Annotated in this window: 36 protein-coding genes; 13 read left to right on the forward strand and 23 right to left on the reverse strand. The window is 59.6% G+C overall.

Going from position 1 to position 44,558, the window contains the following annotated elements:
• The 5 genes from BMZ36_RS12840 to BMZ36_RS12860 form a co-directional block, all read left to right on the forward strand.
• Positions 1 to 657, forward strand: a 657-nt coding sequence (locus tag BMZ36_RS12840) for a DUF2345 domain-containing protein (RefSeq protein ID WP_143086064.1), incomplete at its 5' end; no start/stop codon positions are given.
• Position 658: 1 nt separating this feature from the next.
• Entirely contained in the window at positions 659 to 1,690 is a 1,032-nt protein-coding gene (locus tag BMZ36_RS12845) for a DUF4123 domain-containing protein (RefSeq protein WP_091197581.1), read from the forward strand.
• A 46-nt stretch (positions 1,691 to 1,736) separates the two neighbouring features.
• A complete protein-coding gene (locus BMZ36_RS12850) occupies positions 1,737 to 4,598 on the forward strand; it encodes a metallophosphoesterase (RefSeq protein WP_177187885.1) in 2,862 nt (953 codons plus the stop codon).
• Positions 4,599 to 4,613: 15 nt separating this feature from the next.
• The gene (locus BMZ36_RS12855) at positions 4,614 to 5,981 is read left to right on the forward strand and encodes a hypothetical protein (RefSeq protein WP_143086065.1); all 1,368 of its coding nucleotides are present in this window, start codon (positions 4,614 to 4,616) and stop codon (positions 5,979 to 5,981) included.
• 4 nt (positions 5,982 to 5,985) lie between these two features.
• Positions 5,986 to 7,359, forward strand: a complete 1,374-nt coding sequence (locus BMZ36_RS12860; RefSeq protein WP_091197459.1) for a right-handed parallel beta-helix repeat-containing protein — start codon at positions 5,986 to 5,988, stop codon at positions 7,357 to 7,359.
• 72 nt (positions 7,360 to 7,431) lie between these two features.
• Here BMZ36_RS12860 and BMZ36_RS12865 read toward each other — a convergent pair whose 3' ends face one another.
• From BMZ36_RS12865 to BMZ36_RS12895, 7 genes are all read right to left on the reverse strand, one after another.
• A complete protein-coding gene (locus tag BMZ36_RS12865) occupies positions 7,432 to 10,317 on the reverse strand; it encodes an EAL domain-containing protein (protein WP_091197463.1) in 2,886 nt (961 codons plus the stop codon).
• A 3-nt stretch (positions 10,318 to 10,320) separates the two neighbouring features.
• A complete protein-coding gene (locus BMZ36_RS12870; RefSeq protein ID WP_091197467.1) occupies positions 10,321 to 10,758 on the reverse strand; it encodes a response regulator in 438 nt (145 codons plus the stop codon).
• On the reverse strand, positions 10,730 to 12,490 hold the full coding sequence (locus BMZ36_RS12875; protein ID WP_091197471.1) for a sensor histidine kinase: 1,761 nt from the start codon (positions 12,488 to 12,490) through the stop codon (positions 10,730 to 10,732). Before BMZ36_RS12875 ends, BMZ36_RS12870 begins: the two co-directional genes overlap by 29 nt.
• Positions 12,487 to 15,105 (reverse strand): PAS domain S-box protein, encoded by a 2,619-nt coding sequence (locus tag BMZ36_RS14660; RefSeq protein WP_143086066.1) that lies wholly within the window; start codon positions 15,103 to 15,105, stop codon positions 12,487 to 12,489. The genes BMZ36_RS12875 and BMZ36_RS14660 overlap by 4 nt, the downstream gene beginning before the upstream one ends.
• On the reverse strand, positions 15,102 to 17,171 hold the full coding sequence (locus BMZ36_RS12885) for an ATP-binding protein (RefSeq protein WP_091197475.1): 2,070 nt from the start codon (positions 17,169 to 17,171) through the stop codon (positions 15,102 to 15,104). Before BMZ36_RS12885 ends, BMZ36_RS14660 begins: the two co-directional genes overlap by 4 nt.
• A gap of 295 nt (positions 17,172 to 17,466) precedes the next feature.
• Positions 17,467 to 17,808 (reverse strand): zinc ribbon domain-containing protein YjdM, encoded by a 342-nt coding sequence (locus BMZ36_RS12890; protein ID WP_091197480.1) that lies wholly within the window; start codon positions 17,806 to 17,808, stop codon positions 17,467 to 17,469.
• Between the two features lie 60 nt (positions 17,809 to 17,868).
• On the reverse strand, positions 17,869 to 18,543 hold the full coding sequence (locus BMZ36_RS12895) for an NUDIX hydrolase (RefSeq protein ID WP_091197485.1): 675 nt from the start codon (positions 18,541 to 18,543) through the stop codon (positions 17,869 to 17,871).
• 300 nt (positions 18,544 to 18,843) lie between these two features.
• On the opposite strand from BMZ36_RS12895, the gene BMZ36_RS12900 reads away from it, so the two are divergent.
• Genes BMZ36_RS12900 through BMZ36_RS12915 form a run of 4 tightly spaced genes read left to right on the forward strand, consistent with a single transcriptional unit; the run spans position 18,844 to position 23,895 of the window.
• Entirely contained in the window at positions 18,844 to 19,707 is an 864-nt protein-coding gene (locus BMZ36_RS12900; RefSeq protein WP_091197488.1) for a cysteine hydrolase family protein, read from the forward strand.
• Positions 19,708 to 19,718: 11 nt separating this feature from the next.
• Positions 19,719 to 20,948: a nicotinate phosphoribosyltransferase gene (gene pncB, locus BMZ36_RS12905; protein WP_091197491.1), complete on the forward strand. Its 1,230-nt coding sequence runs from the start codon at positions 19,719 to 19,721 to the stop codon at positions 20,946 to 20,948.
• Positions 20,945 to 22,870, forward strand: coding sequence for an NAD+ synthase (locus BMZ36_RS12910; protein WP_091197494.1), 1,926 nt, complete (start codon positions 20,945 to 20,947; stop codon positions 22,868 to 22,870). The genes pncB and BMZ36_RS12910 overlap by 4 nt, the downstream gene beginning before the upstream one ends.
• Positions 22,867 to 23,895: a bifunctional nicotinamide-nucleotide adenylyltransferase/Nudix hydroxylase gene (locus BMZ36_RS12915; RefSeq protein WP_091197497.1), complete on the forward strand. Its 1,029-nt coding sequence runs from the start codon at positions 22,867 to 22,869 to the stop codon at positions 23,893 to 23,895. Before BMZ36_RS12910 ends, BMZ36_RS12915 begins: the two co-directional genes overlap by 4 nt.
• A gap of 175 nt (positions 23,896 to 24,070) precedes the next feature.
• Here BMZ36_RS12915 and BMZ36_RS12920 read toward each other — a convergent pair whose 3' ends face one another.
• Positions 24,071 to 25,861, reverse strand: a complete 1,791-nt coding sequence (locus tag BMZ36_RS12920) for an extracellular solute-binding protein (RefSeq protein ID WP_091197500.1) — start codon at positions 25,859 to 25,861, stop codon at positions 24,071 to 24,073.
• A gap of 95 nt (positions 25,862 to 25,956) precedes the next feature.
• Here BMZ36_RS12920 and BMZ36_RS12925 point away from each other — a divergent pair, with 95 nt between their 5' ends.
• Positions 25,957 to 26,826 carry an HDOD domain-containing protein gene (locus tag BMZ36_RS12925; protein ID WP_091197503.1) on the forward strand — a complete coding sequence of 290 codons (870 nt, stop codon included), beginning with the start codon at positions 25,957 to 25,959 and terminating at the stop codon, positions 26,824 to 26,826.
• A gap of 180 nt (positions 26,827 to 27,006) precedes the next feature.
• On the opposite strand, the gene BMZ36_RS12930 is transcribed toward BMZ36_RS12925, so the two are convergent.
• From BMZ36_RS12930 to BMZ36_RS12955, 6 genes are all read right to left on the reverse strand, one after another.
• Positions 27,007 to 27,750, reverse strand: a complete 744-nt coding sequence (locus BMZ36_RS12930) for a pseudouridine synthase (protein ID WP_091197509.1) — start codon at positions 27,748 to 27,750, stop codon at positions 27,007 to 27,009.
• A gap of 51 nt (positions 27,751 to 27,801) precedes the next feature.
• On the reverse strand, positions 27,802 to 28,212 hold the full coding sequence (gene arfB, locus BMZ36_RS12935; protein WP_091197512.1) for an alternative ribosome rescue aminoacyl-tRNA hydrolase ArfB: 411 nt from the start codon (positions 28,210 to 28,212) through the stop codon (positions 27,802 to 27,804).
• A 36-nt stretch (positions 28,213 to 28,248) separates the two neighbouring features.
• The gene (locus BMZ36_RS12940) at positions 28,249 to 28,725 is read right to left on the reverse strand and encodes a hypothetical protein (protein ID WP_091197515.1); all 477 of its coding nucleotides are present in this window, start codon (positions 28,723 to 28,725) and stop codon (positions 28,249 to 28,251) included.
• Between the two features lie 106 nt (positions 28,726 to 28,831).
• A complete protein-coding gene (gene aspS / locus BMZ36_RS12945; RefSeq protein WP_091197518.1) occupies positions 28,832 to 30,628 on the reverse strand; it encodes an aspartate--tRNA ligase in 1,797 nt (598 codons plus the stop codon).
• A 51-nt stretch (positions 30,629 to 30,679) separates the two neighbouring features.
• On the reverse strand, positions 30,680 to 31,339 hold the full coding sequence (locus BMZ36_RS12950; RefSeq protein ID WP_308417374.1) for a DUF502 domain-containing protein: 660 nt from the start codon (positions 31,337 to 31,339) through the stop codon (positions 30,680 to 30,682).
• Between the two features lie 10 nt (positions 31,340 to 31,349).
• Positions 31,350 to 31,595: an FmdB family zinc ribbon protein gene (locus BMZ36_RS12955; protein WP_091197521.1), complete on the reverse strand. Its 246-nt coding sequence runs from the start codon at positions 31,593 to 31,595 to the stop codon at positions 31,350 to 31,352.
• Between the two features lie 176 nt (positions 31,596 to 31,771).
• On the opposite strand from BMZ36_RS12955, the gene BMZ36_RS12960 reads away from it, so the two are divergent.
• Positions 31,772 to 32,110 carry a P-II family nitrogen regulator gene (locus BMZ36_RS12960; protein ID WP_091197524.1) on the forward strand — a complete coding sequence of 113 codons (339 nt, stop codon included), beginning with the start codon at positions 31,772 to 31,774 and terminating at the stop codon, positions 32,108 to 32,110.
• 128 nt (positions 32,111 to 32,238) lie between these two features.
• Positions 32,239 to 32,505 (forward strand): CPF_0552 family protein, encoded by a 267-nt coding sequence (locus BMZ36_RS12965; protein ID WP_091197529.1) that lies wholly within the window; start codon positions 32,239 to 32,241, stop codon positions 32,503 to 32,505.
• Positions 32,506 to 32,780: 275 nt separating this feature from the next.
• On the opposite strand, the gene BMZ36_RS12970 is transcribed toward BMZ36_RS12965, so the two are convergent.
• The 7 genes from BMZ36_RS12970 to phaR form a co-directional block, all read right to left on the reverse strand.
• Entirely contained in the window at positions 32,781 to 34,946 is a 2,166-nt protein-coding gene (locus BMZ36_RS12970; RefSeq protein ID WP_091197533.1) for a primosomal protein N', read from the reverse strand.
• A 539-nt stretch (positions 34,947 to 35,485) separates the two neighbouring features.
• On the reverse strand, positions 35,486 to 36,538 hold the full coding sequence (gene hemE / locus BMZ36_RS12975; protein WP_091197539.1) for a uroporphyrinogen decarboxylase: 1,053 nt from the start codon (positions 36,536 to 36,538) through the stop codon (positions 35,486 to 35,488).
• A 38-nt stretch (positions 36,539 to 36,576) separates the two neighbouring features.
• Positions 36,577 to 37,131, reverse strand: coding sequence for a flavin reductase family protein (locus tag BMZ36_RS12980; RefSeq protein ID WP_091197542.1), 555 nt, complete (start codon positions 37,129 to 37,131; stop codon positions 36,577 to 36,579).
• Between the two features lie 68 nt (positions 37,132 to 37,199).
• Positions 37,200 to 38,816 carry an ArnT family glycosyltransferase gene (locus BMZ36_RS12985; protein WP_091197546.1) on the reverse strand — a complete coding sequence of 539 codons (1,617 nt, stop codon included), beginning with the start codon at positions 38,814 to 38,816 and terminating at the stop codon, positions 37,200 to 37,202.
• A 3-nt stretch (positions 38,817 to 38,819) separates the two neighbouring features.
• The gene (gene tcdA, locus BMZ36_RS12990) at positions 38,820 to 39,602 is read right to left on the reverse strand and encodes a tRNA cyclic N6-threonylcarbamoyladenosine(37) synthase TcdA (protein WP_091197549.1); all 783 of its coding nucleotides are present in this window, start codon (positions 39,600 to 39,602) and stop codon (positions 38,820 to 38,822) included.
• Positions 39,599 to 40,945, reverse strand: a complete 1,347-nt coding sequence (gene rimO, locus BMZ36_RS12995; RefSeq protein ID WP_091197554.1) for a 30S ribosomal protein S12 methylthiotransferase RimO — start codon at positions 40,943 to 40,945, stop codon at positions 39,599 to 39,601. The genes tcdA and rimO overlap by 4 nt, the downstream gene beginning before the upstream one ends.
• Before the next feature lie 116 nt (positions 40,946 to 41,061).
• A complete protein-coding gene (phaR, locus tag BMZ36_RS13000) occupies positions 41,062 to 41,733 on the reverse strand; it encodes a polyhydroxyalkanoate synthesis repressor PhaR (RefSeq protein ID WP_091197559.1) in 672 nt (223 codons plus the stop codon).
• A gap of 233 nt (positions 41,734 to 41,966) precedes the next feature.
• Here phaR and BMZ36_RS13005 point away from each other — a divergent pair, with 233 nt between their 5' ends.
• The gene (locus tag BMZ36_RS13005) at positions 41,967 to 42,536 is read left to right on the forward strand and encodes a phasin family protein (protein ID WP_091197564.1); all 570 of its coding nucleotides are present in this window, start codon (positions 41,967 to 41,969) and stop codon (positions 42,534 to 42,536) included.
• A 174-nt stretch (positions 42,537 to 42,710) separates the two neighbouring features.
• Here the strand turns inward: BMZ36_RS13005 and BMZ36_RS13010 are convergent, their stop codons facing one another.
• Together BMZ36_RS13010 and BMZ36_RS13015 are read right to left on the reverse strand one after the other, a co-directional pair.
• Positions 42,711 to 43,220: a macro domain-containing protein gene (locus BMZ36_RS13010; protein WP_091197567.1), complete on the reverse strand. Its 510-nt coding sequence runs from the start codon at positions 43,218 to 43,220 to the stop codon at positions 42,711 to 42,713.
• 10 nt (positions 43,221 to 43,230) lie between these two features.
• Positions 43,231 to 44,211 (reverse strand): integron integrase, encoded by a 981-nt coding sequence (locus tag BMZ36_RS13015; protein ID WP_091197570.1) that lies wholly within the window; start codon positions 44,209 to 44,211, stop codon positions 43,231 to 43,233.
• Positions 44,212 to 44,558: the final 347 nt, after the last annotated feature.

Here is a 44,558-nt window from a genome sequence, read left to right on the forward strand (position 1 = left end):
GACAACAGTGCCGGCCCCAAAACCAAACAAGGCCATCTGCATCATCTGCAACACGCCTTGAAGAGCTGGGAAGCCGGGAGCAATACCGACAAGGACAGCCAAAGCACTTCACAACAGCAAAACGGTCAACAAGCCTTGATCGTACTCAGTGCCCCGGCGGGCATTGTCAGTACCACCCCGCAAGCCCAGGCCCTGACTGCCGGAACCAATCTCGATCTGATTGCGCAACGTGATATCAACCAGACCAGCGGGCGGCGCTGGATACACAACGCCGGTCAGCACATCAGTCTGTTTGTTCAAGGAGTCAAAGAACAGATCAGCCTGAAACTCATTGCGGCACGCGGAAAGATCCAGATGCAGGCGCAGGATGACCACATCGAGATGAATGCGGCGAAGGATATAAAACAGACGGCGAATCAGAAACATCACACGGCGGCGCAAGAGGAAATCCTGTTGACCTCCGGCGGTGCCTACATCCGGATCAAGGGGGGCAAGATCGAACTGCACTGCCCCGGCAAGATTTCCTTCAAGGGCGGTACGCATGACTGGTCCGGGCCTGCACAGTTGAACGTTCCATTCCCCAGCTACTCGACCGTTTGCAAGGAATGCCTGCAAAAAGCCATTGCAGAAGGAGGCGCGGCGATTCCGCGCATTTGACATGCATATTCCCTACAACCAGCCGGAGCAGCGCGCCATTATCCAGACCCTGCAGGAAAAAGCGGGGCAGGAATGGGCGGCGTTCCATGAAGACCCTGCGCTGAATGCCTATCTGGTGATTGAACGGGCGATGGCTACGGAGCTCACGCGCCTGGCAAAGCGCCAGTTGCAAACATGCGCCCATGCCGTGCTGTTCGAACATACCCCGGAAGCACATCTTGCGGAATTATCCCCCTGGCTGATCGCGCTGCCGTCCCGGCCTGAACCTGCCGTGCTCGCGCCGGTTTACATGGCGGCCCAACTATACGGCGGCATGGTCTGGCTGTGGTCTGCGCTTGACTTGCCGGCATTGGCCGAGCATTTGCGCAAATTCATGGGCGCGACGCTTTACAACGAAGCCACGGGTGAAATCGAAGGAGACATCGCCCTGCGCAGCACCGATCCGCGCGTACTGCCCGGATTCATCGAAGCGCTTCACCCCCATCAAAGGGATGCTTTCCTGCAACCGATTCGCGCGTGCGCCATCTGGAACCGGCATTTGCAATGGCAACGATGGGACGGGCCTGCCGAGCCTGTCACGGAACCGCTACCGCCGCTGCATATCAGCCTGGGCCAGCTGGGCGTGATGAACCGGCACACCCAACCGGACAAGATTTTGCACTTGCTGGAAACCGAATACGGCCAACAAAACGACAGCCCGGTCCACTTGCATCTGCTATCGCAGACGCAGGATGCCCGCTACCGGGCAGTCTGCGCCTGCACAGAGACTGCCCGCCGCATCGGCTATGAAAACGATCAGGATCTCGCACTGTTTGCCTCACTGACCTATCTGTGCCACCCGCGTTTTTCCGAAGCGCCTCGCTTCCGGCAAGCCATGCAGGATGGCATACGCAACAAGATATCCCTCGCCAACACGGTGATCGCTTTACCGGATGCCGCTTGGGAAGAAATTGACCGGATGCATGCCACTGAATTCAACGCAGCCGATTCCCGCCCACTTCACGCCCCCACGCTTATTGAACGCCATGGTTGATCCCCGAAAGAATGCCGCGAAATCAGGCTCCCCAAAAGAAAACAGCTTGTGCGCTGCCGCTGCTTACCAGAAAGCCTCGACCAATATCGATCCGAAATGCCCGGACTGCGCGGATAAAGCCGAAATGCAGGCGGTGATTCTCTACCCCGCCTTGGGAACGCCGCACGTTGCGCCGGATACGGACGAAAAAATCCGCCTTTTCCTGATCGTGGAAGACAAGTGCGTGCAGGAGTTTGGCATCAACGGCGCGGAAGCCCCGTTTGCCTGGTATTACATCAATACCCACCTGCGTATCCTGCCCTTCAAGGATGCCCACAAGACCTCGGCCGACCTGACCGGTAAAAAGCTCTACAGCAGCCCGGCCGCCGCCAAAGCAGGCATCCAGGTTTGGTACAAAGGCCCGCACGGCTCAGAACCGGCCGGCGGGTGCGGGCTGGGCTGGAAAGACCGGCTGGTCAGCCATGACGGGCTATTTTTGGCCAATATTCGCAAAAGTGCGGTCAATCTGTTTGTTCATGGGGTAATCAGCCATGGCCTGGATGGGGTGAACCCTCTCATCGCTGCCCACAAAAAGGCCCCACAGGTTTGCGATACCACCAACCACCCGCTACGGCATCTGTTTGAAATCGAGCTTGATTTCAAGGGTCTCACCCTGCCCCCCCAGCCCGACACCATGTACACGCTCGCCTGGATGGTGACCTGTGTTTACAAGAGGGTGACTGAAGCATTCGGAGGCAGGAAGGTCAGCCACTGGGAACACCAGGACAAGCTGGTCTACGATTTTTTTGCGCAGATGCAAGAAAAAAAACAGCACTTTGCCAAACCGTTCATCTTCGACCTGGGGAAACTGAGCCCCGACAAATGGCCCAAGCAAAAGGAAACCGAAGCGGGCCGCATCAAGCCGTTTCATCCGTTTATTTTCAGAAAGCAAAGAACCTTTCTGGATATTGGCCACCTCACCGATCCGCATATTTCCTGCAGGCAGTTTGCGCTCGCCATGGCCGATGCCGCCATTCTGGAAGGCACCAGTTCACCGATCGGCCCCAAGCTAACCAATGGACTGGTTGCCACCCAAGCCCTGTTCGACAAATTTCAGAGTGGGCCAGACAAAGTCGATGCCATTTTCATGACGGGCGATCTGATCGATTTCAACCGCAACCTCGCACCCGGAAAAGTCACCGGCAAAAGCCCGAAAGACCAATGGGAACACTACAATCTGGCCGGCAATCTGGATGTGCCCGATTACTACCCGCGCGGGCTGGACGACATGCTGGTTTATTCGCTGATCAAGCGCGCATATGACCACAACTTGCCGGTATTCATGGTCACCGGCAACCACGAAGCCTACGACGAACCGTTTGGCATCTCGCCGCGCGTCAATAGTTATTCGGCTAAATTGGCTGCACGCCCAAGCTCGCGAGCGAAAACAGTATCAGACGCACTGAAGGCCGCCACTCGAGTTCAGCCAAGCGGGGGGCTGCGGGATTACGACCCCAATCAGGCCAAGGGCAAGATTCATTTTTCAAAAATCCCTGACCTCAGCATACGCAGGGCCAACGCCGGTATTCCCGCCGACCACAACCTGACCATTTATGAAGCCTGCCTGATCTACGGCCCCACCTTCCCGCAAACCATGCAAGGCTGGGATTTCATGCCGGACAACTTCGACTGGTTCTTTACCCTGTTTACCCCGCTGGCCGATTTCAGCGTGGCCTACAACGGCCAACGCCTGACCGGGCTGGAATGGGGCAATGCCGAACGCATGCTGGAGGGAAGTTATATTCCGGATGGCCTGCTGCCTAGAGCAAACGAAGCCATGAGCGACGATCAGTTGGCTTTGCTCAGCGCTGTATGTGAAAAAAATGCCAACCAGCACCTGCTGTTTACCCACTTCACGGCTGTCAGCTTCAACCAGTACAAACCGTTTTCCAAAAGCGATGTATGGGGAGTAAACAAACTGAGCGACAAAGAAACTTATGGCACGTTTGTATTGGGACGAAAGGCTCTGTTCAAGTGGGTTGATCAGGACAAAATCACCGGGCACTTCAGCGGTCATTCCCATCGAACCGGCGCCTATAAGGTCAAGCTGGACGAGGAAGACGAGGATAACCAGACCCTCGAGGTCGAAGCCCGCGACCCGGCCAAACAGAAAGCCAACCCGGATACCAAATACTGGGTGGGCACCAACTGCGGCGGCATGGGCGTGCAAAGCCTAGAAGGCGAACTCAACGGCTGGAACCTGATGCCGCCGGCAGGCTATCTCATCGAAGGGTACAACAGCCGCGCATCGAAAGTGGTGACCGCCACAGAGAAGCGAAATGCCCAACCCCGCTTTTGCGTCGCGCTGGATTACATGCAGTTCGTTGAAGAAAAGAAAATCATCGCCTGGAATTTCCTCACTGGTCCCCGGATGAATTACACCGCATCGGCAACACAGGTGGAGGGAATCACGATGACTGTTGAAAACGTTCATCACGCCAAGCCTTTTATCCGGGGGGTGACGTTTTATGTATGGGATAGTCAGTACAAGATTTTTATGGATTACTCCATAACCATCGACTCCGGCAGTCGCCAGCGCGATACCCTGCGTTACAACTGCTCGCATGCCAATCCCACCGGCTTGCTCGCAGCACTGCAAGCCAGCAAGCCGGCATTCGTCAAGGTGGAATTCAACCATGGATTGGCTAAGGTGACCGCCAAGGACGGGGCCAATCTCTACAATCAGTTCAACTTCGACGACCCGTGGATTTACCGGGTTCGCCCCATCACTCTGGAAGAAACCGTCGAGGTGTCTTTTGATCCCAATGGGGAGTTTCCGGATTGGAAGTGGTTATGGGGCGCATACCGTGATTCAGGACGTTACATCGATCCAAAGATTGTCACCGACAAACGCTCTGCACACCGTTAAGGAACCACCATGTCATTGACCCGCCGCCGCCTGCTCTCCTTTCTGGCCGTACTGCCCTGGATCGCATCCTGCAAGGCAGCTTCATCGACTCTGACCTCCAAAATCAAGGATCTCAAGATGCAAGCCATCAGCGCCGAAGAACTCGAACTCATCAAGAACCCGCTTTCCCGACCGGCCTGGTTCGCCCGACACAACCTGCCGCAAGGCCAGCCGCTGGAAATCCGCCAGCGGGTATTCGGCGATACCCGCATGCTGCTGCGCGGGGCAGACATCAAGAATGTGCGATTCATCAATTGCGTGTTTGAACTGTTCCAAGGCTACGACAACAACTTGCTGAACGTTACCTTCGAAGAATGCCAATTTTTCGGCGGGGTGTTTACGGGCACCGAGTGGAAGAATACCAAGCTACTACGCTGCGAGGCTGAAGGCCCCTTCAAGATCGGCTGCGCCAACGGCGATGTAACCTTTGAAGAATGCAAGCTCCAAGGGATGACCGCCAAGGAAGGGGGATATGGTAATTGGTCTGATCATTTCGGTATCGCCACCGCGTCAAATGGTGCAAATCGTTTTATCAAGTGCAAGCTATCCAACTTAGCAACGCATGGCGGGGTTGAACTCAAAATTGATACCTGCGAAATTCATGATTTTCTTGGTAATTGCCCTAGCAAGCAGGGCAAATTGCTTATCCACAACTCCAAATCAAGTGGGAACATGGATTTTACCGGGGCATCCGGCATGTTTTCCCTCATCTCCATCAAAAACTCCCAACTGGGCGAAGTGGATTTGATGTCGAGCGCCAGCAAGGTTTTCGAGATCGAAGACAGCTCGCTCAGCCTCAAGATGGGGGCCGTAGATGCCAAATATGAAAAGGCCACTTTCCGTCGGGTAAAGTTTCATGGGGAGGGATTGTATTGCCCCTTGGCCAGGTTTTTTACGCTGGAAATCGATGCTTGTGATTTTGGTGGTAAAGGATTGGCATTGTATGGCGCGCCTAATCCGCGCCCTAAACTGGGGGAGTATCTGCTCTATAGAACACTCTTTAACCATATTAACTTCCGCAACATGACCATCCCCAAAGCCAAGATAGACTACATGCATGCGGGCACCCTCACCCTCGAAAATGTATCCCTCGCCGACGCCGATCTCTCGCATGGCTGTTTCGGAACTGTGCAGTTCAAGAATGCCAAGCTCGGCGGCAAGATCGACCTGACCGAGACCACCATCCGCCAGATCGACAACCAAGGGCTAACCAACACCGCCCAGATCACCGGCAAGCTCGAAGCCAATCCCAACGCACCGCTCCCCGATCTGGCCGCACTGGATCAACCGCCGGGCCGCCCGATGCAGACCCCGTCCAAGAAGAAGCCGCAAGGAAAACACTGACACCATGCGCTTCACCCGCCGCCGCTTGCTCTCCTTGATCGCCGTCCTGCCGTGGGTTGCTTCGTGCAAAGCCTCCCCGTCGGCACTGACTTCAAAAATCAAGGATCTCAAGATGCAAGCCATCAGCGCCGAAGAACTCGAACTCATCAAGAACCCGCTTTCCCGCCCGGCCTGGTTCGCCCGACAAAACCTGCCGCAAGGCCAGCCGCTGGAAATCCGCCAGCGGGTATTCGGCGATACCCGCATGCTGCTGCGCGGGGCCGACATCAAGAACGTGCGCTTCATCAACTGCGTGTTCGAACTGTTTCAGGGTTACGACAATAAACTGGAAAACGTCACCTTCGAGGAGTGCCAGTTTTTCGGGGGAGTCTTTACGGGATCTTTTTGGAAGAACGCTAAGCTAGTCCGTTGTGAAGCGGAAGGCCCATTTCAAATCGGCTGTGCAAACGGCGATGTAACCTTTGAAGAATGCGTGCTTCGAGGGATGACCGCCAAGGAAGGGGGGTATGGCAATTGGTCTGATCATTTCGGCTTGGCAACTGGGCAAGGCGGACACGCAACCTTCAAGAATTGCAAAATAAATAACGTACAGTCAGGTGGAGCAAAATCACTTCGCCTGATTGGCTGTGAAATTGGGGATTTATATGCCAATTTGCGTAGTCAAAGTGGGGAATTAATCATAGAGAATTGCCACGCCAAGGGGAAACAGGATTTTGCAGGCGGCGGCAATTATTACTCCCTCATCTCCATCAAAAAATCCCAACTGGGCGAAGTGGATTTGATGTCGAGCGCCAGCAAGGTTTTCGAGATCGAAGACAGCTCGCTCAGCCTCAAGATGGGGGCTGTGAGCGCCAAATACGAAAAAGCCTCTTTCCGCCGGGTGAAGTTTCATGGAGAGGGATTGTATTGCCCCTTGGCCCGGTTTATCAGCTTAGAAATGGATAACTGCTCTCTGGAAGGAAAAGGACTTCAGTTATTTGGGGAAACAAACGACCAGCCCTTACCCGGAGAATATCCGTTCTACTGGACCCGCATTCGCCACCTGACCTTCCGCAACATGACCATCCCCAAAGCCAAGATGGACTATATCCATGCAGGCACCCTCACCCTCGAAAATGTATCCCTCGCCGACGCCGATCTCTCGCATGGCTGTTTCGGAACTGTGCAGTTCAAGAATGCCAAGCTCGGCGGCAAGATCGACCTGACCGAGACCACCATCCGCCAGATCGACAACCAAGGGCTAACCAACACCGCCCAGATCACCGGCAAGCTCGAAGCCAACCCCAGCGCACCGCTGCCCGATCTCGCCGCATTGGATCAACCGCCGGGCCGTCCGATGCAGACACCGCCCAAGAAGAAGCCGCAAGGAAAACACTGACACCATGCGCTTCACCCGCCGCCGCTTGCTCTCCTTGATCGCCGTCCTGCCGTGGGTTGCCCCCGATAACGATCACCCTTTGATACGCCCTGCCCTCGGCTTGATGACCGCTTCGTAATACAGGAAAGCATCGCGGATATGCTCCTGCAACAAGGCATCGTCCCAAGGCTTGTAGAGGAACTTGTAGATGGCGCCTTCGTTGACCGCCAGCGTGACCGATTCCAGATCGGCATAGCCGGACAGCACGATCCGCACCGTATCGGGGTGCAGTTCCTTGACCCGGTGCAGGAATTCCGTGCCGGCCATCTCCGGCATGCGCTGGTCGGAGAGGATAACCTGGACGGGATGGGTTGCCAGCAGTTCGAGCCCTTCCCGTCCGCTGCCTGCCGTCAGGATATGGTACCCCTCCCGGCGCAGCAGCCTGCTCAATGCCGAGAGGATGTTCGGCTCGTCATCGACCAGCAGCAACGTATGCTCGGCGGCCAGCGGCGGTAATCGTGTCAGCGACAGGGTTTTCCCGGCAATCATGAAATCCAGAAAAGACTCCGCGGGCACCGGCTTGGCAAAAAAGTAGCCTTGCATTTCATCGCAATCGTGCATCTGCAGATACCCGAGTTGCGCCTCGGTTTCGACGCCTTCGGCCACGACCTTGAGGCCCATGCGGTGCGCCAGCTCGATGATCGAAACGGCAATCAGCGCCGATTCGGGCTCGGTGACGATGTCGCGCACGAATGACTGGTCGATCTTGAGGGCATCGATGGGAAAGCGGCTCAGGTAGGCGAATCCCGAATAGCCGGTGCCGAAATCGTCCAGTGACAGTTTGACGCCAATGCGTTTCAGCGACTGGAGGATGGCAATGGTCTGCTGAGGATCCTCCATAAGCATGCTCTCGGTCACCTCCAGCTCCAGACAGGCGGGCGGAACGCCGTTGCGCGCCAGGGCGTCGCTGACGATCCGCTGCAGATCGCCGGAATAGAACTGCCGTTCGGAAACGTTTACCGCCAGACGCAGGTCGAGCCAGCCGGCATCCCGCCAGCAACGCAACTGGCGACAGGCTTCGTCGATCACCCAGCTTCCCATGGGAACGATGAGCCCGGTTCTTTCCGCCAGCGTAACGAACCGCCCCGGCATTTCCAATCCCGATCCGGGACGTTGCCAGCGAATCAGCGCCTCGGCACCAATGATTTGCCCCGTCCGCAAATTGACCTTGGGTTGATAATGCAGAGCGAATTCATTACGTTCCAGCGCCCGCCGCAGGCCTGCTTCAAGCTCCAGTTGCGCCAAGGCTTCCGCGTTCATGGCTGCCGTGTAGAAACAGAAACGGTTGCGTCCGAGCTCCTTGGCCCGGTACATGGCTGCATCCGCATCGCGCAGCAGATCGGCAGCCTTGGTTCCGTCGTTCGGAAAAATGCTGATGCCGATGCTGGCGCCGAGGTAAACCTCGTTGTTTCCCGACAACAGGAAAGGCGCGGCCAGCGCATCCAGCTGCTTCTGCGCTGTCGTGGCCGCGGCATCGAGTTCGTCGATATCCAGCAGCAACAGGAATTCATCGCCGCCGAAACGCCCGAGCGTCGCTTCGCCCTTTAACTGAGCAGACAGGCGCCGGGCAACATCAATCAGCAACTGGTCGCCGGCCAAATGACCCAGACTGTCGTTCACCGTATTGAAGCGGTCGAGATCGATGAACATGACCGCCACTCGACACCCCAGCCTTTGTGCCCGCTCCATGGCATGCGCCAGACGCAGTTGCAGCAGGACGCGATTGGGCAGATCGGTCAGCGGATCGTAGTGCGCCAGATGCGCCAGACGTTCCTCGCTGCGCTTGAGCTGGGTGATGTCCGAGAACACCCCGACGTAATGCGTGACATTGTCTTGAGCATCGCAAACGGCCGAAATGGTCATCCAGGCGGGGAAGGATTCGCCGCTCTTGCGCCGGTCCCAGAGCTCCCCCTGCCATTGCCCGTTTTGCCGCAAACTGCTCCAGATCGCCTGGTAAAACTCGGGGCCTTGCCGGTCTGATTGCAGCATGCGTGGATTGCGCCCCAACGCTTCGGCTTCGCTGTAGCCGGTGATTTCCGTGAACGCCTTGTTGACGGCCAGGATACTTCCGTCCAGAGCGGCAATGATGACACCGTCGCGGGTGCTTTCGAAAACGGTCGCGGCCTGGCGCAATTTCTCCTCGGCCCAATGGCGCTCGGTCACGTCCTGGGCCACCCCGACATAGCAGGACACGGACATGCTCGGAAAGCTGGCTTGCTGGCCCCGGTCCCTGATCCAGCGCACTGAGCCGTCCGGGCGCACGATGCGATATTCCAGATCGAACGCGCCACCTGCCTTGTGTGCCGACAGAACGATGTCCAGCGCCCTTTTCCGGTCATCGGGATGGATGGATTCAGAGAAGATGCGCGGATTCTCGTACAGCGCGGAACAAGGCTGTTGCCAGACATTTTCGAAAGCGGGGCTGGCATAGAAAACCTGTCTCAGGTCGATATCGGCCATCCATATGACTTCGGAAATGCTGGCCGCAATCAACCTGAAACGCTCTTCGCTCTCCCGTAGCGCCCGTTCGGCCGCCTGTCGTGCCAGCCGCTGCTCGCGGTCGCTGAAACAGCGTTCCAGCGCCGGGCAAAGCCGGGCAAGCCGATCCTTGATGACAAAATCCCAGACCCCCCGCTTGAGCAATTCGACCGCAACTTCTTCGCCCACACTGCCGGAAACAAGAATGATGGGGGTGTCGGGCAAACGGTTGGCCAACAGCCCCAACGTATCCTGAAAATCCAGGCCGGGGACCTTGTAATCGGCCAGGATTGCATCCCAGCGCATCTCGCCCAACGCGGACAACAAACTGCTCCAGTCGTCGACCCGGACCATGTTCGCCTGCATGTTCTGACGCTGCAGATGACGGCTTACCAGCAGAAAATCCGCGGGGTCGTCTTCAATGTAGAGAAGATTGAGCATAGGCTATTTCTGTATCGGTTCGTTGGTAGCAAGCCAGTAGATACCAAGCCGCGCCACCGTTTCGGCGAACTCGGCGAAATCGAGTGGCTTGCGGACAAAACTGTTGGCCCTGCTTTCATAACTTTTGAGGCGATCGCGTTCCTCGTCGGATGAAGTGAGCATTACCACCGGAATCAGCGAAGTACGCGGATCGGCACGCAGTCTTGCCAGCACCTCCAGGCCGGACAGGCGCGGCAGCCCGATGTCGAGCAGCACCACGGCAGGCTCTTCATCCTGCGGACGCGCAGCAAACTCGCCCTCGCAGAACAGATAATCCAGCGCCTGCTGACCATCGCGCGCAACGTCGATGCAATTGGCCAGATTGATTTTTCTCAGCGCCCGCAGAATCAATATTTCGTCCTGGGGATTGTCTTCAACCAGCAGGATGCTTCTTTTCTTCATGACTATCCTCCACCCCTGACATCACCGATGGCAGAGAAAAACAGAATATCGCACCACTCCCCGGAACCCCCTCGGCACGAATGTTCCCGCCGTGACGGTGAATGATGCGGCGAACGGTGGCCAGTCCGATGCCGATGCCGGGGAATTCGTCCTGCCGGTGCAGGCGGTAGAAAGGCTGGTAAAGTCGTTCGACATGCGCCATGTCAAAACCGGCCCCGTTGTCGGCAACGCAAATCGCCGGATGACCGTCCACCTCGCCTCTGTAGACCCTGATGACAGCGTGCTCCCGACCGCGAGTAAACTTCCAGGCATTGTCGACGAGCTGATTCATCGCTATTTCCAGCATAGTCCTGTCGCCCGCAACGGCAAGACCCGGGGCGATTTCCGCATCGATTTGCCGCTGCGGTTCGATACGCGCCAAATCGTCGAACCGTTTTTCTGCCAACTGCGAAATATCGACGCTCTGGCGCAGCAACTCGCCGCGCGAGCAGCGCAGCAACGCGAGGATGCCGTCGATCAACGCCCCCATGTTGCGGTTGGCCAGAGTGATTTGCATGAGGCAACTCCGGGCCTCGGCATCGAGCTGGCCGGCATGCTCCTCGGTCAATAGGTGCGCGAATCCGTCGATTGCGCGCAACGGGGCGCGCAGGTTGTGCGCCAGCGCGTAGGCAAGGTCTTCCAGTTCGAGGTTGGCCGCATTCAGTTCGGCGGTTCGTTCGGCCACGCGCTGTTCCAGTTCGGCATTGAGGCGACGGATTTCGTCCTCGGCCTGTTTGCGTGCAGTAATCTCGCGCGAGATGCCAAAGAGGCCGGCCACCTGTCCTTTTTCATCGAATACCGGGCCTTTTGTCACCAGGAACACCAAGGATTTGCCATCCTGCGTCGTCAGTTGCTCCTCGTGGGTTTGAGTGTGTCCGGCAGACATGACTGTTTGGTCCATCGCCCTCAGGTAGGCGGCCGATTCGGCCGGAAACAGGGCCCGGTCGTCATGCCCGATAATTTCGCTTTGCGTCTTGCCAACAAAACCGGCGGCAGCATCGTTGACCAGCAGATAGCGCCCGCGCGCATCCTTGACGAACACGGCATCCTCGGTGCCCGAAATAACGACATCCAGCAGGCGTCTGTTTGTTTCCGCCCTCGCCAGCGAACGCCGCAGCATCGCACTCAATATGCTGACCGCCAGGCCATTGATGAGCAGAAAGCTCCACTGCAACAGGTCGTAACTTGCGGCGATATGGAAACTGCCTCGTGGAGGAAGGGAAAAATAGGCCACGCCCAGACCAGCCAGGGCGGTCGAGACCAGGCCGGGGCCAAGGCCGCCGAGCAAGGCACTGAAGGTAATCGGAAACATGAAAAGGATCAGCAGCGACCGACCGCCGATTCCTGCCGAAATGCTCTCGCGCAAGGCCAGCATGGCCAGCGTCATGAGCACGGCAAACGAATAGCTTAACCATACGGGGAGTCGCCCCGGCGAAACACCGCTGGACAGCGCTTCCAGCAGCCGCGCCGAATCACCGTCGCCATCCCCGGTCGGCACAGCCCTGAGTGCCAGGAAAAACGTGGCGGCCGAAGCGGCGACGAAAAAAACGCCCTTGGCCGTCGACAGCCAGACGATGGACTGGACATCGGCAAACATCGCCAGCAACCGGTCCGACATGAAAATCCAGAGCGACGCCAGCACCGCGTACGCCACGACGCAGAACAGGATGAAACGATCGCGCGCTGAAGTCATGCCGAAACCTCTTCCCTGCTCAGCGTGAAACAGAAGGTGGCGCCGTTGCCCGGCGCTGCCTTGACGGTGATCCTGCCACCGTGACGGCGGACAATGCGCTGCACGGTCGCCAACCCGATGCCGATTCCGGGGAACTCATCCTGGCGGTGCAGGCGGCGGAAGGGCTGGAACAGTTGGTCGGCATGCGCCATGTCAAAACCGGCGCCATTGTCCGCCACACAGATAGCGGGGCAGTCATCGATTTCTCCAGAATAGACCCTGACCACGGGCTGCGATGTTCTTGCCGTGTATTTCCAGGCATTGCCGAGCAGGTTGTGCATCACGGACGCCAGCATGCGCGGATCGCCGTATACCGTCAGCCCCGGTTCGACCTCTGCACTGACTGCACGCTCCGGTTCGGAACGCGCCAACTCGGCCAGAATGTTGGCCGACAGCGCCGACAGATCGACCGTATCGCACTGCAGTTCGCCGCGCGTGCTGCGCGAAAGCGCGAGGATGCCTTCGATCAGTTCGCTCATCTTGTGGCTGGCAATCGCAATTTGATCAAGCCAGGTTCTGGCGTCCCCGTCGAGCTTGTCGCCGTAATCCTCGATCAGCGCCTGCGAAAAACCGGTCATGGCGCGCAGGGGCGCGCGCAAGTCATGCGACACGGCATAGGCAAAGCTGTCGAGCTCCTTGTTGGCGGCGGTCAGTTCGGCCGTGCGCTGCTCGACCCGTTGCTCCAGATCGGCGTTGAGACGCTGGATTTCCTGTTCGGCTTTTTTGCGCGCCGTAACGTTCTCGGTCACGATGACCACTTCGCCCGCTGCCGGGGAATAGATGTAGAACGAAAACCAGCGGTCCAGCAAAGCCAGATAATGCTCCCACCGCACGGGGATACCGGTGGCGGCGACCCGGCCGAAAACGGCAAGCGACTCCGGATTCTGTTCGCAATAGCCGGGCAGAACCTCGCTGATGCGCCGTCCCGCGACGTTTTCCCGGATTCCGGTCACTTCGGCGAATGCCGGATTGGTCGAAATATATTCGAAATTGACTGGCCGGCCCGTGTCGAAGATCACGCGGCAATGGACCACGCTGTTCATGATGTTGTCGTAGAGCGAGCGGTAGGTTTTTTCCGCCACCTTGCGTTCCGTGATGTCGCGGTGCATGCCCATCAAGCCGAGCACCTCGCCGCCGGGGCCGGTAATCCGGGCGCCGCTCGATTCCGCCCAGAACTCGCTGCCATCCTTGCGCCGGTAGCGCAGTTCATATGTCCCGCCTTCGCTCGTCCCGTCACGGAAACGGCGGCGCCCCTGCTCGATGTAATCGGCCGGGTCGGCATACAGGAATTCGGTGGTGCGCCCGATGACTTCGTCGGCCGAATAACCGAACGTACGCGTGAAAGCCGGGTTGACCAGCCGGATACGGCGCGAAGTATCGGCAAAAATGACCGAATCGAAGATGCTGTCAAAAATGGCGCGGAATTTCGCTTCGTTCTCGCCCAGCACGGCTTCGGCGCGCTTGCGGCGACGGATATTGGCCAGCAGGACGGCAATGGTGACCGACTGCGCCAGCAGAAACGCCACCGTTCCGGCAATGACCGTACCGTATTGCTCCCAAGCCGCCGGTGGCCGATTGACGAACCGGGTATTCGCCGGCAGGCGACTGACATCGCCACCCCAGCGTTGAATTTGCTGCCAATCGAACATTGGCATGCTTTCATTCATGCGCAAGGTTCCGACATCCGCGGTGCCGGCCCCTTGCAGCATGTCCAGCGCCAGCCGCCCGGCCCGCTCCCCGGATGCTTCGACCGGAATGACCGATCCGCCGATTCCGCCGTTGCGCAGGTTGTAGTCGTAAAAGCCGAACACGGGCGCATTGGCCGCCTTGACGATCATGTTTTCGGCCTCGTAGGCCAGCGCCACGCGGCCTTTTGCATCGACGTTGTACTGGGTAAAGACGATAAGGCTTTTGGGCGGCAGGCTCGCCACCCGCTGCAGAATGTCGTCGAGCGTCATGCCGATGGTGTACTCGAAAGCCAGCCGCTCTTTCCAGGGCTGCGCCACCTGGGCGGCCTGCTCGGCCACCTTGATATCCGCCGCGCTGCTGCCCGAGACGAACACCACCCGCTGCGTCTGCGGAAACAGCTCCAGCGCGCGTGCCAGCGTACCCTTGATATCGAACTGGTTGACCTCGCCTACGATGCTGCGCCCCCGTTTTTCCGTTTCCAGCAAGGGGCGGTGCTGAATGGTGATCACCGGTGCCTGCGGGGCGATCTCCCTGCCCTCTGCGAGCAAAAACTCGAGCGCCGGTTGCTGCAGGGTGACAATGAGATCGATCCGGCGCTGCGCATACTTCTTGTGGAGTATCTCGCGCAATTCCTCGCGGTATCCTGGCACATCACGGTTGCGCTGCAGATCGAGATACTCGGCATGGACATTGGTCACGGGGAAACCGGCTTCAGTCATGCTCTTGAAAAAACCGTCGCTGAAGAGTTCCACGCCGCGACCGCCGTAGCCGTAGGCATAGAGCAGCAATATCCGCTTCTGCGAAAGATCGGCAGCCTGGACAGGCTGCGCCAGAAAAGCGCAACACGCCAGGAAAAGCAGGATCAGACGGCTGGCAACAATGGTCATGATGCTCCGCCCCCCTCCGCCAGCGTAAAGCAGAAAGTCGCCCCCTCGCCGGGTGCTGCGCGGGCTTCGATCCTGCCGCCGTGGCGATGGACGATGCGCTGCACGGTCGCGAGCCCGATACCGATTCCCGGAAATTCATCCTGCCGGTGCAAGCGGCGGAAAGGCAGGAACAGTTGGCCGGCATGCGCCATGTCAAAGCCGGCGCCGTTATCCGTCACGCAAAAGCCGGAGCGTCCGTCCAACTCGCAGGAACAGACCCGGATCATGGCCTGAGACGTCCTGGATGTATATTTCCAGGCGTTGCCCAGCAGGTTGTGCATCACGGCTTCGATCATGCGCGCATCGCCGAACGCCACCAGCCGGGGTTCGATGTCCATACTGACTTCACGCTCCGGCTCGGTACGCGCCAGTTCAGCCAGAATGCCGGCTGACAGCGCCGACAGATCGACCGTGTCACGCCGCAATTCGCCGCGCGTGCTGCGCGACAACGCAAGAATGCCTTCGATCAGATCGCTCATCTTGCGACTGGCGATACCGATCTGGCCAAGGTAGTTCCTGGCCTCGCCCTCCAGCTTGTCGCCGAAATCCTCGATCAACGCCTGCGAAAAACCGTGCATGGCCCTGAGCGGTGCGCGCAGGTCATGCGAAACCGCATAGGCAAAGGCATCCAGTTCCTGGTTGGCCGCGGAAAGCTCGGCCGTGCGCTCGGCTACGCGCCGCTCCAAGCCGGCGTTGAGCCGGAGAATTTCCTGCCGCGCCGCTACGCGTTCGGTGATGTCTTCGGAAAAGATCACGATTCCGCCGATGGCGCCCCCGGACTTATGCCACGGTCGCACTTCCCAGCGCAGCCATTGTTCAGCGCCATCGGCCCGCACGAAACGATCTTCATCTGCATAGAGGATTTCACCCGCCAAGCCGCGACGGTGCACTTCCTTCCATGCCTCGGTAATTTCCGGGAATACTTCGTAATGCGACAGGCCAAGAATATCCCGCTCGCCCAGCGCATAATCGTCCAGCCAGCGACGGCTGACAGCGAGGTAGCCCATCTCGCGGTCGAACATCGCCAGCGCGGCCGGCGCATGGTCGATCAGCAACTGCAGCCGTTCCTGGCTCTCGTGCAGCGACGCCGCCGATTGCTCGGCGGCCAGCCTGGCATCTTCCAGTCGCTTGAAAAGGTCGAGATTGGCCAGCCCGACCGACATGGCATCGGCCAGCGCTTGCTGCAATTCGAGTTCCCCGGGCGTGGCCAGATGCTGCGTGGCCCAGTAGCAGCCGATGGCGCCGACCGGCTGTTCGCGGCCGATGGGCGCCATGGACAGGCTCTTGACGAAAGTCGGGCGGTACGCGGCATGGGGAATGCGCGGATCGGCGTAAATGTCCTTGATGGCGACCGTCTGGGCGTGGAGCATGACCCAGCCGGAAATACAGGATTCGAGCGGATAACGCTGCCCTTTCCAAAGCGGACCGATGGCATCTTCGTCCACGTAATGGCAGCAGCCGTTGTCGCGCAGTACCAGCGTGGCGCCGTCGGCGCCAGTCAATTCACGCACGGCCCGGCGGATGATTGCCATCAGGCTCGGCAGATCGCGCACAGCAGCGACTTTCTCGACCACCTCGGCCAGACGGCGCAACCGTTCGGCGCTGCGACCGAGTTCGGCTGCCGCCAGTGCTTCGTCCCTGCGCCGCATCAGTTTGCGCAAGCGATCGTGAAATATGGCGAACAGGCACCCCAGGAACACGAAAACCGCCGAGGAAAAACTGGCCGCCAGATTCTTGCCGGTGAACGACATCACCGGCGGTAGGAAGAAATACCAGACCAGCAGCGTACTGATCAGCGTGGCGCCAATCCCGCCAAACAGGCCACCAATCCAGGCGCAGAAGAACGCCACGGGGAAAAAGAGAAACCAGACATAGGGCTTGAAGTAATCCCACAACAGCCATTGGGCGGCGAGAGCGACAAACGGCAGCGCCAGAGCGAATATCAGCCTGACATGGCGTGCAGGAAGTCTGGTGGCGATGATGGACTCGTTCCGTCCGGAAACCTGGTCATGAGGGGTGTTTTGCATGCTGCTGGAAACCGTCTTGCCCAGCTTCTTTTATAGCTCGCCCTGAATGGTGCGCCGCAGAGAAATTTCCTGCGAAGTTTCCGGTCAAACCAACGGGTAGCCCGGATGCAGCGCAGCGGAATCCGGGAACACGGGTTCAAAGACAAACCGGGTTTGTGCCCCCCCCCAACGAAAGCCCCGGATTTCACGTTGTTTCATCCGGGCTACTCGCTGGCGGCAACAAAAAACCGGCCCGCTTTGCGGTGGCCGGTTTTTTATTTCTACGGCTTTGTCAGCCGTATTGAAAGCGCAATATTCAAGCCTTTTTCAGGAAACAGGCTTTCAACATCATGCTGCCGGCATCTGTCTTGCAGTCGACTTCGTGATCGCCGCCAACCAGGCGGATGCTTTTGATCTTGGTGCCTTGCTTGAGCACGATCGAAGTGCCTTTGACCTTCAGGTCCTTGATCAGCACCACGGCATCGCCGTCGTTGAGCACCGTGCCGTTGGCATCGCGCACCACGGCGGAATCTTCTTCATCCGATCCGGCACTGGCCGCCGCCGGCCACTCGAAACCGCAGTCGGCACAGACGAAGTTGTCGCCGTCCTGATAGGTGTTTTCCAGGGTACATTGCGGGCAGGCGGGGATAGCGGACATGGCAGAACCTTCAAAGTGCGAGTTACAAAGCGGGCGATTATACCACCTCGTACACCACTCTCAGCGCGCGTTCAGCGCCCGATCCGTCAGCGACAGCCGATCCCGGTATTCTTTCCTGAGCCGGTACAACTGCGCCGGCCGGTTGGCCTTGCCGGTTTCCAGTGCGCCTTCGATCGGCTCCAGAATGCCGAGTTCGTCGATCTTGCGGCGGAAACTCACCTTGTTGACCGGCTCTCCGAGCACCGCTTCATAGACCGCCTGCAGGCGCGGCAGAGTGAAAGCCTCACCGCACAGGTAGACCGGCAGCGACGAGTAGCTGCTCTTGTTCCTGACCCGGCTCACGGCCGCTTCGACGATCTGCAGGTGATCGAACGGCAAGCCTTTCAAACGCTCAACCGGCAACAGCTCCACATGCGGATGCCCCGCCTCGCCGATCAGGTTTTCCGGAACCAGCGCGTAATAGCTGATCGAGATCGACCAGCCGCGCGGATCGCGCCCCGGCCCGGAAAAAGTCGCCAGTTGTTCAAGATACGGGCTGGCAATGCCGGTTTTTGCCTGCAAGGTCCGCACTGCGGCGGCATGGGTATCGGCATCTTCCTCGGCGTGGATATAGCCGCCCGGCAAGGCCAGTACGCCCTTGAAAGGCTCGTGCTCGCGGCGCAGCAAGGCCACGTGCAGACACTCTTCCTTGAGCGTGAGCAGAACGATATCGACGGTGCAGATGATCTCGGACATGGGTTCCTGCCTCAAATTGTTCTTCGCTTGTTTGACCCAGTGAAGTGTGAAATTTTGTCGTCATACCGGCGCAGGCCGGTATCCAGCAACGAAGCCACTTCAAACCACTGGACCCCGGCCTGCGCCGGGGTGACGAGTTCAAACTTGACCAGACCATAGTATATAAAACACACAAACACATCAAACAATCATTAACAACAAGACAAAACAACAAATTTGTTAGTTGCAATATTAAACTAAGTTGAATATGATCGGTTCATGTTCTGATAAAACAGAACCCGCTCATAAAGGGAGGTCATCATGTCGAACCGCAAAACCCATCTTCTCGTCATCGATCCGCAGAACGATTTCTGCGATCAGCCGGATGACTATCTGCCGCAGACCGGCGAACGCCTCGCTCCCGCCCTGCCAGTCCAGGGCGCGCATGCCGACATGCTGCGCGTCGCCACCCTGATCGAGCGCTGCGGCCAGCGGATCGACGCCATCACGGTGACGCTCGATTCGCACCAGCGCATCGACATCGCCCACCCAACCTTCTGGCAGCAGGGCGATGGCACGGCGGTGCAGCCTTTCACGCCGATCACCGCCGCCGACGTACGCGAAGGCCGCTTCGTTCCGCGCCAGACCGAAGCGCTGCCACGGGTTCTGGCCTACCTGGATGCGCTGGAAGCCGCCGGGCGTTACACCCACATGGTCTGGCCCGTGCACTGCGAGATCGGCAGTTGGGGGCACAACGTCCACGCCGACGTGCGCGCGGCGTACAACCGCTGGGAGGAAACCACATCGGTCAGCGTAGGCAAGGTGCTCAAGGGCCTGAATCCGTGGACCGAGCACTACAGCGCCATCCGCGCCGAAGTGCCCGATTCCCGCGACGAAGGTACCCAGCTCAACCGGGCGCTGATCGCACAATTGAAAGCAGCCGATCAGGTACTGATTGCCGGCGAAGCGGGTAGCCACTGCGTCAAGGCCACGACCGAGCACATCGCCGAAGCCTTCGACCCTGCCGACCTGCCGCGGCTGGTCCTGCTCACGGATTGCATGAGTCCGGTCACCGGATTCGAGTCGCAGTACCAGGGCTTCATCGACGACATGCGCGCCAAGGGCTTGCGCATCGCCACCTCGACCGAGATCATGGCCGAATTGCTCGCCGGAAACGGCGCTTGAAGGAGGGAAACATGAACACCCGTCCACCCATCGTCCAGAGCCTGCTGGAAAACGATCTCTACAAGTTCACCATGTGGCAGGCCCTGCTGCACAGCCACCCCGGCGCGCAGGCCGAATATGCGTTCGTCTGCCGCAATACGCCGGCCTACCCGCTCGCCGAACTCAAGCAGGATATCGAAGCCGAACTCGACGCGCTTTGCAGCCTGAACTTCAGTCGGGACGAGCTCGATTACCTGCGCGGCCTGCGCTTCATCAAGAGCGATTTTGTCGATTTCCTGTCGCTGTTCCGCTTCCAGCGCCACTTCATCTCGGTGACGACCGAAGGCGACACGCTCAAAATCGAAGCCAAAGGCCCGCTCGTGCATGTCATGGGCTTCGAAATTTTCGTGCTCTACATCGTCAACGAGCTGTATTTCCGCCGTTTGCCTACCGGCGACGACATCCTCGCTGAAGCGCGCCGCCGACTGCAGGACAAGATCCGGCTCTTGCAACAGCACAAGACCGAGCTCGCCGCCGGCGATGCCGAGCCCTTCATCTTCTTCGATTTCGGGCTGCGCCGGCGCTATTCAGGCGCCTGGCAGGAAGAAGTCGTCGGCACCTTGCTGGAATCCGTGCCCGAGCATTTCCGCGGCACCTCGAACGTGCATCTGGCCAGGAAATTCGGCACCACACCGATCGGCACTATGGCGCACGAATACCTGCAGGCTTATCAGTCTTTCGGCTTCCGTCTACGCGATTTCCAGAAGGCCGCGCTGGAAGGCTGGGTGCAGGAATACCGCGGCGACCTGGGCATCGCACTGACCGATGTCGTCGGCATGAACGCCTTCCTGGACGATTTCGACCTGTATTTCGCCAAGCTCTTCGACGGACTTCGCCACGACTCCGGCGACCCGGTGGCATGGGGCGAAAAGGTTCTCGACCACTACCAGCGCCTGCGCATCGACCCGGCCAGCAAGCGGCTGGTGTTCTCGGACGGGCTGAACATACCGCGCGCCATCGAACTCTACCGGCACTTCCGCGGGCGGATCGGCACCAGTTTTGGCATCGGCACCGACCTCACCAACGATACACCGCACAAGGCGCTGAACATCGTGATGAAGATCACTTCCTGCAACGGCCAGCCGGTCGCCAAGCTCTCGGATTCGCCCGGCAAGACGCTGTGCGACGACCAGACCTTCCTGGCCTACCTGCGGCAGGTGTTCAACCATCCGCACCCCACCGGACCGGGAGAACCGTCATGAACCCGCTGCGCATCACGCTCGCCCAGATCAACCCGACCATAGGCGACATCGAAGGCAACATCGCCCTGATGCGCCGGGCCACGGAACAGGCACAGAACGAAACAGCCCAACTCGTCGTCTTTCCCGAGCTCTCGCTCACCGGCTACTACCCCGGCGACCTGCTCGACGAGCCGGATTTTCTCAGGCAGATCGAACGCGGCCTGGCGCAGCTTCTGGCCCTGACCCGCGATACGCCGGGCTTGCATTGGGTGATCGGCGCGCCGACGCAGCACGAAGGGCCGGGCAAGCGCCTGCAAAACAGTCTGCTGGTACTCGCCGACGGCGAAATCGTGCTCGACTACGCCAAGCAACTGCTGCCCACCTACAACATCTTCGACGAGCGCCGCCATTTCGAGCCTGGCCCGGATGTGGCCCGTGTGCTGCGCATCGGCGACACCCGGATCGGCTTCATGATCTGCGAGGACGGCTGGAACGACGAGGGCCGGGACTACGCGGTCAACCCCTTCGACCGCCTCGCGGATGCCGCACCCGACTTGGTGATCTCGATCAACGCCAGCCCGTCGAACCTCGGCAAGCGCGAAGTCCGCCACCGCCTGCTCGCCGCCGCGAGCCGCCGGCACAAGCTGCCGCTCGTTTACGTCAACCAGATCGGCGGGCACGATCAGTTGGTCTACGACGGCGCCTCGTTCACCGTCACACCGGATCACGGTGTGGTTTTCGAAGCGCCGCAGTTTGCCGAGTCTGTCACCACGCTCCAGTTCGACGGGCGCGATTTCCTCGATGCCAACAACGCACCGCTGCCCGCGCCCCAAGGCAATCGCACTATGTGTCTTTTGGGAACCCCGTACGCGAACCACTCCGTTTTTTCTCCCTCCCCCTCGACGGGGGAGGGTTGGGGAGAGGGTGAAACGGGGCAAACTTGCACAGTGCTTGATACATCCCCCCCTCTCCCCTACCCCTCTCCCGCAAGGGGCGAGGGGAAAACCGAGGTAGTGCAATCACCTTGGTCCGCACCCTCCTCCGGCTTGCCCGTCATGGAGTTCTACCGCCGGCAGATCGTGCTCGGCCTGCGCGACTATGCGCGCCGCTGCGGCTTCAAGCGAGCAGTGGTCGGCTCCTCGGGCGGCATCGACAGCGCCCTGACCCTGGCGCTGGCAAGCGAGGCGCTCGGCGCGGACAACGTGGCCGCCATCACCCTGCCCTCGAAGTTTTCCAGCGCCGGCAGCGTGGACGATTCGAAAACGCTGTGCGACAACTTGGGTGTGAAGCTGATCGAACACCCGATTCGCGATCTGGTTGCGAGCTACGGCGCCGGCTTCGAAACCGCGTTCGGCACACCACTGCAGGGCCTGCCGCTGGAAAACCTGCAGGCACGCATCCGCGGCACGATCCTGATGGAATACTCCAACGCCTTCGGCCACCTGCTGCTCACCACCGGCAACAAGAGCGAGCTTTCGGTGGGCTATTGCACCCTGTACGGCGATACCAACGGCGGGCTGGGGTTGATCGGCGACCTCTACAAGACCGAAGTGTTCGAGCTGTGCCGGCATCTCAATGCCGAGGCAGGGCGCGAGCTCATCCCGCGCGCGATCATCGACAAGGAACCTTCGGCCGAACTCGCGCCGGGGCAGCGCGATACCGACAGCCTGCCGCCCTACCCGGTTCTGGACGTGATCCTCAAGCAACTGATCGAAGGCGAACGACTGGCCGAAGCCGAGCGCGCCGAAGTCGAACAAAGCTTCAAAGAGCTGGCCGCGACGGCAGACGGACAAGCGCTGATCGCCCGCATCCGCAACATGATTGCCCGCAACGAATACAAGCGCCGCCAGGCACCGCCGATCCTGCGCCTGCGCGGGCGCGCCTTCGGCCACGGACGGCAGATGCCCATCGCCGCGAGTTACCGGTTCTGGAGGCAATCATGAACACCGCCCAAAATTTCGATACCGCCGTACTGATCGGCCGCTTCCAGCCCTTCCACACCGGCCATGCCGCCCTGCTCGCCCAGGCACTGGACACCGCGCCGCATGTGGTCGTCATACTGGGATCGGCCCATCAGGCGCGCAACGCCAAGAACCCGTTCACCTGGGAAGAACGCGCCGCCATGATCCGCGCCACGCTCGACGAAGAACAACAGGCGCGCATCGATTTCGTTCCGGTTCGCGACTGCTACGACGACCGGCGCTGGAAAGAAGCCGTACAGCAAGCCGTCGCCCAAAAAACGGTCAGCCGGCGCATCGCCCTGATCGGCTTCGTCAAGGATGCCTCCAGCCAGTACCTGAACCGCTTTGCCGAATGGCAACTTGTCGCCACCGGGCAGCACGGCGAAGTCCACGCCACCCACCTGCGCCGCATCTACTTCGAAACCGACGACCCGGCAGCAAGCCAGGCCCTGCTCGGCGAACTCGTCCCGGCCAGCGTGGCGCATTACCTCAAGGGCTGGACGCACCTGCCCCACTACGCCCGGCTGCGCGAAGAACACCTCGCCATCGAGGAAAGCCGCAAAATCTGGGGGAACGGCCCGTTCATCACGGTCGATGCCGTGGTCGAGGCGTCGGGGCATGTACTGCTGATCCAGCGCGGGCGCGCACCGGGATTGGGATCATGGGCGCTGCCCGGCGGATTTCTCGATGGCCGGGAGCGGGTGTTGCAGGGGGCGATACGCGAACTGCGCGAAGAAACCGGGCTGGCCTTGCTTGATTCGACTCTGGAAGGCGCGCTGAAGAATGTCGCCGTTTTCGACCACCCGGACCGCAGCCTGCGCGGGCGCACCGTCACCCACGCCCACCACTTCGATCTGGGATCAACGCGCCTGCCGGAAGTCGCCGGCGCGGACGATGCAGCAACGGCGCGCTGGGTGGCAATTGCCGATCTGCCGGGCATGGAAGACCGGTTTTTCGAGGATCACTTCCACATCCTCGATCATTTTCTGTCGCTGACTATTGACTGACTAAAAACATCCCATTCAACAGGGATTATCCCGTTCATGCTCAATCTCCCTCCCCCTCGACGGGGGAGGGCTGGGGAGAGGGTGATTGGGTCAAGATCAGCGCATGGTTGATACATTTCCCCCTCACCCCGACCCCTCACCCGCAAGGGGCGAGGAAACACCGGAATAATCGCGGTTATTTCACCCACCACGTTTCCAGCATCCACTCCCCCGCCTCGTAATAAAGCGGCAGCTTCTGCGGCCAGGCCAGGCGGTTTTTCCAGGCCACGCGGTGGCTGGCGCTGTACCAGTGGGGAATGATGTAGTAGCCGTGGCGCAGCACCCGGTCCAGCGCATGCACGGCAGTCACGCGCTCGGCGCGAGTGCGGCTTTTGACGACGGCATCGATCAGTTTGTCCACCGCCGGTTCCTGCAGGCCGATCACGTTGCTGCTGCCCTTTTCCTTCGCCGCCTTGCTGCTGTAGTAATCGTAGAGCTCGATACCGGGGCTTTGCGTATCGGGAAAACGCAGGCTGATCAGGTCGAAATCAAATTCATCCAGGCGGCGCTGGTAAAGCGCGTAATCCACCTGCCGGCCCTTGACCGTGATCCCCAGCTTGTTGAGATTGCGTTCAAACACCGCGAACACCCGGCTCATGCTGCCGCCGTCGTCGAGCCATTCGAACACGAACGGCTCACCCTGCGCGTTGCGCAATGCGCCGTCGCGGTAAGTCCAGCCAGCTTGGGCCAGCAGATCGCGCGCCCGGCGCAAGTTGTCGCGCAAGGATGCGGGCGCTTCGGTAGACGGGGGAACGGGCGCAGGGCCGAATACGGCCGGATCAAGCTGGCTGCGCAGCGGTTCGAGCAGTTTCAACTCCGCCGCCGAAGGCGTGCCGCGCGCGGCAAGTTCGCCGTTGGAATAGAAGCTGTCGATGCGCGTGTACTGGCTGTAGAAAAGCTGGCGGTTCATCCACTGGAAATCGAGCGCCAATCCCAGCGCCTGGCGTACGCGCTTGTCGGCGAACTGCGGTTTGCGGATATTGAGCACGAAACCCTGCATCCCCGCGGTATTGCTGTGCGGGAACTCCTTCTTGAGCAATTCCCCGCTGCGGAACTTCGGCCCGTGGTACTGGCGCGCCCAGTTGCGTGCGGTGTATTCGACCAGGAAGTCGAACTCGCCGGCCTTGAATGCCTCCAGCCGTGCTACGTCGTCCTTGTAGAACCGGTAGACGATACGGCTGAAATTGAACGTACCGCGCCGCGCCGGATGCTGCTGCGCCCAATAATCGGACCGGCGCTGGTAGACGATACTGCGTCCCAAGTCATACCGCTCGATGCGATACGGGCCGCTGGCAATCGGCGTTTCGAGCACGATCTTGTCGAGCGGTTTGCTATTGCCCCACTTGCGCGAAAAGACCGGGAGGCTCGCCACCATCAACGGCAGATCGGGGTTGGGCCGGCGAAAACGGTAGCGCACAGTGCGTTCGCCGGTTACCTCGACCGCGGCCACTTCGGCCAGCCGGGTACGATAGCTCGGATGCGCCGCCTTGCTGTTCAGCGTATCGAAGCTGTGCTTCACATCCGCCGCGAGCACCGGATCGCCGTTATTGAAGCGCGCCGCCGGGTTCAGGCGAAACGTGATCGAGAGCCCGTCGGATGCCACCGCCATGTCCTCGGCCAGCAGGCCGTAAACGGTAGCCGGCTCATCGAGACTGGCAACAGCCAGCGATTCGAACATCAGCGGCGACAGTCCCGCTACCGGCGTTCCCTTGAGCACGAACGGATTAAAAGAATCGAAGCTCGTGCGCCGGTCTGGATTGGGCAGAACCACCTCGCCGCCTTTGGGCGCATCGGGGTTCACATAGCCGAAATGGGTGAAGCTGGCCGGATACTTCGGCGTATAGCCCAAGGCCAGCGCATGTCCGGCTTGGGCATGCTGCGCAAGCGCCAGCAAAACCAGAACAAAAAAGAAAGGAAAGCGTCTCATGCCGGCATGATAAACCAAGCAGCAAAGTCGCTACAGCCGTTACAATATGCAAATCGGAATCCGTCGGGCGGATCGACAAAAAGGAACAGCCAGGCATGACAACAGCTCAAGAAGCAGACATCAGCGGCGACGAGCTCAACAAGCAGCGTTTCCAGATGCTGCAAGACATCGCCGAAGAACTTTCCGGCGAGGTTATTTTTCCTACCTGTTTCGATGTTGCCGCACGCATACGCCAGGCTTTGCGCGATACAGATCAGCCCATCCGCAAGATTGTCGAACAGATCAGTTTTGAACCGCTGATCGGCACCAAACTGATGAGTCTCGCAAACTCGGTGGCCTACAACCCCTCCGGCAACGAAGTCAAAGATGTCAAAGGTGCGATCAGCCGCTTGGGGCTGGAAACCGTGCGCAGCACAGCCATGGCGATCACCATGCAGCAGATGCTGCGCTCCCGCAACATGGGCGGCTTCGAAGACATGGCCAAGCATCTGTGGGATCACTCGCTGCAGACCGCCAGCGCCTGTTATGTCATCGCCAAACGCCTCACCCGCTTCAACCCGGACGAAGCCATGATGGCGGGGCTCGTACATGATCTCGGCGCCTTCTACATGCTGTACCGGGCCACGCAGTACAGCGCGTTGCGCGCCCGTCCGGATTCAATGCGCCACCTTGTCACGCAATGGCATGAAAGCATCGGCCTTTCGGTTCTCAGCGCCTTGGGCATGCCGGAGGAAATCATCGAAGCCGTGCGCGATCACGACGTCATGCGCCCGATTCCGCCCTCCCCCAGAAGCCTGAACGATGTGGTTTACGTCGGCAACCTGCTGGTGGGCGGACGACAGGAATGGATGCATCTGGAGATTGACGATGCGGCCCTTGAAAGCTGCACCGTGGGCGAACCCTATCTCGCTCTGCAAGCTGAAATCAGCGCCCACACGAAAGAGATGAGCGCAGTTTTCGGATAGGCGGGGCGCAATTTACGCCCCCCGCCACTTCTTTGTCAGAACCTGCTCACGATCTGTTGTGAGAAGCCGTCAGCGGGGTGAAGAGCAGCGCAAAAACCGGAGTGTACAAGGAGTACATGAGGATTTTGAGCAGCGCATGAGCCCCGATCACGGCTTCGCAGCAAGAGCGTGAACAGGTTCTCAGAAGCGTTCGTCTGCGCGCAGATAACGCCACTGCCCTTGCGGTAAATCAGCCAGTGCAATGCGCCCGACACGAATACGGCGCACAGACGTTACCTTGATACCCGCCCAATCGCAAAGCTGACGAATGAGGCGGTTGCGGTTTTCGCGCACGACAATCCGCAATTGAAAATCGCTTTGCCTGCTGACCTTGATTGAGGAAACGACCTCGCCATCCAGCTTCGGCCGCCCATTCAATCTGGCCAGGGCATCGTCCGGCAAGGGCGCAGCCAGATCGACCAAGAATTCCTGCTCGTAATCGCCGGCGCTGGAAATCAGCTTGCGGGAGACCCGGCCATCCTGGGTAAGAACCAGCAAGCCCGAGGCATCGACATCCAGCCAACCTGCCGGGGCCAAGCCGTTATGGTGTTTCTTGAGATAGTGAATATCGGAACGATCCCCGGAAAAACGGGTTTCCTGTTTCACCAGCTGCCAGGCAGGGCGCTCACCCGGCTCGGCCGGGCCGCACACATAACCCACCGGCTTGTGCAGCAGGATGGTCACACGCTCGGCCAACTCGGTTTCGGCGGACTTCACCAAATCGATGCGCTGATCAGGGCGCACCCGGCTACCGAGCACATCGACCACCACGCCATCGACCTTGACCCAGCCCCGCTCAATAAATTCGTCGGCCTCTCGGCGGGAGCACAAGCCCAATTCGGCCATGCGCTTGGAAAGGCGGATGGATTTATCTGTATCTGACATCGGAAACCTGTTGAATATCGCTAAAGAAGGGATTGTACGCTGTATGGCGACTCAATCGCTGACCTTGCCGCGCAAAGCCTTGATCGCGCCGCGCCGGACTTTGCCATCCACCCGCCTGCGTTGCGAGCTGCGTGTGGGCCGGGTGGCTCGACGCGATTTCGGGGTGACCGCCACGCTCTCGATCAATTCCAGCAAGCGTTGACGGGCATCCGCCCGATTCTGTTCCAGGCTGCGGTATTGCTGCGCCTTGATGACCACCACACCCTCTTTGCTGATGCGTTGATCCTGCAGCGCCAGCAGCCGCAACTTGCAGATTTCCGGCAAGGAGGAGCGGCCAATATCGAAGCGCAGATGCACGGCGCAGGATACCTTGTTGACGTTCTGCCCACCCGCCCCTTGCGCCCGGATCGCGCTGAATTCAATTTCGTCATCCGAGAGGGCAAAACCAGCAGAACGGTTCATTGACAGGCAATCATTTGAAAAAACAACGGAAGTCCCTCATAAGCCTGGAAAATCCAGGTAATGCACAGCCCCGGCATCCGGCAGATACCCTGACAGCCAACCGGTTTCTTCCTTGACCAACTCCATCAGAGCCAGTACGTGCAAAGGATCGGTCGACAAGGAAAACCAGAACTCCTTGCGCCATACGGAATCCGCATATTCATCGACCACGCCGCCCGGCGTCAGCTCATCCAGGGATCGCGCGCTTCTGGCATAGCCAGTCTGAGCCAGTATTTCATCCAGCGGGGAATAGACCTCAGTCAACTCCAGCACGAACGCCGACATTTCATCGGATATTCGCTGCACATTGACGAATACAGCGGGAAAAGCACCGGCTTCCTCGGCAATTCTTCGGCAGCAATCCGTGCAGGGATTGGCTGAAGCAACGTCGATCAAATCCCCGCGTCGCGCCAAGAGGCCCGAATCGGCTACTTGTTTGTGCCCGCAGGCATACAGTACCTCCACGCCGCTCATTCAATGCTCCGACTGCTTTCCCATTCTTCACAGCATTGACAGCGATTGCGCCAAGGTCAACAAAAAAGCGCCACGCGGGCGCTTTTTTGTCCGGAACGGAGGAAAATCAACCGACGGTACCTTCAACCTTCTGACGCAGACGCAGATGCAATTCGCGCAACTGCTTTTCGTCCACCACGTTCGGCGCATTGGTCAGCAGGCATTGTGCGCGCTGGGTCTTCGGGAAGGCGATCACATCGCGGATCGATTCCGCGCCGGTCATCAGCGTCACCAGACGATCCAGACCGAAAGCCAGACCGCCGTGCGGCGGGGCGCCGAACTTCAGGTTATCGAGCAGGAAGCCGAATTTGTTCTGGGCTTCTTCTTCGCCAATACCCAGCGCATCGAACACGATAGATTGCACGTCGGCTTGATGGATACGCACCGAGCCGCCGCCCATTTCCCAACCATTGAGCACCATGTCGTAAGCACGCGCTTTGCAAGCACCCGGATTGGTCTTGAGCAATTCGAGGTGCTCGGCCTTCGGGCTGGTGAACGGATGGTGGCAGGCATTCCAGCGCTTGCCTTCTTCGTCGTACTCGAACATCGGGAAGTCGACCACCCAGCACGGCTTCCATTCCTTGACAAAATAGCCGCCGGCCTCGCCCTTCTCATGGCCGATCTTGATACGCAGTGCGCCGATGGCTTCATTCACCACCTTGGCCTTGTCGGCGCCGAAGAAGATGATGTCGCCATTTTGCGCGCCGGTGCGCTCGATGATGGCCTTGAGCGCGGTTTCGGTCAGGTTTTTGACGATCGGCGACTGCAGCCCGGTTTCGTTGATCTGGCTGGCGTCGTTAACCTTGATCCAGGCCAGACCCTTGGCACCGTAGATACCGACAAACTGCGTCCAGGCATCGATTTCGGAACGGCTGAACGCCGCGCCGCCCGGCACGCGCAAAGCCACTACGCGACCGCCTTCCATGTTCGCCGCACCGCTGAATACCTTGAACGGCACGTCCTTCATGACATCGGTGAGTTCAGTAAACTTGAGGCTCACGCGCAGGTCCGGCTTGTCGGAACCGTAGTAGTACATGGCATCGTCATAAGCGATACGCGGGAATTCGCCCAGATCCACGCCGATGGCTTCCTTGAACACATGGCGCGCCATGCCTTCGGTGATATCCATGATTTCATCTTCGTTGAGGAACGAAGTTTCGATATCGATCTGGGTGAATTCCGGCTGGCGGTCGGCGCGCAGGTCTTCGTCGCGGAAGCACTTGGTGATCTGGTAGTAACGATCAAAGCCTGCGACCATCAACAACTGCTTGAAGAGCTGCGGGGATTGCGGCAGCGCAAAGAACTGACCGGCATGCACGCGCGACGGTACGAGGTAATCGCGAGCACCTTCCGGCGTGGAGCGGGTCAGCATCGGGGTTTCAATGTCGATGAAACCCTGTTTGTCGAGGTAATTGCGCACCAGCATCGCGACGCGATAACGCAGCCTGAGGTTGTACTGCATGGCCGGACGGCGCAGGTCGATCACGCGGTTGGTCAGGCGAACGTTTTCGCTGAGGTTTTCGTCATCGATCTGGAACGGCGGCGTTGCGGCAGCATTCAGGACTTCGATTTCCTTGGCAAGGATTTCGATCTCGCCGGAAATCATCTTGCTGTTGGCGGTTCCAGCCGGCCGCTCGCGAACGATACCGGTGATCGACAATACATATTCATTGCGGCTGGAATCGGCCGTGGCAAAAGCATCGGGGGTATCCGGATCGATCACGACCTGCACCAGACCTTCACGGTCACGCAGGTCGATGAAGATCACGCCACCATGGTCACGCCGGCGATGGGCCCAGCCCTTCACGGTCACGGTCTGCCCAAGGAATCGCTTGTCAATCAAGCCGCAGTAATCGGTACGCATCGGTTCTTTACTCTTTGTTTTGAATCATGTTGTTGAATCGGGGGCACAGCATCAGCGCTGCCCGGCCTTTTTTTCGGCGGGCGCCACTACGCCCATGGAAATCACATACTTGAGCGCTTCGTCCACGCTCATGTCGAGCTCAATCACATCATCGCGGCGCACCATGATGAAATAGCCGGAAGTCGGGTTCGGCGTGGTCGGCACATAGACATTGATATGCTCGCCGTCGATGGCCGCCGCAATCGATTCGCCGGGCAAACCGGTCACGAACGCGATACTCCAAGCTTCCGGATGAGGAAAACGCACCAGCAGCGCCTTGCTGAAAGCGTGGCCGGAACCGGAAAACAGCGTATCCGAAACCTGCTTCACACCGCCGTAGATGCTGCGCACGATCGGAATCCGATTGAGCAGGTTTTCCCAGAACGACAGCAGGCGCTGTCCCAGGATGTTGGCGGTAAGTACACCGGTCACCAGCAGCACGACCAGAACCAGAATCAGGCTGAAGCCGGGCAACTGGGGCAACAGGCGAATCTGCGGCACATGCTCGGCCAATTGCTCCAGCAACCAGTAGTCAGGCCGGTAAGCCGACGGGAATTTAGCCGCAAACTGGTCCACGGTATTGAGCAGCAACTGCAATACCCACACCGTTGCCGCAATCGGCAACCAGACCAGCATGCCGGTCAGCAGGTATTTCTTCAGGCTTTTCATCATTCGATTTGACTCAGTGACACCCGCATACGCCGGTCTTGGCGCAAGGAGGCAGGTTGTCCGCCGCAGGTTTGGTACCGCCCTTGAAGTCGGTCGCATACCAGCCCGACCCCTTCAACTGGAAACCGGCAGCGGTCAATTGCTTCTGGTAATTAGGCGTCTTGCAGGCTGGGCACTCGGTCAGCGGTTGATCTGCAAGCTTCTGCATGTGTTCGTCTTCATGACCGCACGACGTGCAACGGTAAGCGTAGATCGGCATTTTCAAACTCTCAGAAACATCACGAAACGGGCAATTATAAGGGAAATTCAAGCAAACTGTTGTGGCGAAAAAAGCAAAGATTCCGCATTCAGGCAGGCACCTTGGCGACTCCGGCGGCGCACAGCTATACTCCTTGCATTGCTGCCTTTGGCCAATCAAGCACAGGAACCTCGAACATGAAAAAAATCGAAGCCATCATCAAGCCGTTCAAGCTCGACGAAGTACGCGAAGCCCTCTCCGATATCGGCATCACCGGCATGACCGTGACTGAAGTCAAAGGCTTCGGTCGCCAGAAAGGGCATACCGAACTTTATCGCGGCGCGGAATACGTGGTGGATTTCCTGCCCAAGGCCAAGCTGGAAGTCATTGTTTCCGATGATCGCGTCGAAGCTGCAATCGAAGCCATCGTCAAGGCCGCCCATACCGGCAAGATCGGCGACGGCAAGATTTTCGTATCCCCGGTGGAGCACGTGGTTCGCATCCGCACCGGCGAGACCAACGACGAAGCCATCTGATTGCAGCCTCGCTTCGTTCTTGAAAAAACGCCCGACCGGGCGTTTTTTGTTTTATGTCAAAGATAAAATTGCGCTACCGGCTTTCTGGGCATATACCCAATAGGAACCCTTCACCTGGAGACTGAAACATGCACACCTACCACCTCATGGGCATCCTGATCAGCAAACGCCACGCCTGCGCCAACACCGTGCAGGATATTTTGACCAAGCACGGCTGCATCATCCGCGTGCGACTGGGGCTGCATGACGGCGTGGGCGATGCCTGTACCGAAGAAGGGCTGGTGATCCTGCAGCTTGCGGGCGAAATTGCCGAGATCAATACGATGCGAGACGAATTGAATGCAGTGACCGGCGTAACCGCCGAAGTGCTCAAGCTCGAAGCCAAGCAATCCTGACGTCTTCACCACAGAGACACAGAGAAGAGCAAAAAATCAGACCCTTGCGCACTCCCAAGGCGCAAGGGTTTGTTTTTCTCCGTGTTGGCAGCCGCCGCGCCTTGCGAGCATCGCAGGGAACCCCGCAGGGGCGCCGGAGTGGGCTCGCCTGGGGGTGAAGGGGATTTGGCGAGACAAATCCCTTTCCCGTCTGCCGGGCGGAACCGGCTGTAAACCCTGCGCCGCAGGCGCGTAAAAACCTTTAAGTTGAACAGCGTCAAGGCAAGCCGCGGTTTTCATACCTCCGCTGGATCAACATCCAGCGACCAGCGAATCCGCCCCGCCTTCAACCTATCCATCGCCGGCTCTGCCATCGCCAGCGCGCGCTGCAAGAGCTGGCGGTTTTCCGCCGAAACCAGCAACTGCGCCCGCTCCAGCCCGGATTTTTTCAGCATCGTCGCAGCGACAGGATCGCCGATCGTCAAACCCGGCTCCGGCACGAAACACTGTTTCACTGTCCGCAAAAATTCGAGCGCACTGTCAAGTTGCTGCGCTTCAGCCCGGAACAAGGCCCACGCAGCAAAAGGCGGCAGGCGCAGGTCGCGGCGCTCGCTCAAGGCTCGGTCGGCAAACACGCGGTAGTCGCGCTGCAGCAACTGTGCGTAAAACGGGTGCTCAGGGAACTGGGTTTGCACCAGCACCTCGCCGGGCTGCTCGCGACGCCCAGCCCGTCCCGCGACCTGCGTCAGCAGGGCGAACAGACGCTCTTCGGCACGGTAATCCACGCTGAAGAGGCCACTATCTGCCTCCAGCACCAGCACGCAATTGAGTCGCGGGAAATCGTGCCCTTTGGCCAGCATCTGTGTGCCGACCAAAATATCGGCCTCGCCGGCATGCACTGCTTCCAGCGCCGCATCCATCGCCCCCTTGCGCCGGGTCGAATCGCGGTCGATCCGCAGGATGTTCCGCCCTGGAAACAGCGCCTGCAGGTTTTCTTCCAGCCGCTGCGTTCCGCGCCCCAGCGGTTTCAGATCCTGGTTACCGCAATCCGGGCAGGCCGGCGGAATGCGCAGTTCGTAGCCGCAATGATGACAACGCAGACGTCGCGCCCCCAGATGCAGCACGAGCCGTGCAGAGCAGTGCCGGCAACTCGCGGACCAGCCGCATTCGCCGCAAGCGAGCGTTGGCGCATAGCCGCGCCGGTTGATGAATACCAGCGCCTGCTCGCCGCGATCCAGCGCCCTGCCAATCGCGGCAATGGCCGATTCGTGCAGGCCGTCGCGTTGCGGCGCACGGCGCATGGAAAGAACCCGCAGTTCGGGCAACGCTGCGCCCGGAACCGCACGCGCCGGCAATTCCAGCAGGCGGTAGCGTCCGCTCTCGGCATTGCGCCAACTCTCAAGACTGGGCGTTGCCGAACCGAGCACGACCGGGATGCCTTCCTGGCTGGCGCGATACACCGCGATATCGCGCGCGGAATAGCGCAATCCGTCCTGCTGCTTGAACGAAGCATCGTGCTCTTCATCGACCACAACCAGCCCCAGCCGCGGCAACGGTGCCAGCACCGCCAACCGCGTACCGAGCACGATATCCGCCTCGCCGCGCATCGCAGCCAGCCAGCCCTGCGCGCGTTCGCTGTCGTTGAGCCGGCTGTGCAGGCTGACGATGCGCGCCTGCGGGAAACGCGCCCGGAATGCGGATTCCGCCTGTGGCGTCAGGTTGATTTCCGGCACCAGCACCAGCGCCTGCTTGCCGCGCGCCAGCACGGTGGCAATCGTTTGCAGATAGACCTCGGTCTTGCCGCTTCCCGTCACGCCGAAGAGCAGGAACGGTACGAACCCCTCTGCCGATGCAATCGCCTCGACCGCCCGCGCCTGTTCCGGATTGGGCACGGGCGCATTCGTTGCTGCTTTCCCTTTTGCCATAGCCGTTTCCGGCACGGCCTCGATCCAGCCCTGCTCCAGCCAGGAAGCAATCCAGCGCATCGCGGGCGCGGCCAGGGCGCGCAAGCTGGCCGCCGTTTGCGGAACTGCCAGTGCCTGCGCCACCCGGCGTTGCGCCGTGGCGCGCGCCGCCAGGCGCGCCAGCAAGGCCTCCACATCGTCGCAGCGATAGAGCAACGGGGGTTGTGCGGGCGTAAAGACTTCCGGGATACGAAAAACAGCCGGCAGCGCCGTGGCAATGACCTGCCCCAGAGGGTGATGGTAGTAATCTGCCACGAAGCGGCACAGCGCCAGCCATTCGGGCGACAGGCAGGGCAGATCGCGCGGCACGCTCTGCACCGCCTTGAGCGTCATACTGCCCTCTGCAACCTCCTCCAGCCCCGCCACGACACCGGACAGGACACGATGCCCGAAAGGCACGAAAACACGCTCGCCCACGGCAAGCAGCCCACCATCGACCGCATAGGAAAAGAGGCGCGTCAAAGGAACATCGAGCGCCACTTGGGCAGCGCAAATCATTTTTTCCACATGAATCCGTAAGAACCTGTTCACGCACTTGCTGCGAAGCCGTGATCAGGGCTCATGCGCTGCTCAAAATCCTCATGTACTCCTTGTACACTCCGTTTTTTGCGCTGCTCTTCACCCCGCTGACGGCTTCTCACGGCTGATCGTGTACAGGCTCTAAAAAAAATCTCGCCAATCTCGCTGCCGCCGGCTTATCCCCAACTTCTGTGGATAATTTTGTGGAACACTTCCGGAGAAGTGGGTCAAAGGCAGTCCAGACAACGTTTCTGTTAAATTGCGTAAAAATTAATCCGAAAAATAATTTTCTTATTTTTCAAGTACCTACAAAAGTCAACAGTCGGAAAAACATTTTTAACCAACCCTTGACAGGTCGTTTTAAAGCAGGACGGCCCGATGTGTATAAGTAAGCTCTAATTTGTCGGTCACACCTGAAATTTGCACTGCAACTCACTGATTCATGCGGGAAATTGGAGGTTTTTACGCTTGTAAGCCAAGTTCTGTTGGCGTTGGTCACAAAACAGCGTCAACAAGAGCTAAACCGATCGGATTGCATGAACCGCACGTAACAGCGCCGCCACATGCTCGGGATCGGTGAACTGCGAAATGCCGTGCCCCAGATTGAACACATGGCCCGGTCCGTCGCCGTATTGCCGCAGCAGATGCTGTACTTCGCGCTCGATTGCCCCGGGGCTGGCGAAAAGCGCATTGGGATCGAGATTGCCCTGCAAGGCTACCTTGTGCCCCACCCGTTTGCGCGCCTCGCCCAGATCCACGGTCCAGTCGAGCCCGACCACGTCGCAACCGCAATCGGCGATTTCCTCCAGCCACAGCCCGCCGCCCTTGGTGAACACGATCACCGGCACCCGTCGCCCTTCAGCCTCGCGAGTCAAACCGGCAATCACCCGCCGCATATAGGCCAACGAGAATTCCTGGTATTTGCCAGCCGCAAGCACGCCGCCCCAGGTATCGAACAGTTGCACGGCCTGCGCGCCCGCTGCGATCTGCGCGTTGAGGTAGGCGGTGACGGCCTGCGCGTTGATGTCGAGGATATGGTGCAGCAGATCGGGCCGGTCGTAGAGCATCGCCTTGACCCGGCTGAACCTGTCCGAGCCACCGCCTTCGATCATGTAGCACGCCAGCGTGAACGGGCTGCCGGAAAAGCCGATCAGCGGCACCCGGTCATTGAGCGCCTTGCGGATACTCGCCACCGCATCGAACACGTAGCGCAGCTTGTCCATGTCCGGTACGGTCAGCGCGCGAATGGCGGATTCATCGCGCAGAGGACACTCGAACTTCGGCCCCTCGCCTTCGGCAAAATACAATCCCAGCCCCATGGCATCGGGAACCGTGAGGATGTCGGAGAACAGGATCGCGGCATCGAGCGGAAAACGCTCCAGCGGTTGCAACGTCACCTCGGTCGCCAAGTCAGGCGAGTGGCACAACCCCAGGAAAGACCCAGCCCGCGCACGCGTGGCGCGGTATTCAGGCAGGTAGCGCCCGGCTTGGCGCATGAGCCAGACCGGTGTGTAGTCAGTGGGTTGGCGCAGGCAGGCGCGCAGGAAAGTATCGTTTTCCAGTGGTTTCATTGTTTTTGTTCTCTTTGTTCTTTGGCGGGCGCAAACAGTCAGTCGGCTTCGACCTCATCCCCGGTCTGGAAGAAAGTACCGCCTGCCACGTAATGCAGGGTGCGCAGCTTGTCTTCCTCGAAACGCCAGCGTCCGTCGATAAACACACGCTTGTCGGCATGGGCGGCCACGACTTCGCCAATGAACAGGTCGTAGGCTTCCTGGTTGTGCGGCTCGGGAATCAGGCGGCATTCCAGCCATGCAACACAACCTTCGACCAGCGGCGCCGAGACGCGCTCCGCAGCAAACGTCTGCAAACCGCATGCCGCAAATTTGTCGCCTGCGCGGCCAGAGCTGCCACCCGCCTTCAAGATCGCAGGTGCAATAGCCCGCGCCGGGATGTTCAGCGCGAATTCGCCGGAAGCTTCGATCAATTCACGGGTATAGGCATTCTTGTCGATCACCAGCGCCACCTTGGGCGGATCGAAATCAAGCGGCATGGTCCACGAAGCCGCCATGATGTTCCGTGCATCGCCATGCGCGCTGGTAATCAGCGTCACCGGGCCGTGGTTGATCAGGCGAAAGGCTTTTTTCAAATCGACAGGTTGGCGCATGTGACCTCCGCAGCAGGTTCAAACGATAACGGGGATATATTCCCAGAACGCGAGGTCCAGGCCAACGGTTATTTCAGCTCGTAAAACTCGTACCATTCCTTGCTGTCACCCGGCCGCCCCCCCTTCCATAGCAAACGCCCGTTCAGTTTCACCTCGCCCTGCCCGGTTTCACGCTGTACCAGCGTGTACCGGCATGTCGCAGCGCGCGGCTCGACTTCGCTACGCAAGGTACGCAAACCGGCGTAGTAATCGAGCAAGGCGCGTTGCGGCTCGCCCAGCCGCAGGCTGGCCACGCACTCGCCTTGCGGCAGGTACGGGCTCAACGCCCGGAAGGTTTCGGCATAGCGCTTGGTGTAATCGAGAAACGGCATGCCCAGCAGCATCGCCAGCGCCCAGCACAGGCTGAAGCCGGCAGTCCAGACGAACAATCCGCGCTGCCACGCCCGCCGGCCCAGCGACAGGGCTGCCAGCAAGGCCGTCACCACCAGCGCCAGCAACAGCAGACCGATGCTGCCGTGCGGCTGCAAGCCCGGCGCCTTGGCCATCAGGCGCAGCCACAAGCCTTGGGGCACACCGAATGCCAGCGCGATACCCGCCAACCAGATTGCGAACGCCAGCAGGCCGAAGCAGGCCAGCCACAACCTGCGCCACGCCAGCGAGGGCGGCATATGGAAACGCACTGCACCGGCTGCGAGAATCGCCAGTGGCGGCAGCAAGGGCAGCGCATACAGTTCGCGCGCATCGGAGGCCGCAGAGAGCACCAGCAACGCGGTCAGGAAATAAGCCAGCGGAACTTTCCAGACCGCCGCGAGCAGGCGAGCGCGTTCGCGCCACAGCGCCACAGCGGCGAGCGGCAGCGCTGGCAAGGCGTACCACGGCAACAGCAGCAGATAGAAGAAATGGTGGTCGGCACGCGGCCCCAGTCCGGCCGTTCCGTCGAAGCGCCCCAGGTTGTTCACCCAGAACCAGACGCGGAACAATTCGGGAGAGCGCTCGTACAGCGCGCTCATCCACAGCGCCGGCAGCGGCAGAAACGCCAGCAAGGCAACCAGCAGAAATCCCGCATAGCGCCGGTCGCGGAAGGCCCGACCGAGCAAGGGCAAAACCAGCCCGGCCACGCCCAGCAGGCCCGGCCCCAGCAAGCCCTTGGAGAGGAATGCCGTCGCTGCCCCCAGCCCCAGCGCAATCCCGCCGGCCACGGGGCGGCGCAGCCCGAGTGCATAGCCGTACAGCCCCCAAGCCGTGCCGGCCAGCAGCGCCGTATCGGTAATCATCTGGTGCGCGCGCACCGCGAGCCCCACGCAGCCGATCAGTGCCAGCGCCGCCCAGCGCCCGCATCCGCGACCGTGCAGCTCGCGCGCGGCCCCCGCCACGGCCACCAGCGCCAGCACCAGGAAGAATCCCGAAGCCAGCCGCGCCGCGTCCGGCGGGTTGAGAATACCGCCCAGCAATTTAAGAAACCCTGCCGCCACGATGAAATAAAGCGGCGGTTTTTCCATGAAGGGCTCGCCCGCAAGTGTGGGCACCACCCAGTCGCCCGTCGCGGCGATATGGCGCACCAGCCCGAAGGTATAACCCTCATCCGGCTTCCACGGCTCATGCCCGACCAGCCCCGGCAGCAACCAGCACAGCAGTACAGCCAGAAAAACCCAAAACGGCAACTGCTGATCTGCGCGCGGCGTCATGGCTCAAACCTTCCGGGACAGTGTTCTGAGAACGTGCGAGGCCGCGGCAAAACCGAACGTACCGGTTACGCACAGCGCGGCACCAAAGCCGGATTCGCAATCGCGCGCCCCGCCTTCCTGCGGCTTTTGTGCGCAGACCGTGCCGTCGGACTGCGGATAGACCAGTTGTTCGGTCGAATACACGCACGGCACACCCATCTTCTTCTCGCCGCGCGCAAAGCCGTATTCGCGGCGCAGGATCGCGCGCACCTTGGAAGCCAGTGGATCGTGCGTGGTGCACGCCAGATCGTCGATGCGCACCTGCGTGGGATCGATCTGCCCGCCCGCACCACCGGACATGATCACGGGCAGCTTGCGCTTGTGGCATTCGGCAATCAGTGCCGCCTTGGATTTCAGGCTGTCGATGGCATCGACCACAAAATCATAGTCCCGCGCCAGGTAGGCATCGAAAGTCTCCGGGCCGATAAAATCGGCAATGGTTTCGATCTTGCACTCCGGGTTGATCTGCGCAAAGCGCTGCGCCAGCACCTCAACCTTCGGCTTGCCGTAATTGCCGTCAAGCGCCGGCAACTGGCGGTTGGTGTTCGATACGCACAGATCGTCGAAATCGATCAGCGTAATGCGGCCGATGCCGGAGCGCACCAGCGCCTCCGCCGCCCAGGAGCCCACGCCCCCCACGCCGATCACGCAGACATGCGCATGGCTAAATTTTTCCAGCGCGGCCTGGCCGTAGAGGCGCGCGATGCCGCCGAAACGGCGTTCGTAGCTGGAATCGAGCCCCGTCATCCGATCAATTCCGCATCAAGATCATGCTCGCCCGCCGCCGTGATGCGCACGCGGACCAGATCGCCGACCGCCACGCGCCCGGTTCCTGCCCTGAAACGCACCACGCCATCGATCTCCGGCGCATCGGCATAGCTGCGCGCCACCACTTGGGTGCCCATCGGCTTGCCGAACTTGATGACCGGATTGACCGCATCGACCAGCACGGTCATTTCCTGCCCAACGCGGCGCGCGAGCTTGCGGGCACTGATTTGCGCCTGTTTTTCCATGAAGCGGCGGCGACGGTCTTCCTTGACCTCTTCCGGCACCGGATCGGGCAGCTCGTTGGCCGCTGCGCCCTCGACCGGCGAATAGGCAAAGCAGCCCACGCGGTCGAGTTCGGCGTCTTCAAGGAAAGCCAGCAGCTCTTCGAATTCGGCTTCGGTCTCGCCGGGGAAGCCGACGATGAAGGTCGAGCGCAACACCAGATCGGGGCAAATCTCGCGCCATTTACGGATACGCGCCAGCACGTTTTCGGCATCGCCGGGGCGCTTCATGAGCTTGAGAATGCGCGGGCTGGCATGCTGGAACGGGATGTCAAGATACGGCAGCACCTTGCCTTCCGCCATCAGCGGAATCACTTCGTCAACGTGCGGGTACGGATAGACATAATGCAGTCGCACCCACAACCCAAGCTTGCCCAGTTCGCTGACCAGCTCGGTCATGCGCGTCTTGACCGGTCGGCCGTTGTGGAATGCGGTGCGATACTTGAGATCGACGCCATAGGCACTGGTGTCTTGCGAGATGACCAGCAACTCCTTCACACCCGACTGCGCCAGAAGCTCGGCTTCACGCAGCACCTCGTTGGCCGGGCGCGAAACCAGATCGCCGCGCAACGACGGAATGATGCAGAAGGTGCAACGGTGATTGCAGCCCTCGGAAATCTTCAGATAGGCATAGTGCTTGGGTGTGAGGCGAATGCCGGCAGCCGGAACCAGATCGACGAAGGGATCGTGCGGCTTGGGCAGGTGCTCGTGCACGTGCGCCATCACCTCGTCCTTGGCATGCGGGCCAGTCACGGCCAGCACCTTGGGATGCGCCTGCTGCACCATGTCGCCGCGTGCGCCCAAGCAGCCGGTCACGATGACCTTGCCGTTTTCCTTGATCGCCTCGCCGATGGCATCGAGCGATTCCTGCACCGCGCTGTCGATGAAGCCGCAGGTATTGACCACCACCAGATCGGCATCCTGGTAGGTTTGGGAAACAAGATAACCCTCGGCGCGCAACTGGGTGAGGATTTGCTCGCTATCGGAAAGCGCTTTGGGGCATCCTAGCGAAACAAAGCCGACTTTGGGTGTAACAGACATCACATTCTCCGGGGCCTTCGCTCGAAGGCCATATATAAAAACGGGCATGCCCCAAGGCATGCCCGCCAGAACCGGACAGGATTTTAGACGTTGCCGTCGGCGCTTACAATCCGCGCTCAGGACTTGTCTTCGGTGCGCTTGCGCGTGGCAGTGCGCGGCTTGGCCGCAGCGGCCTTCTTGGGCTCTGCTTCCGCGCTCTCCGCCGGAGCTGCAGGAGCCGCCGAAGTTGCCGGAGTGGCTTCAGGTTCGGCAAAAATTCCGCGCGCCTGCTCTTGCAGTTGTTCCTGCATCTGCTGCTGCATCTGCTGCTGCATCTGCATGAACATGCTGGCACCGCTTTCCAGGTAATCGCCCATCATCTTCTGCAGCGACGGACCCTGGAACTTCATGAAATCACCCCAGAGCTGGGGATTGCTGAAAACCGGGTTTTCTCCCGAAATCACCGACTGGGTCTGCTCGCCGAGCTTGTCCTGCATCTGCATGAACAGCGCCATGTTCTTGTCGAGGAAATTGCCCATCAGGCCCTGCATGGCGTTGCCGTAGAAACGGATCAATTGGGTCAGCGCATCATAGGAAAACATCGGCATCGCACCGGACTCTTCATCCATGATGATTTGCAAAAGTACCGAACGGGTCAGGTCTTCGCCGGTCTTGGCATCCAGAACCTGGATCTCGACATTGTCCAGCACCAGTTGCTTCACGTCCGCCAGCGTGATGTAGCTACTGGTCGACGTATCGTAAAGACGGCGGTTGGGGTATTTCTTGATAACCAGTTTTTCTGCGCTCATGGTCAGTTTCCGGGGGTTGCCTGCATTAATAACTTTGAATACGCGGAGGATACGCCGCCATGTCCCGCAAAGCAAATGTTGCAACGCACAAAAAATTGTTGACTTTTGCAGCGCAACATTTAGAATGCAGTTCAAGGATTGTGCAGAGCAGCATTTGTTCAGCCCAACCGGCAAAAATTTGATTGACCCAGGTCTTTGGCAACATCACTTTTAACTGATTATTTGGAGAACACATGATGACTACCGCTCAACAACAATTCGCTGACTTCGCTACCGAACAAATCGAAATCGGCCTGCGTTTCGCCCGCATCTCCCTGGATTCCACCGAACGCCTCGCCAAGCTGCAACTGGAAGCCGCCAAGAGCGCTCTGGAAGAAAACGCCAAGAACGCCAAGGCTCTCGCCGGCATCAAGGACATCCAGGACGCCCTGGCCCTGCGCCAGAAGATTTCCGAGTCCACCCTGGACAGCACCGTTGCCTACTCCCGCAACCTGTACGAAATCTCCTCCCAAGCCCAGAGCGAACTGTCCCAACTGTTTGAAGAGCGCACCACTGCTTTCAACAAGAACGTTGTTTCCGGTCTGGACCGTTTCGTGAAGTCCGCTCCGGCTGGCGCTGACGTGGCCGTAGCTGCCGTCAAGTCCACCGTACAAGCCACTGCTGCTGCCGTTGACAGCCTGACCAAGGCCGCCAAGCAAGTTGCCGACTTCACCGACGCCTCCCTCAAGGCCGCTACCACTGCGACTGCCGATGCCGTGAAGACCGCATCCCGCAAGAGCAACGGCGCTTCCGCCAACGCCTGATCCCCTCCTCCTTCAGGCAAGGCAACGGGCGCGAATTTCGCGCCCGTTTTTTATTTTGTTCGAACTCGTCACCCCGGCGCAGGCCGGGGTCCAGTGGTTTGAAATGGCTTCGTTGCTGGATACCGGCCTGCGCCGGCATGACGACAAAATTCGAACCTCACTTGGTCTAATCAATCAACATCCCACCTCGGCACCAAAAACCCGCCAGGTCTGCGCATCGCGCAACACCAGCCGCACCTCCTCGACCGACCCCAGGGCGGGCAAACAGGCGCGGATTGCCGCCACTGTTACCCTCGCCGCCTCATCGAGCGGATAACCGTAGATTCCCGTCGAGATGGCAGGGAAAGCAATCCTCTTCACCTGTTTCCGTTCAGCCGCATCCAGCGCATTCCTGAACGCATCGGCCAGCAGTTTGTCCGAAGGGCGATCAAACCCATAGCGCGGCCCGCAGGCATGGATCACCCAGCGCTGCTTCAGATTAAACCCCGGTGTCGCCACCGCACCGCCAACCGCAATGCTGCCCAAACCGGCGCAATACCGCGCCAATTCCGGCCCCGCAGCATCGTGGATCGCCCCGCACACGCCGCCGCCCGGCAGCAACTCTGCATTGGCCGCATTCACTATCGCATCGCAATCGTCCTGCGCCAGCAGATCGCCCTGGATGCACGTCAGAATCGCTGTCATGCCCCCTCCTTTACAGTCTATCCAGCGGGCTTTGCACACCGCGCCCACCCTTGTTCAGCACATGGGTGTAAATCATGGTTGTACTGACATCCTTATGGCCGAGCAGCTCCTGAACCGTACGGATGTCATACCCGCTTTCCAGCAGATGCGTGGCGAAACTGTGGCGCAGGGTGTGGGGCGATGCCGGCTTGGTCAACCCTGCAGAAGCCACGGCTTTTTTCATCGCCCGCTGCACGGTCTGGTCCTCCACATGATGCCGACGCCGAACCCCGCCGCGAGGATCAACCGACAAACCGGCGGCTGGAAAAACATACTGCCATGCCCACTCCCGGCTCGCGGTCGGATATTTGCGCTCCAGCGCATAAGGCAAATACACAGCCCCCAGCCCTGCCGCAAGATCAGCCTCATGCTGCGATTTCACCTTATCCAGATGCTGTCGCAATTCCGGCACCAGACTTTGCGGCAGCATGGTCACCCTATCCTTCTCTCCCTTGCCGTCGCGTACCAGAATCTCGCCGCGAATCAGATCGAGATCTTTCACACGCAAACGGCAACCTTCCAGTAAACGCATTCCGGTGCCATACAACAGACGCAGGATCAAGCCGGTTTGCCCGGATGCATTGGCCAGCACGCGCAATACCTCCGAGGTAGCCAGCACCACCGGCACCCGCTGCGGTTTTTTGGCCCGGGTAATATCCGCCATCCAGGGCAAATCAACACCCAACACCTCGCGATACAAAAACAAAATTGCCGCGAGCGCCTGGTTTTGCGTTGCGGCGGCCACATTCCCGACAACTGCCAGATGAGTCAGAAATGCCTCCACCTCTGCCGCCCCCATATCGCGCGGATGGCGCTTGTCATGAAACAGGATGAAGCGGCGAACCCAGAGCAAATAAGACTCTTCCGTCCGGATGCTGTAATGCATCACCCGCAAACGCTCGCGCACTTGACCCAGCAATTTTGGCGCTTTTTTGACAGCCTCATCTTCCATTGAAGTAATTTCCGTAGCAGGATGAGTTTTTTATAACTGCGATCTCACGGTAAAACAAGCACTTGGTCACGCGGGGATGGGGTTAGGCCTCAAGGGCCGCGGGATTAGGCTTCAAAAAGTGAGGTCGAATACACGTTCATTTTCATAGACGGCTACGGCGCAGCGGGAAGTGAACCTCTATTTATAGGCGGAGAAGCCGGGGTTCATACAGGCCGAAAAAACTGCTATTTAGTGAAGCGCAGCTGCGCGACGCATAACGAAGTTGATGCGTACACGCTGCAGAGCTTCACTGGCAGGTTTTGAATCGGACGGGTATGCATCGGTCATTGGGCAAGAAAATGAGCACA

The organism is Formivibrio citricus (assembly GCF_900115065.1).
Lineage (GTDB): Bacteria > Pseudomonadota > Gammaproteobacteria > Burkholderiales > Chitinibacteraceae > Formivibrio > Formivibrio citricus.

Bases quoted from the DNA above. Each gene is read 5' to 3' on its own strand.
- BMZ36_RS12845 (WP_091197581.1), top strand. From the start codon at position 659: ATGCATATTCCCTACAACCAGCCGGAGCAGCGCGCCATTATCCAGACC.
- BMZ36_RS12860 (WP_091197459.1), top strand. From the start codon at position 5,986: ATGCGCTTCACCCGCCGCCGCTTGCTCTCCTTGATCGCCGTCCTGCCG.
- BMZ36_RS12865 (WP_091197463.1), bottom strand. From the start codon at position 10,317: ATGCTCAATCTTCTCTACATTGAAGACGACCCCGCGGATTTTCTGCTG.
- BMZ36_RS12870 (WP_091197467.1), bottom strand. From the start codon at position 10,758: ATGAAGAAAAGAAGCATCCTGCTGGTTGAAGACAATCCCCAGGACGAA.
- BMZ36_RS12875 (WP_091197471.1), bottom strand. From the start codon at position 12,490: ATGACTTCAGCGCGCGATCGTTTCATCCTGTTCTGCGTCGTGGCGTAC.
- BMZ36_RS14660 (WP_143086066.1), bottom strand. From the start codon at position 15,105: ATGACCATTGTTGCCAGCCGTCTGATCCTGCTTTTCCTGGCGTGTTGC.
- BMZ36_RS12885 (WP_091197475.1), bottom strand. From the start codon at position 17,171: ATGCAAAACACCCCTCATGACCAGGTTTCCGGACGGAACGAGTCCATC.
- BMZ36_RS12890 (WP_091197480.1), bottom strand. From the start codon at position 17,808: ATGTCCGCTATCCCCGCCTGCCCGCAATGTACCCTGGAAAACACCTAT.
- BMZ36_RS12895 (WP_091197485.1), bottom strand. From the start codon at position 18,543: ATGTCCGAGATCATCTGCACCGTCGATATCGTTCTGCTCACGCTCAAG.
- BMZ36_RS12900 (WP_091197488.1), top strand. From the start codon at position 18,844: ATGTCGAACCGCAAAACCCATCTTCTCGTCATCGATCCGCAGAACGAT.
- pncB (WP_091197491.1), top strand. From the start codon at position 19,719: ATGAACACCCGTCCACCCATCGTCCAGAGCCTGCTGGAAAACGATCTC.
- BMZ36_RS12910 (WP_091197494.1), top strand. From the start codon at position 20,945: ATGAACCCGCTGCGCATCACGCTCGCCCAGATCAACCCGACCATAGGC.
- BMZ36_RS12915 (WP_091197497.1), top strand. From the start codon at position 22,867: ATGAACACCGCCCAAAATTTCGATACCGCCGTACTGATCGGCCGCTTC.
- BMZ36_RS12920 (WP_091197500.1), bottom strand. From the start codon at position 25,861: ATGAGACGCTTTCCTTTCTTTTTTGTTCTGGTTTTGCTGGCGCTTGCG.
- BMZ36_RS12925 (WP_091197503.1), top strand. From the start codon at position 25,957: ATGACAACAGCTCAAGAAGCAGACATCAGCGGCGACGAGCTCAACAAG.
- BMZ36_RS12930 (WP_091197509.1), bottom strand. From the start codon at position 27,750: ATGTCAGATACAGATAAATCCATCCGCCTTTCCAAGCGCATGGCCGAA.
- arfB (WP_091197512.1), bottom strand. From the start codon at position 28,212: ATGAACCGTTCTGCTGGTTTTGCCCTCTCGGATGACGAAATTGAATTC.
- BMZ36_RS12940 (WP_091197515.1), bottom strand. From the start codon at position 28,725: ATGAGCGGCGTGGAGGTACTGTATGCCTGCGGGCACAAACAAGTAGCC.
- aspS (WP_091197518.1), bottom strand. From the start codon at position 30,628: ATGCGTACCGATTACTGCGGCTTGATTGACAAGCGATTCCTTGGGCAG.
- BMZ36_RS12950 (WP_308417374.1), bottom strand. From the start codon at position 31,339: ATGATGAAAAGCCTGAAGAAATACCTGCTGACCGGCATGCTGGTCTGG.
- BMZ36_RS12955 (WP_091197521.1), bottom strand. From the start codon at position 31,595: ATGCCGATCTACGCTTACCGTTGCACGTCGTGCGGTCATGAAGACGAA.
- BMZ36_RS12960 (WP_091197524.1), top strand. From the start codon at position 31,772: ATGAAAAAAATCGAAGCCATCATCAAGCCGTTCAAGCTCGACGAAGTA.
- BMZ36_RS12965 (WP_091197529.1), top strand. From the start codon at position 32,239: ATGCACACCTACCACCTCATGGGCATCCTGATCAGCAAACGCCACGCC.
- BMZ36_RS12970 (WP_091197533.1), bottom strand. From the start codon at position 34,946: ATGATTTGCGCTGCCCAAGTGGCGCTCGATGTTCCTTTGACGCGCCTC.
- hemE (WP_091197539.1), bottom strand. From the start codon at position 36,538: ATGAAACCACTGGAAAACGATACTTTCCTGCGCGCCTGCCTGCGCCAA.
- BMZ36_RS12980 (WP_091197542.1), bottom strand. From the start codon at position 37,131: ATGCGCCAACCTGTCGATTTGAAAAAAGCCTTTCGCCTGATCAACCAC.
- BMZ36_RS12985 (WP_091197546.1), bottom strand. From the start codon at position 38,816: ATGACGCCGCGCGCAGATCAGCAGTTGCCGTTTTGGGTTTTTCTGGCT.
- tcdA (WP_091197549.1), bottom strand. From the start codon at position 39,602: ATGACGGGGCTCGATTCCAGCTACGAACGCCGTTTCGGCGGCATCGCG.
- rimO (WP_091197554.1), bottom strand. From the start codon at position 40,945: ATGTCTGTTACACCCAAAGTCGGCTTTGTTTCGCTAGGATGCCCCAAA.
- phaR (WP_091197559.1), bottom strand. From the start codon at position 41,733: ATGAGCGCAGAAAAACTGGTTATCAAGAAATACCCCAACCGCCGTCTT.
- BMZ36_RS13005 (WP_091197564.1), top strand. From the start codon at position 41,967: ATGATGACTACCGCTCAACAACAATTCGCTGACTTCGCTACCGAACAA.
- BMZ36_RS13010 (WP_091197567.1), bottom strand. From the start codon at position 43,220: ATGACAGCGATTCTGACGTGCATCCAGGGCGATCTGCTGGCGCAGGAC.
- BMZ36_RS13015 (WP_091197570.1), bottom strand. From the start codon at position 44,211: ATGGAAGATGAGGCTGTCAAAAAAGCGCCAAAATTGCTGGGTCAAGTG.